Raw genomic sequence first — 57671 nt, forward strand, 5'->3', positions numbered from 1 at the left:
CGAAGGACTGCAAAATGCCGAACAGGTAGGCCCCCAGGGCTACCCGCAAGGGGTTCCAGCCACCGAAGATGACGATGGCCAAGGCAATCCAGCCATACCCTGCTGTATGTCGGTGGCTCCAGCCGGCCTTGAAATCCAGAGAAAAGGCAGCCCCCGCCAAGCCCAATAGGGATCCCCCCACAAGGGTGTAAACATAGCGCCAGAAAATGACATCGGTGCCGCGGGCAAAAGCCGCCGCCGGCTGTTCTCCCATAGCCCGCAACATCAGGCCAGGCTGAGTGCGATACAAAAAGAACCAAGTTCCCCCGATGAGCGCGTAGCTGGCGTACAGCAACAGATCCCCTTGGAACAGGAGTGGCCCCAGCAGCGGCACCTCTCTCAGGAAGGGGATGGGCAGGCTGGGCACCGTTGGCCCTGGGATCCGCACGAACGGATTGCCCAAAAAGGAAGACAAATCCGCCCCCAATAGGGTCAAGACGAAACCAATGGCAATTTGGGATCCCTTCAGGGTCAGCGAGCCAAAGGCCACGATCCCAGCAAACAGCGCTCCCACCGCGGCGGCAGCCAAAAAGCCCAATACCAAGCTTCCCGTCAGCTTGGCCACGGCGAACCCAACCATGGCCGCCAGCATGATCGTCCCCTCTGCGGAGAGGTTGATCACCCCTGCCCGCTCGGTAATGGTTTCCCCCACACAGGCGAAGACCACCGGTGTGGCGGTGGCAATGGCAGTGGAGAGAATAGCAATCAGTTGGGCAGCGGTCATTATGAGCCTGTCGAGAACTCGGGTTGGGTTAACGCATTTGCAGTTGCTGCGGGAATGCGCCTGTCGATCTGGTCATCGCCTCACCCCAACACCCAGAGCATGAAAGCCACCCCTAGGGTGACGGCACCAAACAGAGCATAGCTGATCCGGCGCAGCGGCCTCAGTTGCAGGGCATGCAGATCCTTAAGCCAGCCCAGCCCCAAGGATTCGACAAAGCGATCCAGCACCGCCTGCATAGGGTAGGCGTAAACCGATCCTTGCTCCTTAAAGTTCACCAGCACAACCAGCAGTGTAGCGTAGCCCCAGAGGAGGCCCCAGAGCACAGCGCTCAACCCGATTAAAATTGGCTCAAACATCGACTTTCCCTTGCCTTCTATAGGCATGTCCACTGCTTGCGTGAGCGGGAGACGGAGTTCTTTGAGCCTGGGGGACTTGGATCTCATTATTCCGGTTGTTTTCCCGTTGAGGCTGCCCTCCCTCAGACAAGAGCGTAGAAGGGATCCCAGCTTGCTTGCAGAGATCACGCCGGTTCTCTTCTGCCCGTCCAGACCAGAAGATGACAAACTGGAAGTACCCGCTCGGAGTTATCTCGTCAAATCCCCATGAGTTCTCGCTACCTGCTGCCCCCCGCTGAACCCAAGTCTGTCGGTACTGCCTATATCCTCTGGGCGTTGGGCATCTTCGGGATCTGTGGCGTCCATCGCTTCTACCTGGGCAAGACTGGAACAGGCATCCTCTGGCTGTTCACCTTTGGCCTGCTGGGCTTTGGCCAGTTAATTGACCTGTTTTTGATCCCAGGCATGGTGGAGAACTACAACTTCAAGCTGGCCGTCCTGCAGGGATCCCGACCCTCCCCATCCCCAGCTTCCTCAAAAACCACCTCAGCACCTCCTCAGCCCCTCAAAGGTCAAGCTCTGATGCGGGAGATCCTGCGGCTAGCCCAACAGCGGCAAGGGATCCTCACCCTTGCGGAGATAGCTATCGACTTACCTGCCGACTTTGACGAAATTGAAAAGGCGCTGCAAGAGCTGAGCCGGCGGAGCATGGCTTTCCCCGAAAACAACCCGGTCACTGGAGCGGTAGAATACCACTTCCCTCACCTGCTGCACCGCTCCCCCGACCAACGTTCGCTCTAGATGCCCTCCTGCAGACCTCTACTGGGATCCCAGGATCCCTTGACGTTTGGCTAGCCGCATTGCCCAGCGAAAGGCCAGCAGACCCAGGCCGAAGTAGAAAATGCCGCTGGCTAGAGCCATGATCAGCCGCACGGGATCCAAGCCCGCCTCCCGCACCATCACGTCTCGCAGCAGCCCAGCCCCCGCCGTCATGGGCAGACTTTGCCCTAGCCACCTCAGGGATCCCGGCCATTCTTCCGTGGGAGCAGCCAACAGGAAAAGCAGGCCGAATTGGCTGATGATCAAAAGCTGCTGAATTCGCTTCCAAATTAGAGCAGCGGATCCCAGCAAAAACGAAAAACCGTAGGCCCCCAGCACCACGCTCACCAAAGGCAACACCAGAGCAGGGGGAAACCGCAACCGGCTGCCCGTCAGCAATAAGATGACGCCCAGAATGACGACGACAATGGAAAAGCGCAACACCAAGCTGGCACAAGCCCGTGCCAAGAAGAGAGTGGCTGCCGAAAATGGCGAGAGCAACACCTGCTCCAAGGTGCCTGTCTGGGCTTCCACCTGCAGGTTGAGGGCAATGTCGTTGACCACAAAAATGACCAGCGTCCAGAGCACATAGCCAATCACCACCGCATCCAGCCGTTGTCCAAACTGCGAGGCCGGCCCCGCCACATACTGAGCGCCGGCAAAGAGGGCATAGAAGAAAAAAGTGGTGATCAGGATCCCGCCCAGGGCTTCTGCCGGATAGCGGATGTACTGGATCCAGGCCCGCTTCAGCTCGGCCCAAAATAGGTACAGCAGTGGCCTCATCCCTGCTCCCTTCTCCTTTTCAACAGCTTGAGGAAAATGTGGGTGAGATCCGCTTCCTCGCGCTTGATCCTGAGCAAGGGCAAGGGCTTGAGGATCTCCAGCACCTGATACAAAGTCTCCGAGGAGCCGCTGAAGCGCAGCTGATGGGATCCCAGGATCTCCACCCCTTGCTGGGCCAGGCGTTCCGCCCGGCTGGGATCCAGCTTCTGCTCCAACTCAATCCGGTAAGAGCCGGCGGCGCCGGCAAACTGCCGGATCATCTCCTGCGTGGGAGCTTGGGCAATAATTATCCCCCGCTCGATCACAGCCACTTGGTCTGAGAGCGCCTCGGCTATATCCAGTTGGTGGGTGGTGAGGAGAATGGCCCGACCTGAAGCGGCAATTTGGCGGATCAAGGATTTCACCGCTTGGGCGGCTTCTACATCCAACCCCAAGGTAGGCTCATCCAGCAACAGCAGAGCCGGCTGGTGCAGAAGGGCAACAGCAATGGCCACCTTCTGCTGCATACCCCGCGAAAGGGTTTGCACGGCAACATCCCGCTTCTCCCCCAGGCCAAAGGTCTCCAGCAGCTCTGCCCCCCGTTGGCGAGCCGTTCTGGGGGATAACCCCCGCAGCACGCCAAAGTACTCCAGGTTTTGCAAGGGGGTAAGCCGCCAGTAGAGGTTGCGATTGCCTTCCAGCACCGCTCCCACCTGGGCCAGCGCACCCGGATCGGCGTGGGGATCCCGCCCCAGGATGCGCACGCTGCCGGCATCGGGCTGGATCAGCCCGGCGATCATCTTGATGGTGGTGGTCTTGCCGGCCCCGTTGGGCCCCAGAAAAGCCAGGATCTCCCCTGCCGCAATCGCCAGGGAGACATCCACCACTGCCCGAACCTCCTTGCCCCCCTGCCGGTAGGTTTTCTGAAGGTGGTGGGCTTCTAGAACCTTCATGGGGCAAACACGAGGCAAAAGGGAGTGCAAAAGTTCCACCCGAGAAGGGCCGGCCATCCATCCCAGTTTCTCACGGCAGAGCCCAGCCCCCCCGCAGCCAGGACTAGGTGGCTGTTGGGATCCGGGCTTCCATCAGGGCCAAGCTCATTTTGTCCAGCCACTGCAAAAGGTTCTCCAGTTGCTGGGCCGCAGGCACCATTCCCAGGCCCCGCACCGTCACCTTGCCCGGCTGATAGACAAAGCGAGACTGCAAATGGGCCGGCAGGGCTTCCTTGAGGCGGTTCCAGGCCGGCTCCTCCATGGGGGTTTCCAAAAGCACATGCTCCTTGGCCGGCCTAATGCGGGAAAAGCCCAGCGTGCGGGCCAAAATCTTCAGCTCCATCACCCGCAGCAGCTCCTGGGTGGGCTTGGGCAAGGGGCCAAAGCGATCCTGCCATTCCTGGGCAATTTGCAACAGTTCGACCCGAGAGCCGGCAGCCGCCAATTGGCGATAGGCCTGCATCTTTTGATCTTCGTCAGGGATATAGCTCTGCGGGATCATGGCCGTTATATTGAGGTCAATTTGCGTGTCTTCCACCTGCGGGATCTCTTGGCCGCGAATTTCTCGAATCGCCTCTTGCAACATCTCCAAGTAGAGATCAAAGCCCACCGCGTTGAGTTGTCCGGATTGCTGAGTTCCCAAGAGGTTGCCAATGCCGCGAATTTCCATGTCCCGCAGCGCCAACTGATAGCCGGATCCCAGTTGGGTAAATTCCTGAATGGCCTGCAGGCGCTTGCGGGCCTCTTCGGTGAGGATGCCATCTTCTCGGTAGAACAGCCAAGCATGAGCTTGGATCCCGGCCCGGCCCACCCGTCCTCGCAATTGGTAAAGCTGAGCCAGACCAAACTCCTGGGCATTTTCGATCAAAATAGTGTTGACACGGGGAATATCTAAACCGGATTCAATAATGGTGGTGCAGACCAAGATATCGATTTCTCCGTTGTTAAAAGCCAGCATGGTCGCTTCCAGCTCCCCTTCCGGCATCTGCCCATGGGCAATGGCAATGCGGGCACCGGGCACCCATTCCCGCAATTTGGCACTGGTTTCTTCGATGCCTTCAATGCGGTTGACGACATAGAAGACTTGACCGCCGCGATCCAACTCTTGGCGGATAGCCGTGCGGATGACTTCGGGGTTGTAGGGAGAAAGGTGAGTTTTGATAGGCCGGCGGGAAGGAGGCGGAGTTTGGATCAAGCTCATTTCCCGCAAACCCGACAAGGCCATATACAGAGTGCGGGGAATAGGGGTGGCGGTGAGGGTGAGTACATCCACCTGGGTTTTGAGAAGTTTGATTTTCTCTTTTTGGTTGACGCCAAAGCGCTGCTCTTCGTCAATAACCAAAAGGCCTAAATCCCGAAATTGCACATCCTTGCCCAAAAGCTGGTGGGTGCCCACCACAACATCCAGTTCGCCACTCTTGAGACGGGATAGGATTTCTTTTTTCTCCTCCGAGGTGCGGAAGCGGTTGAGCAAGCCCACTTGAATAGGATAGGGAGCAAAGCGCTCTTTGAGGGTGTGGTAGTGCTGCTGGGTAAGAATGGTGGTTGGCGCCAGGAGAGCTACTTGCTTGCCGGCGGTTACGGCTTTGAAAATGGCACGGATTGCCACCTCTGTTTTGCCAAAGCCCACGTCCCCACACAGCAGCCGATCCATAGGGCGTGGAGATTCCATATCCCGCTTGATCTCCTGGACAGCTCGGAGTTGATCCGGCGTCAGGGGATAGGGGAAAGAATCTTCCAGCTCCTGTTGCCAAGGAGAATCGGGCGGGAAGGCATAGCCCTCCTGTTCGGCGCGTTTGGCATAGAGCTGCAGCAGGTCAAAGGCCACTTTTCGCAGGCTCTTTTTCACCTTCTGTTTGGTCTTTTCCCAGGTGCTGCCGGACATCTTGTGCAGGGCAGGTGGTCCATCCCCGCTGGCGCGGTAGCGGGAAAGGGAGTTGACCTGGTCGGCAGCCACCCGCAACAGGCCATCGCTGTATTGAATGACCAGGTATTCTCGGGTTTCGCCCCCAATGGTGAGGCTTTCTAAGCGCAGAAACTGGCCAATGCCATGGGCCTTGTGAACGACAAAATCCCCTGGCTTGAGCAGGTTGGGATCCACCTGGCGAGAGCTGGCCTGGCGGCGCTTGCGCACATAAGTAGGGGTGGCCAGGCTGTGTTGGCCGAAAAACTCGCGGTCGGTGAGCACCACCCACCCCAGCGTGGGCAGGAGAAACCCCTCCAGATCTGCCAAGCCGGAGTACTTCAGGGCCACCGGCGTGTAGGACTGGAGCTGGCGCTCGATGGCCGGGAAGTCTTTGGGATTGGGCACGTACTGGGCGGGGCAGTCGTGTTCCTGCAGCAGAGCTACGGTGCGGGAGGGCTGGGCAGAGAGGATCCACACCTGCAACTGCTGCTTGCGGTACTCGCGCAGGGTTTTGGCCAGGGATCCAAACTGGTGGGGGATGGTAGGAACGGGCCGGCTTTTCAGGTCGATGGCGGCGGATTCGGCGGGGTCGGAGCTGGCAAAGGCGCGGGCCAACAGGCGGGGGAAGGGATCCCAGTCGGGAGCCTTGAGATCAAAGGGGCGGTGGAAAGGCACCAGAGCTGGCTCGCTGGCCCGGGCCAGCTGCCACTGCTCCTGGGCGTGGCTTAGCCACTGCCGGCTGTGGGCTTGGCACTGCTCCGGCTCGTCGATCAGGATCAAAGCCTCGGGATCCAGATAGCTCAGCAGGTTGGCTGGCGGATCGTAGAGCAGGCCGAGAAAACGGCGCAAGCCCTCCGGAGGAGACGGCGACTGCTCCAACTGCTGCCGTAGGCCCTGGGAGAGCTGATCGGCTTTTTCCTGCAGAGCGGGCCAGAGGATAGGCCCATAGCCGGTGGGAGTAAGCCAAACGTGGGGGATCCCATCTTGGGAGCGCTGGCTCACCGGGTCGAACTCCCGCAGTCGCTCCAGCTCGTTGCCAAACCACTCTAGGCGCACCGGCCATTCGCAGGCCACCGGGAAAACGTCGAGAATATCGCCTCTCTGGCTCCACTCCCCTTCGCTTTCCACCAGACTCACCCGCTGGTAGCCCAGACGGGTCAACTGCTGCCCCAACTGCTGCGGCGACATCTCCAGGCCGGGTTCCAGCTGGAGACAAAAGGCCCGCAACACCTCTGGGGGAGGGAGGTGGGGTTGGAGGGCCCGCTCTGTCGCCACAATGGCCATGCCCTTCTTCCCCTGGAGGCAATCGGCCAGCACCTGAAACTGGCCCCACACCAGCTCCGGTTCCAGGTCAAAAGGTTCGTAGGGGGAAGCCTCTGAAGTAGGGTAGAGCTGCACACTCTCCCAGCCCATGCCCTCCAATTGCGCTGTCCACCGGCCCGCCTCCTCCAAGGTGGCGGTGACCACCAGCAGAGATCTTCCCTCCTGCTGGGCCAAAGCCGAGGCGATCAACCCCTTGGCAATCCGCCCTGCCCCCTGCAGATTTGCCCGTCGCTGCAATCTCAAGCAGGCGGCCAGCTCTTGAATCAAGCCGGACTGGCCTAGAAAGCGCACCAGCGGAATAAACGACATCTTCCACCCCACTCTGCAAACTGGGATCCCAATTCTGGCAAGCTCCAGGGACGATCAGCAGCCGTCTGCCGCCACTGTAGACCGGCAGTCGTCTCTTGCCGGGAAGCGCTCCTGGATCTATACAACAAGACAACAGTTTTGTTGTTTAAAGACGAAAAAGACCAAAATCCTATACTAGCGGCCTGCCAGGCTTTGGCCGCTAGGTTCGCAGTGCGCTCTTTGTCTTGTAGTCTAAATTACAAAAAAGGGGTTCACACTTCCAGAATCCTAAAATTAACCTTTAGAGTCGGACGGCCTGTCAATTGTCTTAGCCAAGATTCGATGTTAGAAGGAACAAAAATCAGGGCTTTCCCGGCCTCATCCAATGTCTGCTAGGGAGCAAGATGTTTTTCATGCAAGAGGTGTAGCTGCGTCAACTGCAGAGGATGTTGTCGGAAAAAGCTGTATTGGCCAATTCATCTAAGCTTGGTACAAATCATGTTTCTAGATACCGTTGCCCTTTCTCGTCTACAGTTTGCCCTCACGGCCATTTTTCACATGTTGTGGCCGGTTTTAACAACGGGGATGGCCATTTATCTCGTTGTGATTGAGGGGCTTTGGCTAAAAACCCGCAACTTAGATTACTATCGTCACGCTCGTTTCTGGTCAAAACTCTATGTGTTGAACTTTGGCATTGGCGTGGCCTCAGGCTTGCCGATGGCCTTTCAGTTTGGCATGAACTGGGCGCCCTTCTCCGAAGCAGTGGGAGATTTTTTCGGCACCATCCTGGGGTTTGAAGGCACGATGGCTTTTATGCTGGAGGCCAGCTTTCTGGGGATCATGCTGTTTGGCTGGGAGCGCGTCCCGCCGGTGATTCACTGGATCTCGACGATCCTGGTGGCCTTTGGCGCCAACTTATCCACCTTTTGGATCCTGACGGCCAACTCTTGGCTGCAGACGCCGGCAGGTGGGGTATTTGTCGATGGAAAATTTGTGGTGCGCGACTACCTGCAGGCCATTTTTAATCCCTTTATGCTCAACAGCTTTCTGCACATGTTTTTTGCCACCTTGGAAACCTCTTTGTTTGTTATCGGTGGCATCAGTGCCTGGTACATTCTCAAGCGGCGGCACAGCGAGTTCTTCTCCCGCTCCCTCAAAGTGGTCTTGGCAATGACCCTGGTGGTCGCCCCTTTGCAGGTGTTCGTCGGCCATCTGAGCGCGGAGCAAGTCTATCGCTATCAGCCGGCCAAGCTGGCGGCCATGGAGGCCCAGTGGGAGACGATCCCTGCCGGCGAGCGGGCAGACTGGAGCCTGTTGGCTGTGCCCAACGACCGCGAAGAGCGCAACGAGTGGGAGGTGAAGATCCCTGGCGCGCTGGGCTATCTGCTGGAGTTCAAACCCAGGCTGGATCGACCCATTCAAGGGCTCAAAAGCTGGGATCCCCAAAATCGTCCCCACATGGTTGGCCTCATCTACTACTCCTTTAGGACAATGGTGGCCATTGGCCTCCTCCTAGCCGGGCTTGTCGGAGTTACCCTTGTGCAATGGCTGAGGGGCAAGCTCTCAGTGGAGGCCCTTTCTCAGCAAAAGTGGCTGATGAGAGCTTGGATCTTCGCAGCACCCCTGGGATACATCGCCGTTGAAACCGGTTGGATCGTCCGCTGTGTGGGTCGGCAGCCCTGGATTGTGTATGGACAACTGCGCACGGTGGAATCGGTTTCGCCCCTGCCGGCAGGAGAAGTGCTGTTTTCTCTGGTTGGCCTGACCGCGTTGTACACTGTGTTCTTCGTTGCCGCTCTCTACTTTGGCAGCCGCATCATCCGCAAAGGGCCCAACCTGGAGTTGCCCGCTCCTGCCCCGGCAACGCAGCCGGTGATCGTGGTCGAGCCTGCCCGCCACGAGCCAGATCGCCGTCCTGCAGAAGCTCGGTAGCAGCAGTTTGGTAGCCATCTAACTGGTGACTCCAAGTAGCAACAGGGCAACGTAGCAGGCCCATTCCCCACAGCAGTGAAACCCTTCGCTACGTCAACTCCCAACTTCCCTTCCCTAGAGGGAGAGGGACTGGGGATCGCCATCGGGAACTGTCTCGCACTGGTCAGAAATACTCAAAGCAGAGGGAACAGCGATGGAATCTTTTGAGCCTTTACAGCGGTTTCTGCCCCAGGTTTGGTTTTTTATCCTGGGCCTATTCCTATTTCTCTACGTTCTGCTGGACGGGTTTGATCTGGGAGTTGGTATCCTCTCCCTGACGGCCTCCAGCGAGACGCGGCGCAGCATTCTCATGACCAGCTTGGGCAATGTTTGGGATGCCAACGAGACGTGGCTGGTGTTGATGGGGGGATCCCTATTTGGATCTTTTCCTCTCGCCTACGCCACCATTCTCAATGCCCTCTACATACCCTTGGTGATCATGGTGGTGGGCCTGATCTTGCGGGCCGTTTCCTTCGAGTTTCGGGAAAACGCCGACAACAAGTTGGTGTGGAACCTGGCCTTTGGAGTGGGCAGCTTTTTGGCAGCCTTGGGCCAGGGATTTGCCTTGGGCAGCGTCTTCGAAGGGATCCGCGTGGACGAAGCCGGCCACTTTGCCGGCAGCCCCTGGGATTGGCTGACCTGGCGCACGCTGTTGGTGGCTCTTACTTTGATCCAGGGCTATGTGTTAATCGGCTCAGCCTACCTAATCGTTAAGACCACCGGCGAGCTTCAGGAAACCTACTACAAGACGGCAACCATCGCCACCTGGACAACTTTACTGGGGGCAGTGTTTATCACCATCAGCACTCCTATCATGTCCGAGCAGGCGCGTGCTCAGCTTTTCTCGCCCCCTCTTTTCTACATCTTTGCTGCCATCCCAGTTCTGGGACTTTTGTTGGTGGCGTTGTTGCTGCGCAGCCTGCGCCGGCGGGAAGAAAATAGCGTTTTGGTTTACACTTTTTTGATCTTTGCGCTTTCTTTTATCGGCTTGGGGTTCATGGTCTTCCCCAACATCATCCCCCCCAGCGTCACCATCTACGAAGCGGCAGCCTCCCCCAGCTCGCTGGTGTTTATGCTCACCTTTATTGGCTTCCTGATCCCGGTTATCTTGTCCTACAACATCTACAACTACGTGGTGTTCCGGGGCAAGATCGTGGTGCAGGAAGTGGCGGCGGAAGAGGCCAAAGTTCCAGAGGCAGTTTAAGCTGGCCTGAGGATGCAGCAATAACCCCGCCCAGTGATGGGCGGGGCAATTTTTTAGGTGCAATCGAACGTCTACAGAGAAAGGCTCTCACTCTCTCTTGAGCCATTGCCGGATCTGCTCGGCAGCTACATCGCGACCTCCCAACCCAAAAGCCAACGCCACCGCCACGGCAATCGCCCCCAGAACCAGACCAAAAGCCAACACCACAATGTCGGTGGCCACGCCCATCTGCTGCAGGGCCATGGCGCCAACAAAAACCAAGATAGCCACCCGCGCCGCCTGGGCCAGTACCCCTGAGGAAGGGCTACCCAAGCTCTTGATCATAGAGTGGGCCAAATTGGCCAAATAAAGACCGATCCCAAACACCAGGGCGCCAATGAGCACCCGACCGGAAATCAGCAACAGCCCCTGCACAATGTCGGTTAGGGCGGCAAACTGCAGCAACTCCACTGCCGGCACCGCCCCAAACAAGACCACGCCTACCCAGACCACCAAGCCGGCGATCTCGGAGGGAGTGCGACGTTTGGCAGCGGGATCCCCTTCAGGCTCAGGAGCAGCGGCCAGGGGCAAGCCCAGCCCCGCGACCAGACGGTCAAAACCCACCGCCTGCAGCAACTGGGTTACCAAGCTGGCCAAAAATTGCCCCAGCAAGTAAAAGACGGCCAGGATGAGAGCGGATCCCGCGATCAAGGGAATGGCACGCAACACCTGCTCCAGCATCGCCACCGCCGGATCGGAGATGGCCCGAATTTCCAAGGCATTCAGCGCCGCAATCACCGCCGGGATCAACACCAAGACATACACCACCGTCCCGACGATCTGGGCCAACTGGGGAACGCCAAAGCGTGCCCCCAACCGATTTGCCCCTGCTGCCACCAACAAATTGGAGACGATCCCACGCACGATGCGGGCCAAAAACCAGCCCACTGCACCGATGATCAGCGCTCCCAAAATCCGCGGCACCATCGACAGCAACTGATCCAGCAGGTTTTGCACCGGCTGCAGCGGCCCCTGCAGGTTCAGGGTATCCAGGATGATCGGCAAAAAGAACAGCAGAATCAGCCAGTAAAGGGCATTGCCCAAAGTTTCATTCAGCAGGAAAGGGGTGACCTCTGTACCTCCCTCTTGGCCGGTTGGGGTTCCTTCTGCACCTGCCTCACCGGCAGCGCTTTCCTGCTGTAGAGGCCGGGCCAACTGCTCATCGAGGTTGAAACGCCGCAGCCCCTGGATGACTGCCAGCCGGGCAACTGTAGCCACCGCCCAGCCCACAGCCAGCAGCACCAGCGCCCCACCCACCCGTGGCAGATAAACGAAGATTTCCCCCAAAAACCTGTTGAGCGGATCGGAGACAGCTTGAAGCTGCAGGGCATTCAGTACCGCCACCAACACAAAAGCAAGAATCACCCAGTAGACGGCAGCGGCCACCCAGCGCTCCGTTTGGGGCAGCTTCTCGCCGGGCTTTTGGCCCAAAACCCAAGCAGCCAAGCGATTGTCCAGTTGCGTCCTTTTGAGCAGTCCTCTAACGCCGAAGGCTACTGCCTTGGCCACTATCCAACCCAGAATTAAGATGGCAATCGCCGCAAGGAGATTGGGCATAAAATCGATAAGCCTAGACCAAAGACTGACGACAAAAGAGATGGCCTCATCTCCAATGGTGTTTCCAGAGGTGTCCATAATGATCCTCACAGCTTGAAAATGCTCAGGATGGACAGATAACAAGTGTAGGTTAACCTGAAGTGTTTTTTCAGGCAAGTTGGCCAAAGGGGGAATATGATATGAAAAATATATATTGAGGCAGAAATGTCGGATCTCGAAATAAAACTTTACATCTTATTAGCCCAAGGGCTCCAGCCATCAGTCAAAGCTCCGATGGGCCATCGAACGGCAAGGATCGAATTCAAGTTGTTGATACCGCAGATTATAGCTTTTCCCCACCGAGCAGGAGCTTTGTAGATTAAGTCAGGATCTCTGTTGTGCGATGGATGCGGCTGCATTGGCTAGAGTCAGTGTTGCTGGGAGGAACTGTAGCGGGCAGTTTGCATCCACAGAATGAGAGCATTTTGATGACCTATATAAAGAATCAAACGGGCAATCGACACTCGGTCAATGGGTTGGATCCCCTGTAGCCTTGATATGCTTAGCCTATTGGCTTGCTCACTGTCTGGCCTAAGGTGTATCCCGAAATACGTTTGCAGTTCTTCAATTTACAATTGATAGCCTTCTAAATCGGTTTCTTCCAATACACCAGCGCATCTTCTCCGTTGTAATACCCCTTGCGACGTCCCAGCCGTTGAAACCCTGCCGATTCGTACAGGCGGATTGCCGCTTGATTGGAAGCCTTCACTTCCAGAGTAGCCCAGCGGCAGCCTGCTGCTCTCGCTTGGTTCAGCAGTTCTTCCAGAATCCGCCGGCCCAAGCCCTGTCGTCGGTACTCGGGATCCACCGCCAAGGAGATGATATGCGCTTCTTCTTCAATGCGCCAGAGAATGCCGAAGCCCACCAGCTCTTTTGTCGTCTGCGTCGGCGAAGTGGGGTTTGGAGAGGGAAGGGGAAACTCGGCTCGGCCCGAGCCACACGAAGCGCCAACGGCAGCGGGTTCCGCCACTACCCCAATCACCGTGCTTGTGGGTCGTTCCAGCTCCGCTCGATATCCCTGTTCTCCCCAGTATCCCCCATAGCACCGCCGATCCAGCTCCAGCAGTTGGGGCAGGGCAGTGATGTCCAACAGCTGCAGCCGATAACTCGTACTGCTCATAGTGGCCTAGTCCCGCAATTCGCAGAATTCCGCCAACAACAACTGCCCCAAGGGATCGTCATCGGGAGCCGCATAGGGCAAGGCTCTGCGGCTGATGCTCAAGATTTTGCCCCCCGATTGGGGATGGCACTCCGCACCGCTTTCGCGAACAGGCTTGAATTCGTAGTCGATCCCTTCGGTGAAGCCGGCTTCCTGTAGGTAGTCTTGGGCGGCTTTGAGGATCCCTTCTCGCAGTTGCGCTTTGACCGCAGGGGCCATGAGGTGGCGAACAAACCACTGGGCGCTGGCGGGATCCACCCCGGCGAGGTATCGAAGGGCAGGGGTCAACACGGCGGGGCGCTCTTGGGGGGAGAGGCGGTTGACCTGCTGGGCTACCGCGGGCACATCCCGCCGTTGCATGGCCTGGATCAGGGCTTGAATGTCTGGGGAGAAGGAGGGATCCTGCGCTTGGCTCATGGCTGGGGGTACCAGAGGGATTCGAGGGTGCGAACAATGGTCTCTGCTTGCTGTAGGGAAGAAGCGGTCGGCAGACAGACGGTCACATGGCCCAGTTTCCGCCCTGGGCGGGCAGGGGTTTTGTGGTACCAATGCACCGTGACATTGGGGAGCTGGGCCAGGCGCTGCCGCTTTTCTGCGTAATCGCCGGTGGAATGCTCATAGCCCAAGAGATTGACCATCACTGCCCCCGCACACTTGAGGGAGGGATCCCCCAAAGGCAGGCCGAGGATGGCCCGCAGGTGTTGCTCGAATTGTGAGGTGTGGCAGGCTTCCAGGGTGTAGTGGCCGGAATTGTGGACCCGCGGCGAGATTTCGTTGATCCAGATCCCGGCCTTGGGGTGGGGCGGCGGCACCCAGAACAGCTCGATGCCAAACACGCCAACTGCACCCAATTTTTCCATCAGATCGGCTGCCAAGCGCCGGATCTCGGCCTCGGTGGTTGGGGAGATGCGGGCAGGCACCAGGACATGGCGGCAGATTTGCTCAATCTGCACAGTTTCCACCACCGGATAAACCCGGATCTCTCCCTTCAGCCCCCGCGCCACCATCACCGCCAACTCCCGCTCAAACGGGATCCATTCCTCCAGCAATAGCGGGATCCCCTCAGATTGGCTAAGGGCCTGCTGCAAAGCCACTCGGTCGCGCAAGATGCAGGTGCCCTGCCCATCGTAGCCCTGTCGCCGTCGCTTGAGCACCACCGGAAAGCCCAGTCCAGCCAGGTCTGCCGAATCCAACACCGCCTCCAGCGGGAAGAAAGTCGGCACCGGCAACCCCAACCGCGCCAGGAACTGCCGTTGGTGCAACTTGTCCAGCAGCGGCTCTAGCGTGCTGAGGCTGGGACGAAAGCGGGATCCCTCCGGATCCAGTTTTTTCAGCTCCGGCAGAGGGATAAACTCGTTTTCAAAAGTAACCACCGGGCAGCGCTCCAACAACTGGGCCGTGGCCTGGGTGTCGGCTACGGATCCCCAAACCACCCCATCGGCCACTGCCACCGCCGGATCGGTGGGAGCAGCAGCCTGCACCACCAGCGGGATCCCCATCTGGCGAGCTGCCAAGGCCAACATCTGCGCCAACTGCCCGCCGCCAATCACCCCCACAGGTTGGGATCTCTGGTCTTTTGAGGATACCTGGGTTTCCACAGCCGTACCGTTATACTGGGTGGTGGGCCGCTGTCCATTGCTTCTTGGATCTAGAACCCCATTATGGGACCCCTTGCCCTCCAGCGCTAGGAGAAAAACGGTGGAACCCTCTCAACCCTCTGAGCTGAGAGCTCTAATCAACCGGGCTTTGGCGGACAAAGTCTTGACTCGCGCCGAGCAACAGCAGATTCTCAGTGCCGTCATGGCCGATCAAGAAATTTCCCCAGAAGAGCACGAACTGCTGGAATCGATTGTGGAGCGCCTAAACAGTGGCGAGATCCGCGCTGTCGATTGAGCCCTGCCTTAAGACTGAGAGTGTCCCTAGGATCTTGGAGAATTGGATCCCAGTCTGTCCTTCGGCGCTGGGTATTCAGTCTGCAATGCTTGGGTCAATCCCGGTGGGTGGATCGCCTAGAATAATCCACAACCCACCTCTTTCTGCTGCCATGAGTTCTCACTCTTCAGATTGGTTCACGCGGGCTCGCCACATTTTTTACGGCACGGCCACCGCTCTGGTGGAGATCCTGCAAGACCCGGAAAAGCGCACCGAAAACCTCAACCGCCTTTCGATGGACTTGGGACAACTGGCGGCGGAGCTGGAGCAAAAGGGAGAGTTGATCGAGCAGGAGGCAGTTCGTTACGTTGAGAGTCTCAGGGATCCAGCCGCCAACGCCCCCTCGGCAAGTCCTGACTCTGAAGCGCCTGTCGAGAATGCTCCCCCGACACCAGCTTCCTCCCCCAACAAGCCGGCTATCTCCAGAGAAGAGATGGCTGAGTTGATGGAGCTGATCCATCAGATTGAGTCCTTGCGCCTGGATTTGGAGCGGTTGCGCACCTCGTCCTGAGTCCTGTGCGGTTCGATATCCTTACCCTTTTCCCCGAATTTTTTGAAACGCCGCTGCGCATTGGGCTGGTGGGCAAAGCCCTACAGCAGGGGATCGCCGAAGTCCACTGCACCAATCCACGCGACTTCGCCACCGATAAGCACCGCCGTGTCGATGATGAGCCCTACGGGGGTGGGGTGGGCATGGTGCTCAAGCCAGAGCCTTTCTTCGCTGCTGTCGCCTCCCTGCCCCGGTTGGATCCCTGCGAGATCATCCTGCTGACGCCCCAGGGGCAACCGCTGAACCAGGCGCTGCTGCAGGAGCTGGCCCAGAAGGCGCAGCTGATCCTGCTGTGTGGCCAGTACGAAGGCTTTGACGAACGCATCCGCCAATACCTGGCCACCCGCGAGGTGTCGCTGGGGGATTTTGTCCTGACCGGGGGGGAAATTCCGGCGCTGGCCCTGATCAACGGCGTGGTGCGGCTCTTGCCGGGCACTGTGGGCAAGGTAGACTCGTTAAAGAGGGAAAGCTTCGAGGCGGGGCTGCTGGACTATCCTCAGTACACCCGCCCGCCAGAGTTTCAGGGGTACAAGGTGCCGCCGGTGCTCCTCTCAGGCGACCATCAAGCCATTGCCCGTTGGCGTCTGCAGCAGCAGCTGGTTCGAACCTGGCAAAGGCGGCCAGACCTGTTGGCCAAGCGCCCCTTGACCGCCGAAGAGCAGCAGTTGTTGGTAGAGGGGCTGGCGGAGCAGCACCCTCGTGTAAACGAAGCGGAGAAATAAATCATGCTCGGCAAGCTTCTCAACCGTCTCCTGAATCCATCGCCCGTCTGCTGGCGTGGGATCCCCTCGCCCCCAGTGCTGCTTCTGGTGGGAATGGCCTTGAGCTCGGTTCTGAGCGGTTCTGGGGTGGCCCTGGCCCAAAGCGGAAGTGTCAACGATGCCATTCGCCGCGACAGCAATCCCCCTCTGTTGGATGGCACCAGCATCAACGTCAACGATCTCTTCCGGGCTGCCGACTTCCTCTCCCGCCAGAATGCTGCTTCCCGCTGGGACGGCAAGGCCAGCGTTGATGCTGCTGTGGAGCAATTTAACCAATCCCGCCGCCGCTCCCTCCCGCTTTCTCCCGGTTCCTTGGCACCTGAGCCCACCCCCACTCCCTAAGGTTGGATCCCATTCCCGGTAAATCTGTTAGGATCGCAAAGCCGATCCCGTGCCTGCTGAAATGCGGTACACCGTTTTCGGGATCCATTAGGAGAACACCGCCGTGGTTAAGAGCACCCCCTCCAGCAAAACCGATACGGAGCAGCGTTTGGATCCCGCCAGCCGGGGTCACTCCAAAGACAGTTCCACCGCACCCAAAGGGATCCTGGGTTTTATTCAAGAGACCCGCACAGAATTAAGCAAGATTGTTTGGCCGAGCCGCCGGCAATTGATCGGCGAGTCCGTAGGAGTCTTACTGATTGTGTTGGCTTTTGCTTCCTTCATCTACCTGGTCGATCAAGTGTTTGCTTGGGTAGCCACTCAGCTGTTCTTGTGATGTTCTGTCCTGAGGGGCAAGAGAGTCATGTTCAAGGATGGCTACAGGGAGGATGTGAGGTGATGAGGCCAGAGCAGCAGCGAAAACGTCGTGGGGGCCGTGTGGAGCACTTTGAGCCTGCAGACGCGATCCCGGAACCAGACGAGGGGGAAGGTCAAGAGCGTCGTAACCTGCGCTGGTACGCCGTGCAGGTGGCTTCCGGCTGCGAAAACAAAGTGAAGAGCACCCTGATGCAACGGGCGGCTGCTTTGGATGTGGCGGATCAAATTGTCGAGGTGGTGATCCCGAAGCGAACGGGCTTCAAGCTGGATCGAACCGGCAAGCGCCAGGAGCAAGAGGAGAAGATTTTTCCCGGCTATGTCCTGGTACGCATGGACATGAACGACGACACTTGGATGGTGGTGAAAACAACCCCCAATGTGATCAACTTTGTCGGCACCGAAGAAAAACGGGCCTACGGTCGCGGTCGGGGGCATGTTACGCCGCGTCCCCTCAGCCAAAGTGAGGTGCAGCGCATCTTCAGCAGCGTCGAGGTGGAGGAAGTGCCCCTCAAGATCGACATGGCACCTGGGGATCGCATCGAGGTGCTGTCCGGCCCCTTCCAAGGTTTCTACGGCGAGGTGGTGGAAGTCAGCCCAGAACGGGGCAAGCTCAAAGCTCTGATCTCAATTTTCGGGCGCGACACCCCGGTAGAATTAGAGTTTGGTCAAGTGCGAAAAGAGGTGTAACCGCGTTTCATGGCTAAGAAGTTGGTGGCCGTGGTCAAGTTGGCCATTCAAGCGGGCAAGGCCACCCCCGCTCCCCCCATTGGCCCAGCCTTGGGTCAACACGGGGTCAACATCATGGCCTTTTGTAAGGAGTACAACGCCAAGACGGCGGATCAGGCCGGGATGGTGGTACCGGTTGAGATCTCCATCTTCGAGGATCGCAGCTTTACCTTCGTCCTCAAGACGCCGCCAGCTTCGGTGTTGATCAAGAAGGCTCTGGGCATTGAGTCTGGCTCCAGCGAGCCCCACAAAACCAAGGTGGGATCCCTGACCCGAGCTCAACTGCGCCAGATCGCCGAGCAGAAGCTGCCGGATTTGAATGCCCACGATGTGGAGGCGGCCATGAAAATTATTGCCGGAACTGCTCGCAGCATGGGGGTGACGGTGGTGGATTGATGGAGGGATCCCTTGCCCTATCTGAGGTGTTCACGGTCTTGAAGTTGTTTCAGCAAACCACTGTGGGGGAGAGAAGTTCTCGTCAGTACCCCGAGGAGAAACGATGGCTCGAAAACTTTCCAAACGTATGCAGGCTTTGCGGGAGAAGGTGAAGCCCATTGCCTATGCTCCCGAAGCCGCTTTGGCCCTGATGAAGGAGACGGCCACCGCCAAATTTGAAGAGGCGGCAGAGGTTCACATCCGCCTGGGGATCGACCCCAAGTACGCCGACCAACAACTGCGCACCACTGTAGTCTTGCCCAGGGGCACCGGCCAAGAGATCCGGGTGGCGGTGATTGCCCGTGGCGAGAAAGTGACGGAGGCCCAAAATGCAGGGGCGGATCGGGTTGGCTATGAAGACCTGATCGAGGAAATCAGCAAGGGCATGATGGATTTTGACCTTCTGATCGCCACCCCCGATGTGATGCCCCAGGTGGCTAAGCTGGGGCGGCTGTTGGGGCCGCGCGGCCTCATGCCTTCTCCCAAGGGGGGAACGGTGACCATGGATCTGGCCCAGGCGATCAAAGAGTTTAAAGCCGGCAAGCTGGAGTATCGGGCAGATCGCACCGGCATTGTGCATTTGATCTTCGGCAAGTGCAAGTTCCCCGTCGAAGCTCTGCTGGAGAACCTAAAAGCGGTGCAGGAGTCCATCGATCGCAACCGTCCTTCTGGAGCCAAGGGCAAGTATTGGCGAACCCTACACGTTTCTGCTACAATGGGGCCCTCGATTGAGGTTGATATCAATGCCCTGCGGGAGCTGAAGTTGGCGACCTAAGCCTGGCTTCGGCGCTGCGATGGGTTGAAAAGGGTTTGAGTGAGTGTAATTTGGAGGAGGATCCCGGCAGAACATCTTTCCCCAGTCGAATAGCAAGCCGAAGACAGCAGGTGCCCGCGGGCTTAATCTCCTGCCGAGGTTTGAGCGAAGTTCAAAGGGATCCCTTCTTGGATCGCTTTTGATGGTGCGCTTATCTCCATGCGTCTCGGCCACGGCTGGGACGCATTCTGTTTGGCAGAACCCAGATTCACCACCCGTTAACCCTGGGTGACCATTGACAACAAAGGAGGTGAGCGCATGGGCAAGCAACCCATAGCCAAGAAAGCAGAGATCGTCAATGAAGTCCGATCCCTGCTGCAGGCCAGCCAAATGGTGCTGGTGATCGACTACAAGGGGCTGACCGTTGCGGAGATGGACCAACTGCGGGCAGAGCTGCGCAAGTCGGATTCGGTTTGCATGGTTGTTAAGAATACCCTGATGCGGCGAGCCATCGCCGACCAAAAAGCTTGGGCAGGGATCATTCCCTTTTTGGCGGGGCCGACGGCCTTTATCTTGATTCGGGGCGATATTTCAGCCGCCCTGAAGGCGTATCAAGATTTTGCCAAGCAAACCAAGAAAACCGAGTTCCGCGGTGCCGGCATTGAAGGGCTATCCCTGACCTTGGAGCAGGCCAAGGCCATCGCCGAGCTACCGCCCAAGGAAGTGCTCATGGCCCAAGTGGCGGGCAGCCTCAAGTCGGTGGCCACCGGCCTGGCGGTCGGGCTCAATGCTGTGCCCACGCAAGTGGCGCGCGGTATCCACGAGATCCCAGCCTCTCTGGGGCGGGCCATCCGGGCCATTGCCGACAAGGAGGCCGCATAAAGGGCTTCAGTTCATCAGCCCAAACCTGTGTATCGATTCTGTTACCCCCAAGGAGAAACCATCATGTCTTCAGAGCGCGTTGCAAAGATTTTGGAAGAGTTGAAAGCCTTGAGCTTGCTGGAAGCTTCCGAGCTGGTGAAAGCCATCGAGGAAACCTTTGGCGTCAGTGCAGCAGCCCCAGCCGGCGGCATGGTCATGGCAGCTCCTGTGGCAGCGGCGGCGGCAGCTCCGGCGGCAGCCCCTGAGCCGGTGGAAGAGCAAACTGCCTTTGATGTCATCCTCGAGGCTGTGCCAGCCGACAAGAAGATCGCCATCCTCAAGGTGGTGCGCGAGTTGACCGGCTTGGGCCTGAAGGATGCCAAAGATCTCGTCGAGGCGGCTCCCAAGCCTGTCAAAGAAGGAGTTCCCAAGGAGGAAGCCAACGACATCAAGAAAAAGCTGGAAGAAGCCGGCGCCACCGTCAAGATCAAGTAGTTCCAGTTACGGGGAAAGCGCTTCTTTCTGGTCTAACGAGAAATCCAATCGAGACACTCAAACCCAAGAAGGGGGGCTGCTTCGGCCCCTCTTTTGGGATCACCCGGCCTGCTTCCATTGGCGTGAGTTCAGGATCCCTGCTCCGCCGCGCTTCCACCTCTCCGTGAGCTTTCAAGAGGGCAGCCAGCTTGCGACGCATGACGATGCTGGGTTTATCGGTAAACATGTGCTGCTCCGCCTTGATATCGAGGGGAACGTCATAGTCGGTGCTTTCCAGAACCCGTTGATCCTCAAGGGTCACCTGCCGATCGAAGGCGATGATACTCTCAGCACTCACCTCTGCTTCCGAATCGTTGCGTAAACAGAATTGCACCACCTGCGAGGTTTGGTCGTCGATGGGGGTAGCCGCTGTGAAAATGATGTGGATGAGGCCGTTGGGGTAGGTGATTTTGAGCTTGCGACCAAAAGGCATAAACCAGGTGCCCTCCAGGATACGCACTGTGCGATCCTCTGACATCCGCAAGTTTTGCTTCTGCAAGTCACTGTTGAACACCGGCAAAACAGAGGTGGCCCGAAGGCCATATTCCAGTTCTTCAAGGCTGTCCAGATCTGGGGGTACAGGCTCGGAGATCACCCCAAAGCTCTGGTGATGGACGAAGTGGGGATGGGCATTGTCAAAGGAGTTTTCCATCAGGCGCAGGCCGGCGCATTTCCAGACCTCATAGAACTGATGAATTTGGCGAAACCGGGGATCCGCCACCTCTGAGATCTCGGGAATATCGGTCAAGGGATCCGCCAATGCCACCCAAACATAGCCATAGCGCTCTTGGCAGCGAAACCCCTCCACCTTGTAGGTGCGAGGGATGAAGTTGTCTGTAAGTTGGGGTACCTTCACACAGGTGCCAGAGCCGTCAAATTCCCAGCCGTGATAGGGGCAGCGGATGTGGCCATTGCAGACGACCCCCTTGGAGAGTTGAGCGGAGCGATGGCAGCAACGATCCAAGACGGCGCAAGGCTGCCCCAACTCATTGAGCCAAAGCACCAGAGGAGTCTTCAGCAGCGTGAAAGCTTGTGGGCCGGTTTCCAGGGCCGACATCGGGATCACAGGGTACCAAAACCGCCTCAGGACAGGTTGCTGGGTAACAAGCATAAACCCGCTCCACAAGTCTTGTTCGAAGGATCATGAGCCAGCTTTTCGTGAGCCCAGGTGACTCAAAGCATTGCCCTCAGCAAAAAGAGTAGGCGTCGAAATACCCGAAGTCCGTATAAGCCAACACAGCTTTGCCCTGCCACAGCGGTCGCGTTTGGACATCGACAACTCCCCCTCTATCCAGAGATGGGCTATTGATTGAGGGAAGTAGAGAAGTGTCAGTGGGCTTCTGTTGGCATGTGGCTGTGGGGAGAGGTGGAAAGGTGCAAAACGAATTGAACCCCAACCGAGATCTCCGTAACACAGGGATCCCGGCCCAACCTACTGCAGAGTCCACCTCCCCCAAACCAGAACCGGCTGCTGAGAGCCAGGCAAATTGCTTGACAGACGGAGAGGTGGATCCAGAGCCCCGCCTCAGCCGTTCTCAACAAGAACGACAGCAGGAACGCCGCTCCTTACCTTGGCGCCTGGGGCTGGCCAACGTGCTCTCGGCAGGGTTGCATTTCATCGCGATGAGCTGGGTGGGTTGGCAGCCTAGGATCCGGGAAGAGGAGGAGATCCTCCCCTTTCAGTGGGTGGAGATGGCGGATGAGCCGCCCCCAGAGCCGCAGTGGATTGCGCCCGTCTCCGCCCGTGAGTCCGGTGTCTCTGAACCTCGGGATCACGTATCGGTGCGGCAGTCGCAAGTGGCCAATCCAGGTGAATGGGTAGAGGTCACTTCTGCAACGGCACAGCCTCTGCTCGCCTCAGCCGCAGGGAGTCCTGTCCCTGAGATCCTTTCTCCGCCGACAAGGGAGCTTGAGATGCCCCAACCCAACCGCGACTCTGCCTCTCCTCAGCAGCAGCCAAAGGCCAGGTTAGAAAATCTGTCAGCGGGTTTAGCAGCTCTGGAGCAGGCAGTTGCCGATCACAATTGGGCGGAGGCGCTACATCTGACGGAAGAATGGCTGGATCACTGGCCTCTGTCCTCTCCACAGCGCCAGCAACTGCAGGACTATCGTCAGCATCTGCAAAGCCTACTGGCTACCTCCTCGGCAGCAGCAGTGGAGACCAAATCGGCTCAGATCTCTCCTGCTCAATCCCTCAAGCCTCAACCCGAAAGAGCAGCAAGTTCTCCTGAGGTTTTGCCACAACCCTACCTGTCGGCTCCAGCGGATCCGCATCCAACTTTGCCCTCTGCAGAGCTGATCGCAGCCCTGTCGGAAGAGCCTTCTCCCACCTTGCCTCCAACTTTTCCGACCGGATCCCACAGCTCCAGCCTTGGTCGCACCAGTGGGATCGAGTCCTCTCAGGCAGGCCCACCCAGCCTAAATGCCACCGCCGATCCGGATTGGGGAGACTACTTGGCTCAATTTCAAGAAAGGGTTCGCCAACACTGGATGGTACGGCGGGCATCCGGATCCTACGTAACAGTGGTGCAGGTGCGTCTGGATCGACAGGGATCCCTGCGGGAATTGCGCCTGCAAACCCCCTCAGAAGATCCCCTGTTGGATGCAGCCGTGCTCAGTGCCATCCAGCGCTCAGCCCCCTTTGCTCCTTTGCCCGAGAGCTATGTTGGCGAAGAACTGATGCTGGAAATTAACGTGTTGAGCGGATCCTTGCAGGCTGGCTCAACCCAGAATCCGAGAAACTAGCTCGGATCCTCAGGCAGGGCTACAAGCCCTTCTCGGAGAAGTTCGGATTTCAATCCCAGGTGGGTTCCGAGTGTCGGCAATGGCCTAGGCCATAGATTTGCGGCGGTTCCGCCGGACGGCTACCGCTTTGCGCTTGCGCTTTTCTAGGTTGGTTTCAAAGTGCCGATGGTTGCGCAAGTCCCGTAAAATGCCCGCCTTAGAAACCTGACGCTTGAAGCGACGCAGCGCAGATTCGATCCCTTCGTTTTCGCCAATCGTCACTTGGGTCATAAGCAAGACATCTCCTCCGTCAATCAAATGGGTTTGGTTACAACAGGGATCCCTATCCTAAACCATCTCCGCCCCGCTGCTTGCTGCTACAGTTCCTATTCACTGTAGCCGGCTGCCAAAGTTGAGCCCCGCAACCACCTCACCTTCCCTCAAATTGACAACGAGTGAAGCAGTTGTCCCGGTGGGGGGTGGAGGGGAGGGTGGTGCTGGAGTTGGGCTGGGGGCACTGCCGATTACCGATTGCACAAAACCGGCGAAGCTAGACACCCGCGTATACACCCCATAGAAATTGGGCTGGGCGCAGCCGATGCCAAAACTGGTGATTCCGGCCAGGGCAAAACCCGTGCCACTGGACACAATCAAAGGCCCACCGCTATCAGCCTGACACGTATCGACTCCTCCCTGGGGAAAGCCGGCGCAGAGCATAGTATCCAAAATGGTGCCATTGTAGGATTGGGGCGCGTTGCACACCGCATTGGAGACGATGGGAACGGTGGCCTGCTGCAAATCTCGGGGAAAGCCGCTGGGTTCTTGATCCAGGGCGCGGGGGAAGGTGGCTCCCCAGCCGAGGATGGTGGCGGCAGTGCCGGGGGCTGTCAGGTTGGTTTGGTTGGGCTGCACCAGTGGCAGGGTGGCCAGAGCCACTGGCCGAGAAAGGCGCACCAGGGCAATGTCGTTCCCCCCAAGTTTCCCCACCTGGGGGTTGTAGCCGGGGTTGAGGACAATTTGCGCGGCGCGAATGCGTTGGCCGGCACCGATTTGCAAGCGGTTGGTACCCAACAGCAGATCCAGATTTTGGGCACTCACTACCTGCTTGCCTTGATCGTCGAAAAAGCAGTGGGCAGCGGTGAGCACCCACTCCGGTGCGATCAGGGATCCGCCGCAAAACTGCGCTCGAAAGGGATCCGGCTCAGCCGCGTTCAGCAAGGCCACCATCCAGGGAAAGGCCCCTTCGGGAGCAGGTCTGCCGCCCACAATCCGCTCCAGCCCCAAGCCTGAGCGCGGCGTGGTGAAGATTCGCCCTGGGGGCAAAAGGGCGGTGACGCGGTAGGTGCCAGGGGGCAAGTTGGAGAAGCGGAAGTTGCCGCCGCCGTCGCTGACGGTGCTGGGCTCCCCCGGGTCGAGGCGGCCATTGCCGTTTAAGTCCAAAAAGGTGGCGATGCCCGGCAGCCCCGGCTCCCCCGGATCCCGCAGCCCATTGCCGTTGAGATCGTCGAAATGGGATCCCTCAATTCGTCCTGTGGGAGGGGCCGAGACTGGGGGAAGCAGGCGACTGGAACCGCCACCGCCACAGGCGCTTATGCTCAGGGCCAGACACAACCCCAGCGGAATAGACCAAGAGCGAGCCAAGCCCAAGGAGGAATGGGATCGCGAGAGATGAGGCATGGTCAGATTCTCCAAAGCCAGCCGGTTATGCCAGCCAAGGATATCCTACCGGCGAAGCCTAAGGATTGCGCAACCGGGAGAACTTCTCCCCGCGGCCGGCTCTCCCGAGTTGCCCCAAGACCCCAATGCCCACTTTTGCCTCTTGCCGCCCGTGCACCTGGGCAGTAAAACCAGGGTGGGAGGGTGTGTGGCAGATGAATATCGCGGTCTTGGGGTTCAAAGGGGGCGTGGGCAAAACCACCACGGCGGTACACCTGGCCCTCTACCTTCAGCAAAAACAAGGGGCAGCCCCTTTGGGTGGGTCGGGGATGGCCCTGTTGATCGACGCCGATCCCAATCGCTCGGCCTCTCGCTGGGCAGAACGGGGATCATCCTTTCCTATCAAGGTATTGGCCGGGGATCCCACCACTCCCACGCCCACAGGCTTTCAGCACACGGTGATCGACACTCCTGCCCGTCCCACCCCGGAACAGTTACACGCTCTGGCGCAGCGGTGTGATCTGCTGCTTTTGCCCTGTTCCCCGGATGCCTTGGCTCTAGATGCCTTGATGCTGACCGCCAAGGCCCTAGACCGGTTGGGGGCAAAGCACTACAAGGTCTTGCTGACGCTGGTTCCCCCCTGGCCCAACCGAGATGGAGCGGAGGCCCGCAACTTTCTCAAGCAAGTCGGGATTCCTCTCTGCCACCATTCCATTCGCCGCACGGTGGCTTTTCAACGGGCTGCTCTGGAGGGGGTCTGTGTTCACGAGATCCCAGAGCCGAGAGCCAAACAAGCTTGGTCAGACTACGTTGCTGTGGGGGAGGAAATCTCGTCATGAGCAAGTTTGAGCGCCTTCTCGACCGGCAGCCAGAGGGGATCCCGGCCCGACCCGCCCCGAAAAAGCTGAGCGCCCAAGCCTACAAGATTCCAGAACCCAAGCCGACCCTCGAGCAACCGGAAGCAGGCGCCAAGCCCAACAGCTCTGAGTACGTCAAATTGACGGCCTACATCCCCAAAGAGACTCACCGAGCCGTGAAGCGCCTTCTGTTGGAGTCGGATCAAGATCTCTCAGAGTTAGTCGAGGCGCTGCTCAGCCAGTGGCTGCGTTCTCAGTCGGGAAAGGTTTGAAACCAAAATCTGGGGAAGGGGGGCATCGCGGACCCCACAGCCGCATAGGATCCCGCTGTCGGGGATCGGAGGGAGCACACAGATTCCAGATCAGAACCAGATAAGAATAAGATGAAGGGGCGTGAGGCAGGGATCCCCGAACGCGAGGTGGGGCCGTTCGCAATAGCGGGACGGAGTCCTTGGGCAAGTTGCGCGAGGGGAAGTCTGCGTTGGGAGGACGTCACGCTCTTTCAGGGGTAAAGGGATCCTTTATGCAAGCCATCACCTTGCTCGGCTCCACCGGCTCGATTGGCACCCAAACTCTGGACTTGGTGGCCCAGTATCCAGAGCGTTTTCAGGTTGTTGGCCTGACCAGCTACAGCAACGTTGCCCTCTTGGCCGAGCAGGTGCGGCGGTTTCGGCCCCAGATGGTTGCCATTGGCCGGGAGGAGCTGCTGCCGGAGCTGCGGTCGCTGCTGACGGGGATCCGACCGCTGCCGGAGTTGGTGGCCGGAACGGAGGGGCTGTGTCAGGTGGCGGCTCACCCGGCGGCCCAGCGGGTGGTGACGGGGATCGTCGGCTGCGCCGGTTTGTTGCCAACCCTGGCGGCCATCCGTGCCGGCAAAGACATTGCCCTGGCCAACAAAGAAACCCTGGTGGCAGGGGGGCCGGTGGTGCTGCCCTTGGTGCGGCAGTACGGGGTGAACCTGATCCCCGTCGACTCTGAGCATTCGGCCATTTTCCAGTGTTTACAGGGGGTGCCCGCGGGATCCCTGCGAAGAATCCTGTTGACTGCCTCGGGGGGGGCCTTTCGGGATTGGCCTGCCGAAAAACTGGATCAGGTCACTCTGGCCGATGCCCTCAAGCATCCCAATTGGGTGATGGGGCGCAAAATCACCATCGACTCGGCTACCCTAATGAACAAGGGCCTGGAGGTGATCGAGGCCCACTGGCTCTTCGGCCTGGACTACGACCACATCGACATCCTCATCCACCCGCAGAGCATTGTCCACTCCCTGATCGAGCTGGCCGATACCTCGGTTCTGGCCCAGTTGGGCTGGCCGGACATGCACCTGCCCATCCTCTACGGCCTCAGTTGGCCGGAACGCCTGGCCACCCCCTGGGATCCCCTCGATTTGGTCAAGCTGGGATCCCTCACCTTTAAGGCTCCGGATCACCGCAAGTACCCCTGCATGGAGTTGGCCTATGCCGCTGGACGGAGGGGGGGAACGCTGCCGGCAGTGTTGAATGCGGCCAACGAAGCGGCGGTGGCCCTGTTCTTGCAGGAGCGCATCCGTTTTTTGGATATTCCCCGTCTCTTGGAGCGGGTTTGTGAGCGGCATCAAGTCATTGCCGATCCCAGCCTGGAGGACATTTTGCAGGCAGATGCCTGGGCACGGCGGGAAACGGCGCAACTGGCCCAGCAAGCCCCAGCTCAGGTTCTGGTCTGATCCCTACCGGGGGGATCCGGCTGAACGCTAGAGTGGAAGAGGATGCAGGGAGCAAGTGAGTGACCGGATCCCATCTCCGACAATTGGCCCATTATCTGCGCCCCTATCGACGACAGGTGGGGTTGGGCATTGGATCCCTGCTCCTGGTCAATGGCCTGGGGGTGTTCCTGCCCTGGTACGTCAAGCTGGTCATCGATGACCTCAGCCAGAACCTGGCCACTTTGTCGGACCGGCGCATTGCCCTTTACGCCTTGACGGTGCTGGTCGTCTCCAGCCTGATGATGGGCATTCGCATTGCCTCGCGGGTGTGGATGTTTGGGGTGGGACGGCAGGTGGAGTTTCACCTCAAGCAAGCCATCTTCGAGCATTTGCTCACCCTGCAGCCTTCCTACTTTGCCCAGCAGACCATCGGGGACATTCTCACCTGCATCACCAGCGATGTGGAAAACATCCGCCGCCTGTTGGGGTTCGCCCTGCTCAGTTTGGCCAACACGATCTTCGCCTATGCCACCACTCTGCCTGCCATGTTTGGCATCGAGCCCCGTCTGAGCACCTTGGCGCTGTCGGTGTTTCCGGTGATGTTGGTGCTGGTGAAGTTGAGCAGCAACCGCCTGCAGCAGGAGCAGCTCCAGGTGCAGCAGGAGTTGGCGGATCTGAGCGATCTCATTCAAGAGGACCTGAACGGCATTGCCCTGATCAAGGTGTACAGCCAGGAACAGCACGAGCAGCGGGAGTTTCGCCGCCAGAACCAGCGGCTGCTGCAGGCCAATTTACGCTTAGCCCTCACCCGCAACTTGCTCTTCCCCTCTTTGGTGGCGCTGGTCAGCCTCAGTTTGTTGCTACTGCTGGCGGTGGGGGGGCCGCAGATTGCGGCAGGGACGCTGACCATCGGGGATTTTTCGGCCCTCACCCTCTATGTGGAACGGTTGGTATTTCCCACCGCCCTGCTGGGCTTCACCATCACGGCCTACCAGCGGGGGCAGGTCAGCTTGGAGCGGATCGATGCTCTGTTGGGGGTAGAACCCACCATCCGAGACGCCCCAGGCGCTTTGCCGTTGCCTCTGGAAAAGGTGCAAGGCCGCATCGAGGCCAGAGGTCTCGCGTTTGCCTTCGCCGGCCCTGCGGCAGCTCCGGCTCTAGAGGATTTGTACTTTTGCATAGAACCGGGCCAGATGGTGGCGGTGGTGGGGCCGATTGGGGCGGGCAAGTCCACTCTGGCCAATGCCCTTCCTCGGCTGCTGGAGATCCAGCCGGGGCAACTGTTTTTGGATGGGCAGGATATCACCCAGATTCAACTGGGATCCCTGCGCCGGGCCATCGCCTATGTGCCCCAGGAGAGCTTCCTGTTCAGCGCCACGGTTCGGGACAACATCCGCTACGGCAAGCCGGATGCCGAAGATTGGGAGGTGGAATGGGTGGCCAAAGCCGCCCACATCCACGCCGAGATCCTCAACTTTCCCAAGGGCTACGACACTCTGGTGGGAGAGCGGGGCATTACCCTCTCCGGTGGCCAGCGACAGCGGGTGGCCTTGGCCCGGGCTTTGCTGGTGGATGCTCCCATCTTGATCCTGGATGACTCTCTCTCCAGCGTGGACAATCAGACGGCTCAGGCCATTCTTCGCCATCTGCGTCGGGTCACGGCCCAGAAAACGGTGATTCTCATCACCCATCGCCTTACGGCTGCGGTGGAAGCCGATCAGATTTGGGTGATGGACAGGGGCCGCCTTGTGCAGAAGGGATCCCATGCCGAATTGCTGGCGGACGAGAAGGGCCTCTACGCTTCTCTGTGGGCCAAGCAAAAGCTGGAGGAAGCCCTGGCCTAATTTGACGGCGGCAATCCCTGGCCGCTACCCTAACCGGCAAAGCTGTGGGGAGTGGCAACGATGGAAACTGCTGGGATCACTTTGTCCAAATTGCTCCACCAAGCTGGGATCCAGCCTCAATTGGCCCAGGGATCCTTGGAGGGGGTGCAAGTTTGGAGCCTGTGTGCCGACTCCCGCCAGGTGCAGGCCGGGGATCTCTTTCTGGGGATGCCGGGATCCCGCGTGGATGGAGGTAGCTTCGTGGCCCAAGCCCTGGCGGCAGGGGCAGTGGCGGCCCTCATTTCCCAAGAGGCGTGGGAGAGCGTCAGCGGAGAGGCTGGATGGGGAAGTCAGCCCGTCCTGGTTTTGCCTCGCGCCAGCCTGAACAGGGCCGTGGCCCAGGTGGCGGCAGCTTTCTATGGGTTTCCCGCCCGCCAACTGACCTTGGTGGGGGTGACGGGCACCAACGGCAAAACCACCACCACCCATCTCATTGAACATTTGGTGCAGGCTGCCGGTCGCTCCACCGCTTTGCTGGGCACTCTGTACAACCGCTGGCCGGGCCACAGCGAAGTTGCTCCCCACACCACCCTTTTTCCGCCTGAACTGCAGCGCAGCCTCAGGGAAGCCCAGAGAGCCGGGGCGGAGGTGGCGGTGATGGAGGTGAGCTCCCATGCTCTCGCTCAAGATCGGGTGTGGGGATGTTCCTTTGCCGCTGCCGTCTGGACCAACCTCACCCAGGATCACCTGGACTTTCACCAGACGCTGGAGAACTACTGGCAGGCCAAGGCCACCCTCTTCCGACAGGAATATCTCCAAGGGCGGGCGGTGATCAACGCCGACGATGCTGGGGGACGGCGGCTCTTGCAAGCCATTCGGCCCGATCTGCAGCCCTGGGCCTACTCGCTGCAGCCTCTGGAAGGGATCCCCGGCCTCTGGCCCAGCAACGTTCAATTGCACCCCAACGGCTTACAGGCGACGCTCCACACCCCCTCTGGCGCCTTTGCCGTGGCAGCCCCCCTGGTGGGATCCTTCAACCTGGCCAACCTGCTGGCGGCGGTGGGGGTAGCCCTGCACTTGGGGATCCCTGTCGAGATCATCCAGTCGGCCCTGCCCCACTTTCCGGGCGTACCGGGGCGGATGGAGCGGGTGACCCTGCCGGGGCAGGATATCGCGGTAGTTGTGGACTACGCCCACACCCCCGACGGCCTGGAAAACCTGCTCAAGGCCCTGCGATCCCAGGTGCAAGGGCAACTTATCTGCGTCTTTGGCTGTGGCGGGGATCGGGATCGGGGCAAACGACCGCAGATGGGCCGCATTGCCGCCACCTGGGCCGATCAGGTGATCGTTACCTCCGACAACCCCCGCACCGAAGATCCCCAGCAGATCCTACGGGATATTTTGGCCGGGATCCCTGGATCCCCCAGGGCGGTGGAGGTGGATCGGCGGCAGGCCATTCGCCTGGCCATCCTCGAAGCGCGGCCAGGGGATACAGTGGTGATCGCCGGCAAAGGCCATGAGGACTACCAGATCCTGGGCACCGAGAAGATTCACTTCGACGACCGAGAAGAAGCCCGCGCCGCCCTGGCCCTGAGGGAAAAAAGCCGGGGGTGAGGCTAACGGGAGCGGTGCTGCAGCATCAGCTCCACGAACTCGCGGAAGAGGTGATCGGCGTCGTGGGGGCCGGGGCTGGCTTCCGGGTGATACTGCACGGAAAACAGGGGCAGGTGACGGTGGCGGATCCCGGCTACGGTGTGGTCATTCAAGTTGAGGTAGCTGATCGTGACCTCATCGGCGGGGATCGAGTCGGCATCCACCGCAAATCCGTGGTTCTGGCTGGTGATCTCCACTTGCTTCTCCAACCCGCAAGGGTGGTTGAGGCCGCGGTGGCCAAACTTGAGCTTGTAGGTGGATCCCCCTAGGGCCAAACTGAGAATCTGATGGCCCAGGCAGATCCCAAATAGGGGCTTCCCGGTTTGCAGCAGCGCTTGCGTGGTGCGGATGGCAGTCGTCTCAGCGGCGGGATCCCCTGGCCCATTGGAGAGGAAGATCCCATCGGGGTTGTAACTCAAAATCTGCTCCGGGCTGGCATTGGCCGGCAACACCATCACCCGACAGCCATAGCGGGTAAGGCGGCGCAGAATGTTGCGCTTAACGCCGAAATCCAAGGCCACCACCCGCAGGGGCGGCTCCGGCACTGGGATCCCTTGGCTGCGGCCATAGTCCCAATCGGCAGGCGTAGGCTCCAGCCACTCGTAGGGTTGGGGAGTAGTAACTTCCGCCACCAAGCTCAACCCCTGCATGGAAGGAGCCTGGCGCACCCGCTCCAACAAAACCTGGGGATCCAAAGTCTCCGTGGAAAGGGCCCCGTTCATCACCCCCTGGGAGCGCAGCCGCCGCGCCAAAGCCCGCGTGTCCACCCCGGCAATGGCCGGGATCCCATATCGTTGCAGGTATTCGGGGAGGGTGGATATAGCCCGCCAGGAGCTGGCCAAGCGCGATACATTGCGGGCAATCACCCCCGCGACTTGGGGCCGAGCCGATTCTTCGTCCAGCTCATTGACTCCGGTGTTTCCCAGCTCCGGACAGGTGAAGGTAACCATCTGCCCCCGGTAGCTAGGGTCGGTGATCACCTCCTGGTAGCCGGTCATGCCCGTGTTAAACACCACCTCGCCCACCGCCGTGCCCGGCGCCCCAAAAGACCAACCGGCAAAGGAAGCACCATCCGCCAGCATCAGCAGGGCAGGCTGACGAGATTGCCAAGGAAAGGTTTTTTCCTGAAGGATTGGGGAAGAAGGGGCCATGCGCTACCCAAAAACATCGGCCTGACCATCCTACCCTCTTTCAAGAAGGTTGCAAGCCTGGCTAGTCTTCTGCATCTGTTCTACTTGCACAAGCCGGGTCGTTGTCCTTGCGGATAGTGCCTATCAAGGTGCTCACCACCACGCAGCGGTTTTCTCCCTGAGAGTAGGTGCTGCTGACTACAAAGCGACCCAGTTGACGGGCCTTGCCATCGGATTCAAAAACCGCCCTTCCGTCATTGAAGGTGTTGGCTACAGTTACAAAATTGTTCAGGCGTAGCCGCTGACAGGGGGTAGGTTCATCGCAGAGGCCCTCCTCATCCTGGATAACCAGAGTCGGCACGTTTGGCTCTGAATTGTCCACCCCCACCACCCAAGCGCGGCCCAGGAGAGAGGCTCTGGCGTTAGTGCGGGCAGTGCGCAAGGCTCGCTCCACCCTGTTCTGCGCATCCTCAAGCTGGATCCGCGCCCAGATGTTGATCCCAGAGGGAACGGACAGCACAGCCAAGATGCCGATGATGACAATAACCGCCAAGACTTCTATCAGCGTAAAGCCCCTTGTCTGGGCAGGTGCAATCCGTCTAAATCGGCTCACTGAGGCCAGCATAGGCAGGGATCCCCCCTCCGAATAAGTCACATAGGCTTGACTAGGCTTGACGATTAAACACACCACGGGCCAACACCCGAGTTTGCATTGTCGTCAGATACCGCGACACCTGCTCCGCATCAACGCTGGTGGCATCTTGGATGTAGCGCCGGAACAGGCCGGGATTGGCTCGCTCCATGGCAGTTGCCGTGATGGTAACAATCACATCTTGGGGAAGGCTGGCGTCGGTACTGCGCCGAACGCAAACATGGAAGCCCACGTCGTTTTGATTGACCTCTAGGCCTGAGAAAGTGACTCCGTCGGGCCTGCCCCCTCCAAAGGCATAGCCCTGTGGGCAATTCGGGGCAACCTGCGGGCTGTCCTGCCGGCTGCTGAAGATGTTGGAGACCAGAGTTACCAGTCGATTACCTTGATTGCCTGCCCCAGCAATGGGAGTTTGGCGAGCCCTAGCTTGCTCAGAGGGCCAAACCAGAAAGCCTTCCCGGAAGGGATCCGGATCCTCGACAAAAAATCGGCTGCGCTCAGTGCATGTGTCATTAAGAGGTTGCAACTCAAACCTAGCAATGCGCGCGTTGCCCTCCCAAGGGGTGTTGCCGTCTGGGTTACCGGCGTTGTTGTAGTTACGTTGCAAGTAGTACACAACCAAGGTGTAAATGTTACGGCGGCTGCGGATGTTATCCCAGTCAGCTTCGGAAATACCCGTAGGTCTCTCCCTCAAAGTTACTCGGCCTTCTCGAATTTGTTGCAACGTCGGAGGGCCTTGATAGCAATCGCGTGGGATCGGATTCAGCTTCCAAAAGGCGACCACTGGAATGGCCCCATCGGGGCGGCGAATCCAGCCGGGGGTGTAAAGCCTTTGAATGAGATCTGGCGTTCCGTCTCCGTTGGGCTGTTCCGCATCGTTGTAGATGTAAAGCGCTTCTGCCAGATCCTGCTGGATATGCTGCATGGCCTGGGTCAGCTCTGCCTGCACCTGGGTGCGCCCTGTCTCTTCCCGATCCAGCCGCATCGTCTCGATGACAATCATCGCGGTGGCCAGGAGAAAGATGGAGGCAACCAGCAGTGAGACCAACAGCTCAATGAGGGTAAACCCCGCACTCTTGTAAACCCTGTGGCGAAAAACCTTGAACATAGGAAAACACCACCTTTTTTTGCAAACCCCCAGTGGGAGCTTACCCGTCACTTTACGAAGAGGTAGGACTTGGGCTGGGCAGCGGGAAGGCATTGCAGTTGTTGGTCGGTGTTCCACCCCTGGCTTGAACGTCGGCCAAAACGGCGCGGCAAACATCTCCCAAGTTGGCAGCAGGGTTAACTTCTACAAAGGAGGTGGCTAGTGGAAAGAGCCAGACATTGGCATTGGCCAAGTTCTGGTTAGCCGAAACCACCTCCGCCCTCAAGCCAGGCAGCGCTCGGCGAGTGTTTGGATCAAAAGAAAAGCGGTGGTAAACCCTCACACCCATGCGAAAGCTGCAGGGCACCCCCTGAATGACCCTGCTTTCACGGCGGTCGATGCAAGGTGCCCCTGCGTCGCGGAAGGTTTGGATGACGTATTCTTCGGGGTTACGCCCCGGCACTTGAACCCGAGCCACGCGAATGGAATAGTTGTTCCCCTCTGTGTCCATGTTGGTGGGAGGTGGGGTATTTGCCAGCGGGTTGGCTCCCACCCTGGGCAGACGGGCCAGTTGATCCTGAAAAGCGCGAGGGTTGGCAGCCAGCTCGATATCCACCAGAGTGCGGATGCGGTCTACCTCTTCCTGGGCTAGGCGGTTGGCCAGCTCCACCCGCTCGCTCATGGCGCGCCGGTAAGCAATTACCGCGAGGGTAGGGGCCAGGGCGGCCATGGCCAGGGCCACGAGGACGACCGAAGCCAAGACTTCAATGAGGGTGAAACCCTCCGCTTGGTGTTGCTGCCAAAGCCGCCACTTGTTCATGGATCCCTCCCTCTTCTGCCCCTACCCTAAATCTGCCCCTGACCGGCCAGGTCAATATCAGTTAAAATCAGTTAAACTCCTCGCAGCCACCAATCCGGGCAGACGGATCCAACTGCACACCCGGCTGATTCTGGAGTGCGCAGCGCAGCCGCCGCACATACGGATCCTGAGGATCCAACTCCCGCAAGAACTCAGTGCGGGCATTGGAGGGGAATTGGAAGCGAGCCGACACCGCGCTGGGACGACGGGCAATTTGCAGACCCACGTCGTAGCCAAAGCGGCGGTTGGGTGGGTAGTAGTAGTCGTAACCGCGCACGAAGGTTGGATCGGCTACCAGATCGGGTGGCTCAAAGCTGTGCTGCAGGAAGGGGCCGGTAGCATAGGTGCTGTAGTTGAGCTGGATCATCGAGCCGCTGAAGAAGAGGTCGGTATTTCTCCACAGCTCGTTGAGGCGCAGGAAGTTGTGCATGCCCCCGCCCGTCTGATTCAGCCGAGACGGGATCACACCGCTGATGGCAATGGCATTTACCCGCGTTTCCCTGGCCGGCTGGAGCTGCCGGTTTTGGGTGCCGTTGTCGTTGCGGCGGCGCTGGTTCACATCGGTTGAAGCCAGCTCCTGGAAGCTCGGGATGGGAATGGGCCGACGGGTCACCTCGTCCAGGATCACCCCCAGCACGGGGTTGCTGCCGGCAAAGCCAGTGGGAGTCTTGTTCAGGTCCAGGGTGAACGGCTCCACATCCACCCAGACCAGGCCATCGCCATCGCCGCCGTTACGGTCGATCTGAACCTGGATGGTGTTGCCGTTGGGCTTGACGTAGAAGCAGAGGCCATTGCGAATATCTTCACTGCCCTTGTGGTTAATGTAGTATCCGTCCGCATACTTGGACGCGGGAGTGTAGGCTTGGGTCGCGGCGCTTTTGTTGACGCGGGCGTAAGGGTTGAGCGCCATCTGGGGTTGGATCTCTAGCTCTGGCCGATCCGGCAAGTCTAACCCAAACAGTGGATCCCGCTCCAAAACATTTGAAGGCTCCTCCGGATCCCAAATGCCATTCTTGTTGAGATCCTCGAAGGTAGGATCGGCACCTTTAGGAGAGGTACGCAGAGTGCTGGGGCGGCTGTCACCGGTGTAGGCGGTGTACTTGAAGCGGTCGTTGAAGTTGGGGCGAAACACCCCCGGTACCCAGAAGCCACCGTCGGTGGGAGTGACCTTTTCTTCTGAGTCACAGCGAACAGTTCCATTGGGATTGAGCAATCGCCGCCGCAGTTGCCGCGCCCAGTCGTCGGTGCCTAGGCTAAGAGTTCCGGAAATCGGAGAAGCACCACTCTCGGCAGGGCGAATGCCGGGTTCTTTGCTGGGGTTGGCGATCTGGCTGGAGAGCAAATTGCCTCTCAGTCCGGCGCGGGCAGCATAGGCGGGCTCACCAAACATCCAATTGAAGGCCGCCTGCAGAGCCTCGGCAGGGTTGGGCCACTTGGGCGGCTTGGGCACTCCCGCCTTCACCTCCAGCACCGGCGAGAGCTGCGGCTCCAGAGCAATGGTCACGCCTTCAGTAGAAGCCTTGGCCACCGTGTTCACGCCGATCGTCTCCGGCTCTGGATCGGCTTGGATTTCGTGGACAGGGCGCAGATCCACCGTGTTGGGCTTGGCCGCCATCCACTCGCCGAAGGGGCTCTTGCCGGGAGCCTCAGGGGCAAAGGTACCTGGCCCACAGGGCTTGCCGGTACAGGTAATCGTCTGGCTCTCGGTTTTGTTGGCCGGACAGGTGGGGCTGTTATTGGGGCCTTTGGTGCCAGTACGGGTTTGGTTGAGCGGCTGGCTAGTGCCGCAGGCAATGGTAAGACTGCTACAGTCAGGAGTCCAAGGCCCAAAGGTGTAGTCATTGCAAATGGCCGGGCAGGTGACCGTTTGGGTTTCTATAGTAGTGGTGGTTCCGCAGCTCGACGTGCAGGTCTTGGTGCGGGTTTGGGTCACTCGCAGGCCGCCGTTGGCCACCGTACACTGAGGAGTCCAGCCTGTGTAGGTGCAGGTAGCCCCCGGAGGCTGGCAGGTGATGGTTTGGCGTTCAGTTTCGACAAAGGGGCTTTGGCTGCGACAGAGCGGGGTTACTGTGCGGGTGCGGGTTTGGGTGATGCTGGTGCCGCTACACTGCTGCTGCTGGGTACACTGAGGCGTCCAATCTGACCAAGGCCCGTAGTTGTACTGAGGGTAGCAGGTGATCGTCCGAGTTTGCGGTGTTGGCGGAGTGCCAGGGCAACCGGCAGGCAAGGTGGCAGTTCTGGTTTGTTTAATAGTGGTTTGCTGACAGATGTTGGGGTCACATGCAGGAGTCCAGTCTCCCCATTTGGGATCGCAGTTGAGGGGGGTTGCGCAGGAGCGCTGATAGGGATCTTTATTCCTATCGAGCTCGCTACCCTTGATTGGATCCGGCTGGCAAGGCTTGTTGACCGGCGGCAGCGGCTTCAGGTACCGCAGGTCGTAGTCTTCCCACTCGCTGCCATCGCGGGTAGCAAAGCGTAGCCGGGCGTTGCCGGTATTTTCGTAAGTTTGGATCTCTATTAAGTAGGGCGAGGGCTGGCTTGGATCCGCGCACTCCAGCTCCAATCGCAGGGCAACCTCGTTGGCGCCGCCATCTTGCCAGGCTTCGGCCCCTGCTGCGTTTGGCCCTAGGTTGAGGGGAGTTCCGTTCCAAACTCCGCGGTTCTCGAAAGTGGCATCGGAGCCGTCCCGCCGCCGAATGATCAGCCGCACGCCGTCGTCGCCCTCGAAAATGCGGTAGGTCTGCAGGCCCGGCCAACGCGGATACAGCTCCCCTACCCAGCGCACCGCGAAAAAGTCGTTGCCGTTGCTGTTGCCATTCGGCCCTGAGCCGCTTCTACGCCGCCAGCAGGAACGCTGGAAGTTGAACTGGTTGGGGTTGTTGAATACGAGCTCGCTAGTTCCTTCTCCGTTGGGGAGGAGCCTGTATCCAATGCGAGGGTTGCCGACAGGCTTATAGGAATAGCCGATATCATCCGCATCGATGGGCGCGTTCGGCAGGCCGTTGTTGCCGTCCGGCTCTCCGCAACTGGGCATCCAGAACCAGTCGCCGCGATCCCGCCGATCAGGACTGGGATCAGGCGGGTTGAAAGGTGGCCGAGGCTCCCAAAGATTCGGCGGCGAGAGAATCGGCACCGACAGGCGGCAAAGGGGCTGCAGGATGGTGAGGGGTGGCTGAAAAATAGTATCAATCAGCGTGGCGTTGCAAGCAGGGGTGCTATTATACAGCCGCCGCTTAAAGGGAGAGTTGGAATTCAGATCGTTGCTCCTGCCGAACCGGTACTGGAAGCCGCCCCACCAGGGGAAACCAGGGCCGCTGCGGGCAAAGCTGCTCGGATTGACGGTGCCATCCGCATTACTGATAGCATCGCGCACGCAGGCCCAGCGCTGCCCACCGCTCCCATTTGGATTACACGTGGGCGCACTGCTGGTGTAGCGGTTGTTGTACTGGCCGATGGCGTCCGGCATCGGTTCCTGGTCGACGGGGGGGAATATCGGATCCGGCCAGCGCACCGCCCGCAGGTAGGGCAGGTTGTCCCTTTTAGCCTCTTCGGCCAGGGGGCCTACGGCTCCGCTGGTGGCAAACCCTGTGTCGGGTTTGTACCGGTTCTGCGGGCTGCTCAGCCAGCCGTTGTAGTACTCGGCCAGCAACCCAGAGCCGCCGGGATCCGGGCAGGGTCCCAGCGGAGCCACCAGCAGCCAGCGGGAGGTATCCAGCACCGGGTTGCCCAAAGCCGAAATGCGGGTGCCGAAGTTGGCATAGCCCACATCGGGTGCCCGCAAGGGCCGCACTGCCGGCACGCCACCGCCCGCCGTTCTGTCATCGTTATTGGGATCCGAATCGGCGTTGTTGAAGGGAGCCAGAATGGTGTCGCGGGCAAACACATCCGGCCAACCCGGCTGGTTGGTATTGTCACCCAGGTTCTGGGCCCCGTTGGTGTTGTCAAAGCGCAGAACGCCAGCACCAGCGCTATTCGGATCCGGAGCCGGCCAGTTGTTGCCTCGGATCACCAGCGCTTGGTTGAGGAAGGAGGTGTTGAATCCCAGGTTATCCCTGTCCTTCTCACCCCTGAGACAGCCGTAGTAATCCCACCGCCGAGGGGCTGATGCCCGCCCACCGTTGTAGTCCTGCCCGGGGTTGTAGTTAACGCCGCCGCCATTGAGGGTGCCATCCTGGACAAAGGCATCATCAATGCTGCCATCGCAGAAATCGGCAGAGAGGATGTTCACCGAGTCGCCCAACACGTCGCTCGGCCGCCAGAGATCCTCCGCCGCCCGGGCAAAGCGCCGGTCTTCCCGGTCTTCATTGGATCCGGATCGCCGCCGCCCGTAGAAGTTGCTGTAAAGACCGTCTGCTCCGAAGGCAAGGCGAGTGGTAAACTCCTCCAGGGGCTCGCCGCTCTTCGTCTGATGCAGGTTAAAGTCCCCTTGGATATAAACGGGGTTGTCGGAAATGAAGGAGAGGCCAAAAATCGCGTCATCAGGGTTGAACCCACCCCGGGCCAGCACCGCCCCGTTGCGCAGCCGGAAGCCGTAGGGCCGCCGATCCGGATCGGCATAGTAGTCCACCGGTTTGGGGCTGAGTCCACCTGGATTGGAAACAGGGGGATCCCAGACCGTTTGACCATTCGCCGTGCCGCGACCTGGCTGACCAGCGTTCATGATGCCGGCGCTGCCCAGCGTGCCACGGGCGTTTGCCGCTCGCCAAGCTTCTTGATAGGCAGCAAAAGTGCCCAAGGGCGGGCGGGCAATGGCATCCTCCCGTACCGCATCTTCCCGGAAGGCGTAGAAAATGCCACCCTCGCGGCCTTCTTGCACACCGGCAGGCAGCCAAGTATCTCGCCAAGTATCTCCGTTGATCAACCCGTTGGCCTGTCCGTTGACGTTGTTGGTCAGCAGGGCCAGGTCGATGTTGAGGGTCCGCACCGCCATTGCCTCGCGGCCATCGTAAAAGACAGAATCTTTAAAGGGCACGCGGTAGCACTGGTTGCCAATCCGAATGAGATCAAATTGGTTGCTGTTGGGGCCAGCAGCAGTGCAATTGGCTGGGGCATGGGGCAAAGCCCAGTTGCCAATTCCAGAACGGGGCTCCAGAGCAACCTCGTTTAAGTTGGTTACAGCCTGATAGCTGACTGTGCTCGGAAGGAAGGAGTAAGCGCTGCGCCGCTCCGTTTCCAGGGTATCCGTCTGGTTGAAACTGGTGGTCGGGAAGATGTAGCGCAGCGGCAGATAAAACCGATTGGCCGCCTCTCGATTCCCGGCACGGCTGGCTTGAATGTCGTTCCAGAGGGTTTGAGCCGCTGGATCCCCGGCATTGGCGGCCGCCTCAATGCGGAGCATGTTGTCGGCCAGCATGCCCAACATGCAGCCTGCCGTTTGCAGTGTCGATTGATCCGCCAAGCTGAGGTTTGTCGGGTTTTCAATGATTCGCCGCAGCTCCGAGAAGTTGCCAAAAGCCGTAATAAACGGATCCGGGTGAATGCGGCCCGCCTGTTGACGCGGCGGATAGGCCCCATCGGGATCGCCGGCAAAATTGGCCAGGTTGGTGAGGGCCGTCCACAAGGGGGTGCCCGAAGCTAGCCGAGCCTGCATCGGGGTTGGGTCATATTCCCAGACATTGGTGCCCTGCCCGGTGAAGAAGTTGATGCCCAATTGATTGGCTTGGTTGCCTGTGGGGAACGTGGAAGCCCGCTGCAAACTCCAGGGAGAGCCTGGGTGGGCTACCGTGGCCAGGCAAGCAATGGGGAAGCGCCCATCTCGGTGGCTGTAGTGGTAAACGGCAGTGGCCTGCACCGCCGCCGGGTTATCTCGCAGGGTTAGCCGTTGCCGCGCCTCGTTGCTGATGAAAATGGCCTGTAACTTGGTGGGATCGTTGGGATCCCCAGGCGGCACCAAAGGCAAAGGCAAAGAATCGGTGCGGGTTAGCTCCAGCCGCTGGCCCACGATCACCCGCAAGCCCTCCACACGGGCCCGCCGCTCCCAATAGCCATCCAAGCCCACCTCGGAAAGGGCGCCTGGGGGTGGGTTGTCCTCGGTCAAAGACTCATTCTGGTTGTTCCTGGCATTAGCAGGAATGGGATCACCGGCCCTAGCAGGACGATACCTTTCCGCAAAAGTGGGCACGTTGCAACCGTTCTGCGGGTCGGGCGTTACGGGTGGACGTTCGTAGCTGGCTTTGGGGCCAAAGCGGTTGTCGGCCCGATACACATCGTCCACGTAGGGCGGGCAGACTTGGTCTTCCGTTGACTGAAAGCCGCCTGCTTGAACTCGTCCTGGTGGGCCACTCTCTGAATTCCGCCTGACATTAATTGGAGAGACTGACCATCCCGCTGGATCCTGGGCGTAGGTTCCGCGGGTACGAATGCGGCCAAAAAGCTGTAGCTCCAGCGGATCCAGAGCTACCATTTCGGGGGCTGCCGAGTTCTGAACTGAATCGAAATTGAGGTTATTCAGGCGGGGAAGCGGCGTACTTGGCGGCACTTTCGCCACCTTAGGGTGGGCATCAAAGATCAATGTATCGCTCGCCTCCTGTCCGGCGTAGCCAATGGCCCCTGCCACCAACTCTCCGAAGGCGGTAATCTCGGAGTTTTCCGGCGGCATGTAGAAGCAAGACTGCTCCGAGCTGATGGTGAAAGCTCGGAACAAATTGTTGCTGGCGTAACGGAAAAAGAGGCTGCCCCCCGCGTAGATGGCACCGTTCCAGTTGTAGCCAGGAGTGAAGAAATACTCTAGGTCGCCGCGGCTGAAGGCTCCCCATTTGTTAAGCAGATCCCTCCGCCGATCCTGCTGAAATTGCAAAGCCGAAATGGCACGGGTGGTGGAGTCGGCACCCGCAATAGGCAAGGTGACGGCATAGACTTGAAAGGGCTTGTACAACGCAGAGCCAACCTGGAACCAATCCCCCACGTTGGGGTTGACCGTCTGTTCAGCCGGAGAATCGGTACACCCCGCCAAGGCCGAACCCTGCAGTGGCCCACTGCGGATCAGCAGCCGCCGCGCCCGCTCGGTATCCGTCAGGTTAGCCTCAAAGTCGTCGCCGGCAGCCCGACGGGTGTTCAGAATAGTATAAACCGTTACGGAGTCATTGATGCCATTGTTGTCGGTATCCGCCAAGAACCACCAAGCGGGCGCCTGAACCCGGACGTTCAAGTTTTGTCCCGGATTTTGCGGATCCTCCACCTGAATGTTGGTGGCGATCACGAACTGAGTTTCGTCGGGGAGGATGTAGGGCTCATCGGGATCCCGAGGAAGCAGACCCCCTGCCCCATCGTTGATGAGGGCTGCGGCAAATTGCGCATCCGTCGGGGCGCTGTTGGGCAGGCGGGGATCCCGAACTAGGTACTCGATCTTAGCTCTAGCCCGGTCAATGGCCGTATTCAGTTGCCGGCTGATGGTCAGCTCCGCTCGTTCCACCTGGGTTTGGATGCTGCGCTGAGTGGAGCGGGTCAGCAGCCCCACCGTCACCAAGCTCAAGACCAGCACGATCAAAATGGCAACCGGCAGGACGAAGCCCCGCTCTCGAATCTTGCGCCGATCCACCCGTGCTTTCAAAGAGGCGAGCAAGCGCAGGGTGAGCTTGAGCAGCAGCGTGGAAGGAGCAGACATACCGTATCTCGGACAACGTGAAGGGGAAGGCGGCACCCAGGGGATCCCTTGTCAAGATGCCAAACTAGCAACAGTATGCCGGTGATCATGGCCACCGCAAATCCCCACCTCGGGGGGGAGCCGGCCAGGCTGCCCTCACCCCCAGCCCCTCTCCCTCTGGGAAGGGGGGGTTGGACTCCATCCTTACAGGATCCCCAGTTGCTGTGCTTTGAGCAGGGCGGTGACGCGGTCGTTGGCATCCAGCTTGCGGTAGGCGGTGCTGGCATATTCTTTGACGGTTTCGATGCTGAGGCCCAAGCGGCGGGCGATTTGTTTGTTGGCCAGGCCCTCGCTCATCAGTTGCAGCACACACAGCTCGCGGGGGGTGAGCTTGGGCAGCTCCTGTCGGGCAGGCAGCCAGTCTCGTTCGGGGTTGGACAAAATCTGACGGATGACGCGGGCCAATTCCGCCGGGTCGGTCTCTTTGGAAAGGTAGCCTTTGGCCCCTGCGCGGCGGGCTGCCTCAATCAGACCCGGCTCCTGAAAGGTGGTCATCATCACCACCACCACCGGCAGGCCCAGCTCGGTGATTTGCTGGCAGGCGGCGATCCCATCCCCATCCGGCATGCGCACATCCAAAATGGCTACGTCGATGGGGCAACTGCGACAATGGTGGACGGCCTGGGATCCCGTCTCGGCTTCGGCCACCACCTCAAATCCTTGCGCTTGCAGGGCAAACTTCAGCCCCAGCCGGAAGAGGGGATGATCGTCGGCAATGAGAACGCGGACAGGGGAAGTCATGGCAGGGGATCCCAGCCGAGGGGGTGCTGGTTTTAATCTGCCCAAGGGGGGATCCCAAATCAAATGGCGGAGCAAGTGGTAACTCTTGGTCAAGATCCTTCTTTCACGAAAACCATGCCCCAAGCACTAGGGTTGAAGGCGGGATCCAGTCGGGTTTGGGCGTTGTACAGAGCGCCCGTCAGGTCTGCCCCCTCCAGAAAAGCGCCTCGCAGGTCGGCCCCCCGCAGATCGGCATTGTGTAACTTGGCCCCTGTGAGGTCGGCGCCGGTGAGGATGGCTCGACGCAAGTCGGCCCCGCTTAAGTTGGCCACCTGCAGATTGGCACCCGTCAGATCTGTCTGCTGCAGGTTGGCCTGCGCCAGATCGGCTTCCCACAAGAAAGCCCCTGCCTGAGCTGAGCCACTCAGATTGGCCCCTCTCAAATCGGCCAGATTGAGGATTGCTTGGGAGAGGTCGGCAGCTTGGAGATTGGCCTGTCTGAGGATCGCTTCTTTCAGGTTGGCCCCACTGAGGTCAGCTCCCGGCAGTTCTGCCCCCGTTAGGTTGCAGGCGGGGCAATCTTTGCTGGGAAAAACAATTTGGGAGCGGCCCAGTTGGGCATCCAACTCCAGTTGGGCAAAGGCCGCAGCCGTCGGGATCCCCAGCGCCAACAGCGCTCCCGACCAGAGGCGACTTCCCCTCATCAAGGGCTTTACAGGTTGGAGCCGTGCCCATCCCATGGTTTTCACCGGGATCCCCTCCTACTGCTGATGGTAGCCGCTCTGGCCCATTTCCCCAGGGATCCCCCATATCTTGAGGAGCGCCACTAGCTCTGTTGCGGCTGGCAGTGGGGGCAAAAGTGGGCCGAACGCCCTGCCAGCTTCATCCGCTGAATTGGGGTGCCACAGAGGCGACAGGGATCCCCTTCCCGACCGTACACCCACGCTTGCCCTTGATAGTTGCCGTTGAGCCCACGCAGATCCCGGTAATCCCGCAAGGTGGTGCCCCGCTGCTCCAGCCCGGCCCGTAACACCTCGATCAAAGCTTCTCGCAGGCGTGCCTTGGCCACATCCGAAAGCTGAACTGCTGGCGTCAAAGGGTGAATGCCGCTCAGAAACAGGGCTTCGTCGGCGTAAATGTTGCCCACCCCGGCTACCAGCGATTGATCCAGCAGCGCGGTTTTAATAAGACGGCGGCTCTTCTGCAGGGCAGCCTGGAAATAGGCCTCAGAAAAAGCTGGCGAAAAGGGCTCCGGCCCCAAAGTCTGCAGGGTGGGGATCACCGCCTCCAGCTCAACACCGGCAGGCACCAGCCACATCTGGCCAAAGGTGCGCTGATCCACAAAGCGCAAGTCCCACCCTTCCTCGAAGGCCAAACGAACACGAGTGTGAGCTGATAAAGGGGTGGATCCCTGCACCCAGAGCAACTGCCCGGTCATGCGCAGATGCACGCCCAGAACAGCTCTCGAATCCAGGGATCCCAGGAGATACTTTCCTCGCCGCTGCCACTGGGTAAAACGGGTGCCAATCAAGCTCCGCCCAAACATCTCCCCTGCAGGGTAGGCAATGGTGCGGGCCAGGAGCACCTCCACCGCAAGTATCCGCGGCCCCAAGGTGAGGCGTTGCAAATCTTGCCGAACTGTTTCAACTTCCGGCAGTTCAGGCACAGAACGACTTGCTCAAGAACACAGTCCCCGGCATCAGAACTTTGGCTTAGCTGGCCGGAGCGGCTTTGGCTTTGGCCTTGGGAGCTTCCAACACTTCCAGCTCATCTTCGCGGAAGTTGTTGGTGTTGATGTTGTAGTAGTTGATCTTGTCGAAACGAACGATCACCGGATAGAGAATGCCGCTGGTATCCACCGCCGCAACCGTTCCCACATCCCGGTACCAGTAGGATTCTTTCCGCAGCACACGGACTTTGGCACCACGCTGAATTGCCATGAGGGTTATCTCCATTGACCTGAACTCAGATTACCCTAGTCCGTGAGAAGGCTGCGATTTCCGAATTTTTGTAACAGGGATCCGCTTTTGTCTGGCTGGGTTTTCGGGGCCAACAGCAGATGAACCGTCGCACCTGTGGAGCCTGGCTGTTGGGTTCTGCTTTGACCTGGGGCTTGCAGGGGAAATCTGCAGGGCTGCCCCATCCGCGCGATTTTGCCGCCGTCCTCAACCTGAACACCGGTCGTTTAACAAGGGTTTGGCAGCCGGAGCAGGCTTCCAGAATCAGGGCCAGCCCTGGCTCAACCGTCAAGTGTGCCGTTGCCGCTGCTGCTCTGCAGACTGGGATCAGCTCTGGGGAGCGCTTGATCCACTGTCCGGGTTGGTGGGATCCGCCGCCGCAACTGGGGTTGGGCCGCCTACCCTGCTGGGATCCCCGTGGACATGGAACCTTGAACTTGCGCCAAGCCCTGGCCCACTCTTGCAACGTGCATTTTTACCAGTTGGGCTGGGAGCTGGGGGCCGATACCCTGGTGGAGTGGCTGCGGCGCTTCGGCCTAGGGAGTGTGCAGAATACAGCTCCGGCTCCGCTCTTGGCGACCGGTCTGGCTGGGCCGGTAGATCCCTGGGAGCTGTTGGTTTATGGGGGCGTGATTGCCCGCCGAGGTGTACCCCTTTCTGGCGAGGTCTCTCTGCCTGCCCTCTCTTTACCGGAGTGGATTTGGGAGGCTCTCCATGCTGGCATGAGCCTGGCGGCAACAGCGGGCACCTGTCGCGGCATTGCCCCAGAAGGGATCCCGGTGGCAGCCAAGTCTGGCACCATCCTCAATCCTCAACGACGAGGACGACCAATTCTCTGGGCAGAAGATTTTCAAGCCTGGTTGCTGGCCTTTTGGCCCCTGCCGGATCCCAACTGGACGCTGGTGCTGCACCTGCATCAGGGCAAAGCCTATGAGGCGGCCATTCCCCTGGCGCGGCAGATCATCGCCGCCATCGGCAGCGGGTGACCGCCTTGCTTGCGATCATGAAGAAATGCAAACTATACTGAAGGTCAAGTGCCGTTCTCGTTTTCGTTCTTTACGGATCCCACTCCCTGTCGTTCCCATTTACCCTGGAGGTTCTCATGTCTAATCCCAATTTGTCTGAGCCCAAGTTTGGCTTTAACGAGTATGCCGAGCGCCTCAACGGTCGGGCTGCCATGATTGGCTTTGTGTTGGCCATTGTCATCGAAGCGGTGACGGGCCAAGGCGTTGCTTCCTGGCTGGGCCTGATCTAAGAGACCTCAACTTACCGCCTTTTGGCTTTTCCTTGGGTCTGCTGGCTTGCAGGCCCTTTATTGTATTGAGCAGGGTATTGAGCAGGAAGCGTGACTGCACCAGTTGTAGCCGTTCTGAATGGCAACAAGGCTTGAGCGGGCACCAACTACTCCAAGCAATTCCGACAGCGCCGAATCTTTCCCTTTCTCCCTCTGACGGAGGAGCTGGTGTGAGGGTATCCCACTAGTTCCATTAGATGATCCCTTCTTGACGCTTGGCGATTGGCATCCGCCAGCCGGTGCCGAAGGCGCGATCGGTAATGCGTAGCCCAGGGGGAGCTTGGTGTCGCTTGAACTCGGCATTCTGAACCAGCCGCAGCACGTGCTGCACCGTGTCGGGATCGAACCCTTGAGCCACCAACTCGGGGCTGGATTGATGCTGCTCGATGTGCCGCTGCAGGATCTTGTCCAGCAAATCGTAGGGGGGCAAGCTGTCGCTATCTTGTTGGCCGGGTCGCAATTCCGCTGAGGGGGGCTTGGTCAGAGTAGCAAGCGGGATCCGCTCCTGCTGTCGGTTGATCCAGCGAGCCAAGCGGTACACCCAGGTCTTGGGCACATCGGAAATCACCGCCAGGCCGCCGGACATATCCCCGTAGATGGTGCAGTAGCCCACTGCCAGCTCTGATTTGTTGCCTGTGGTCAGCAGCAGCCGCCCGAACTTGTTGGAAAGGGCCATGAGGAGGGTGCCGCGAATGCGCGATTGCAGGTTTTCTTCCGTGATGTCGGGGGGGAGGCCGGCAAAGGGCTCTGCCAAAAGCTGGTGGTAGCTCTCCATGATGGGCTGAATGGGCAGCTTTAGGGTCGGGATTCCCAGGTTTTGCGCCAGTTGGTAGGCGTCGGTCAGGCTGCCAGGGCTGGAATAGGGAGAGGGCATGAGCACCCCCAGCACCCGCTCCGGCCCCAAGGCATCGGCGGCGATCACAGCAGTTACGGCAGAGTCGATCCCCCCCGACAGGCCCAATAGCACCTCGCGAAAGCCACATTTGCTGACGTAATCGCGGGTGCCCAAAACCAACGCCTCGTACAGCTCAGCTTCCGGCTCGGTCGGCCAGCGGGATCCCGCGGTCGGTGGGCTCTGGTCTGGGTTGGGAGACTGGGTCAACTCGTCCACATCCAGGATGAGCTGATCCGGCTGAAAGGCAGCGGCTTGGGCCACAACCCGACCCCAGCGATCCAGGGCGCAACTGGCCCCATCGAAGATCAAATCATCATTGCCCCCCACCTGATTGACGTAGAGAATGGGCAGGGCGTGCTTGCGGGCCAGGGATCCCAGCATCTCCACCCGCAACTTCTGTTTGCCCAGGCTGAAGGGGGAAGCCGAGAGGTTAATCAGCAGGTCGGCACCGCAGCGGGCCATCTCTTCCACCGGATCCCAGTGGTAGCGGCGGTGCTGCCAAAAGTCGCGGTCGTTCCAAATGTCTTCACAAATGGTAAAGCCCAGGCGGCGGCCACGGTACTCGATGGGTTGGGGCTGGGATCCCGGCTCAAAATAGCGATCTTCGTCGAAGACATCGTAGGTGGGCAAGAGCGACTTCTGAAACCAGTGGCGGATCTGGCCTCCCTCCAGCCAGGCAGCAGCATTGTAAAGGGGCCGACCCTCAGGCAGAGGATTGGGCTGCACGGATCCCACGACCACCGGAATGCTGGCCTGTAGCCGACTGGCCAAGTGCTGCAAAACTTGGTTCGCTCTCTCGATCAGGGCCGGGTAGAGCAACAAATCGCGGGGTGGATATCCCAGCAACGCCAGCTCCGAGGTGATGGCCAACTCTGCTCCCGCCGCCGCCACTGCCTCGACTGCCGAACGGATGCGCTCGGCATTTCCGCTTAGATCGCCGACAGTGTAGTTCAACTGCAACAGCGCTACCTTCACCCTGCCCCCCATATGGTAAATCTCACCATAAGTGGCCCAAACCGAATCGTCAACAAGATTCTGCTGCGGGCAAGCGAAGAATAAACGTGGTTTGGTGGGCAGTGCTTTCCACCTGCAAAGAGCCGCCCAAGTGGTTGGCAATGGCTTGGGCCAGAGCCAATCCCAAGCCTGTTCCCCCCTGCTGCCAGGGATCCGAGTGGGGGATGCGATAAAACCGCTCGAAAATGCGTTCTTGTTCTTCGAGGGGAATGGTGGTGCCCGTGTTGGTCAAGCGCAGCTCCCAGCGGTCGGAACCTAAAGCAACAGCCTCTAGGACAATGTGTTCGCCGGCGGGCGTGAATTTGTGGGCATTGGTCAAAAGCTCACAGACCAAGCGTTCCAACAGGCGGGGATGGGTGTGCAGATAGGGCAGGTGGGGATCCCAGTGAACTTCTAGAGTTTGCTGCCGCTTGCGCATCCAGTCTTGGAACCGATTGATGAGAGGTGCCAAAAGGAAAGGCAAGTTAACCTTCTCAGAGGGCAGCGTAAGCCTATCGCCCAACAAAGTTTGTAGATCCAGAAGATCGTTAATTAGGGAGATCTTTCGCTTGCACTCCTGCTCCAGAACCTCAAGATATTGAATTTGCTTAGGGGTAAGGGGGGAGGTTTGATGGCTTAACCTTAACAGGTGAACCGAGAGGCTAATGCTGGTAAGGGGAGTGCGCAGCTCATGGGAGACGGCGGCCAGGAAGTTATCCCTAATTTGGCTGAGTTTTTTCAATTCCGTCACCTGAGCCTGGCTGCTGAGGTAGAGCCTGGCCTGTCGCAAGGCAATCGCGCACTGGGCCGCCATTTGCTGGGCCAAATCGATTTCCCAATCGCTAAAACTCTCCTCAGGGGGCCGGGCCAGCCACAGATCCCCAAGAATGCCCTGATCGTCGGCAATGGGGCAGGCCAGCTTGGTCAAATAAGGGGGCAAAGTGTCGGGATCCCGTTGGCGATCCCGAGCGCACAGTTGAAAGCACCAGCCTCGCCATAGCTGTTCGTAGAAGAGGGGAAGATCTCTCATCCAAACCCGAGCCCCGACCCCAGAGGTCGAAAGCGTCGTGTATTCATAGCTGATCAGGGAGTAGGTTCGGCGGCTATCGTAAAGGCCGACATTGCAAAAAAGAACGCCCAAAAATTTCCCCAGCTCGTTCACAACTGTCTGCAAGATCTGCCTTTCATCCAGAGTTGCCCGTATCTGATGGATGAGGCGGCGCAGAATCGATTCAAACTGTAGACTGCGTTCCAGTTGCTGGGTTCGCTGTTGCACCAGGGCTGTTAATTCAGCTTCTCGTGTTTGCTGGGCCAGCTCCAGGCGCTTGCGCAGGGTGATATCGCGCACCAAAACAATGGCCTCATCCGGCCCAAAGGGCAACAGACGGGCCTCGCGATATTCCGGCAATGCTTCCGCGGTGTCTTGAGAAGTTTTGGGAAGCGGATATTCAATAACCTGAATTTCTCCCGTTTGAAAGGCTTTCTCTAGCAAAGGGGCAAAGTAGATTTTCCAATGCTCTGGAAACAGATCCTGAATGTACTGGTTAGGATAGCGGTCATCGGGATAGGCGGATGCAAATCCTCTGGGGGGCTTATAGGACAAGACTAGCCCTTGCCGATCCACTTGCAAAAGCATATCTGGGATCGCTTCGTAAAGAGCGCGGTAACGTGCTTCGCTGCGGGCCAGATCGGCCAAACTTTCTCGCAGGTGAGTTTCGGCCCTTTTTCGCTCGGAAATATCTTCTAGAAATTGGATGGCAAACAGAGGCTCGTTTTGAGCGTTTCGCACCGCGAAGAGTTGTAAGCGAACCCAGATCTCTCTGCCATCTTTACGGCAAATCACCTTTTCATATTCATAGTTGTTGGTGTACCCGGAAAGCAGTTCATTCCAGAGTATCTCGCCCCGTTCTCGGTCTTCGGGATAGGGAGTGTAATCTTCCGCTTTCAGAGCCGACCAATCTTCCTCGCTGTACCCTGTAATCTCTGCCATTGCCGGGTTGAGGCTGAGATACCGGGGATCAGGATCCAAGCTCATCAGAGCAATCCCTTGGCTACAGAAGTTGAAGATCCCCTGCAATTGGTTTTGAATTTCCTCAAGAGCAGATTTGATGGATCGGTGCTCGCTGATATCATCCAGGAAGTGAACGGCAAATAGAGGCTTTTGTTCTTCATCTCTCACAACATAAACCTGAGACTTTACCCAGATGATTTGGCCATTCTTTCGGGTGTAGCGATGTTCCCATTCATAATGACTGCGCCAACCCTCGATCATCTCCTGCCAGAGGTTTTTTAGGGTTTCAACATCAGCCAAATCTGGGATATAGGCCTCCAGAGGCAAAGCTTTCAGTTCCTCTGCAGAATATCCTGTTATATCCTTGAGGGCTGAGTTCATGCCATGTGGCTTGGATTCTGGCTCAAGAGGCAGCAGAGAAATGCCCAAATTGCAGGACTCTACAATACCCCAGAATCGCTGTTGAATCTCCAACAAAGCCAGCTCTAGACGCTTACGCTCGGTAATATCTTGAATGCAGCCAAGCACGCAATTTGCTCCGTAGGGAACTATGCAAATTTCTTGGTAACGGAGCTCTCCCGCTGAGTTGGTTAGGGGATATTCCAAGGTTTGCTGGGATCCGCTGCTCAAGCAACGGTCAATCAGCCTCCGGAGTTGGTCGCTAACCTCAGAGCCGAACAGCTCTTGCACTGCTTTTCCCTGAAGGTGCTCTGCTGGGAGTGAGGCAACACAAGCATTCTCCGGGGAAGAAATCAGCTCCAGGCATTTGCCTTCTTGGCTAAAGATCATTAAGGCTTGTGGGATAGCACAAACCAACCTTTTGTAGCGGAGTTGGCTCTCTGCAAGCGCTTGTTCAGCCTGCTTCCGCGCCGTGATATCTTCCACATACCCCTCAAAACAGAGGGGATCCCCTGCCGGATTGCGGACAACTTGAATTTGTTCTCGCACCCACAAGTCCAAGCCCTTGCGACTGTGGATCAAAAACTCTTGCGCCACTCTCCCATCGCCGACTTTGCCTGCAAGCAGATCCTGGAAAATCTGACGACGACCGGCAGCATCGACATAAAGACGATGGCCAAAATCCGACAGATGGCGCATCAGATGAGCGGAGGAGGCATAGCCATATATCTCGGCAAGCTTGGCATTTGCAAACCGGTATCGTCCCTGCAGATCCACACGAAAGATCCCAATGGGGGCATTTTCCAGGAGCACATCAAGTTCGGCCAGCATCAGGATCCCCTATTGGCAAGCAGTACCAGGGCACTGAGAACACCTGTCCTTGGGATTATGTATCATTTTTGCTTTGAGCGATGTTTTCCGCACTACAAGTTCCCCCGTGATCTCGTAAAATCACGGGCGAGGAAGGGTGCTCAGGCTTCTGTGGATATCACCCCACCGAGTGCTGGGGGAGCAGGGATCCCTGCGCGGATTCTCAACTACTCCACCCCTGCAGTCTCCGGGGATCCCGCCTGAGTTTCCGGGTGAAAGTAGCGGTAAATCTGCCGGGCAATCTTCGGGCCAATGCCGGGCACTTGAGCCAACTGGTCTTCTGAGGCCACCTGAATGCGGGCAATCGACCGAAATTCTTCCATCAGCAGCTTTTGCCGATACTTGCCCAAGCCGGGGATCTCGTCCAGCGTAGAGGCATGTTGACGCGCTTTCCGTTGCTGGCGATGAAAGGCGAGAGCAAATCGGTGGGCTTCATCTCGCAGGCGTTGCAACAACAAGCGAGCCGGATCTTGGGCCGGCAACCGCAAGGGCACGGGATCCCCCGGCAGAAAGATCTCTTCTTCTCGTTTGGCCAAGGCAATTACCGGCAGGTGATCCAGCCCCAAATCCGCCAAGACGGCCATGACTGCCGACAACTGCCCCTTGCCCCCGTCGATGAGCACCAAATCCGGCTGATCCTCAGGGGTCATTTTGCTGAAGCGACGCCGGGCCACTTCTGCATGGCTGGCAAAATCATCGGAGTGACCGGGGCGCACCTCAGGGTTGCGAATCTTGTAGCGGCGGTAGTGCTGTTTGGCAGGCAGGCCATCGATAAACACCACCTGACTGGCCACAGCATCGGATCCCTGAATGTGGGAAATATCGTAGGCTTCTAGGCGACGGGGCACATCCGGCAAATCCAAGACCTCTGCCAAGCGCTCCAAGGCCGCGGCATCCCGATCCGCCAGGCGCTGGGCGCGGGTTAGCTCCAGTTCGGCATTCCGCTCGACCAACTCGATCAACTCAGCTTTGCTCTGCCGTTGGGGGGCAACAAGGCTGACCTTGCGGCCTTTTTTCTGGCTCAGCCAAGACTCCAGAAAATCGTGATCGGGCAATTCATACTGGGTCAAAATCTCAGAGGGAATTTCCACCGGATCGCAGTATTGATAATGCTCTTGTAAAGCCCGCTGCAAGATAAGGCCTGGGTCGTCACCGCGGTTTTCGGCCACAAACCCCAGCCGCCCCACCAACTTGCCTGCCCGCACCTGAAACAATTGAATGCAGGCTCGTGAATCATTCATGGCCAAGGCCAGAGCATCACGGCTGACGGTAGAGTTAGGCAAAGAGACCTTCTGGGATTCTCCCAATTGTTCCAAACCGCGAATTTGATCCCGATATCGTGCGGCTGCCTCATAATTTTCCTGTTCGGCGGCCTGGATCATCTTCTCTTGCAGCTCTTGGATCAGCTCATCTGTCTGGCCTTGGAAGATCATGGCCACTTGAGCCAGCGTCTTGCGATACTCTTCTGGGCTGATCAAGCCTTGGCATACCCCGGGGCAGCGCCCAATGTCGTAGTTCAAACAGGCGCGATCTTTGTACAGAGGTTTGGGCCGTTGGCGCAAGGGAAAAATCCGTTTGACCAGTCCAAGGGTGTGGCGCAATAGACCAACATCGGTGTAGGGGCCATAGTATTTGTCTTGATTCCGATCAAGGCGACGATGGCGGGTGATGTAAAGCTGGGGATAAGGCTCTGACCAGGTAATGCACAAATAGGGATACTTTTTGTCATCCTTGAGAAGAACATTGTAGGGGGGCTGATGGGTTTTAATCAGATTATCTTCTAGGGCTAAAGCTTCACTTTCATTGTCGGTTACGATAAACTCGATCTCGCAAACCTGAGCTACCATGCGCTGAATGCGAGGGGACAGGTCGCCGGTGAGGCGGAAATAAGATCGCACTCGAGAGCGCAATTTCTTGGACTTGCCTACATAGAGAATCTGATCCGTGGCATCTCGCATCAAATATACGCCGGGTTCAGCAGGAATCTCCTTGAGACGGCTCTCTAGAACGTCACGGCTGTGAATCAGAGGGACGGTCATAAAGTTCAGTTCTACCGGGTAGAGTCAGGGATCCCATGACTTCAATCTAGCAAGGATATGGCTTTTCTCGGCAACACTGACTCCAACCCATGTGGAGACACAGTCATTCTGAACAATCATTCTGAACAAGTTTGGGAAGCTCGTCCTGCTTTCAAGCTCCAACCTGCTAGCACAAATGGCAATAGCTCGTCGCATCGCAGGATCAAAGTACCTCTTTTGACGGGTAGACCTCCATGATTTGGGAAGGATAAGTTGATTTGTGATTAACATAATTTTGTCCAGAGTTCTGGTAGTTCATTTACATAAGATATAGCAGCAATGGAAAGTCGCTTAAGTTTATTAACTAGGGATATATTGACTTCTGAGACAATCTTTTGAGTAGATTCAGGTATAAATTGCCTGTGACAATTCTGGCATCGATAATGCTGCTTTCCATTATGGATCTTGTCGTATCTAAGTTAAAAGAATGACGGCTTGGGCAAGTCAGCATGAGCTTACTCAGAAACACGAAAAATCTAGGGTAATAGTATCATTGCTCCCAGAGCACCACCAGTATAGTCAATAGGGCAAGAGCTCCGTCCCGCTGGCGCGACCCGAATCTCTGAGCTCTATCCTTACAATTGAGCTCCTGGATCCTGGCCTATGTCTTGCTGCAGGGCGGCCAAGTCTATCTTTGGCTTCTGGGTCTTGACTTTTGTCGGCCTAAGGTCTTCTAGGTTCAGCCAGCGATAGACCGTTGCACGCCTGACTTTGTACATCTGTTGTACACCTGTGGGGTTGCCCTCTTCCTGGACATACCCTACGGCTGTCTCCCTACCGCAGTTCTCCACAGGGCCAGTTGCCAGCGAGCGGAGCCGGTGTGAGCTGGCGCATTCGCCCTAGCTTTCTCAGATCGTCCGCAGTCCGTCGGGGAAAGCCGCAGAAGAAACTCGAAAAATCTGTTCATGGCGAGCTTTTTTGTCTTTACTTCGCTGAGCCGATTGCCCCAACGGTTGCCCTGTTGGCAAGAGCCAGCCGTGACTTGAGACTGCCCCCCTTTTCCTGTCGGATTGGAGTGCGATATGCTGGTTTTCCACCTCTGAAAGCGTGATTTATTCCAAACTGTTTTTACTCCTATGAATCCCCATCCCTCTCAGGTCTCGGCCCCTATCCTGCAGGAAAACTGGCACTTTCAAGAGCGGGATGCTTGCGGGGTCGGCTTTTTGGTGAATCAGCAGGGGAGAGCCAGCCACGACCTCTTGCAGAAAACCCTTCAGGCCCTCACCTGTATGGAACATCGGGGTGGCTGTGGCGGCGACGGCCAGAGCGGTGATGGGGCGGGCATTGCAACGGCAATCCCCTGGTCGCTGTTGCAGGCAGAGAGGGAAGAAATTCGAGCTTGGGATCCCACTCACAGCGCGGTGGGGATGGTCTTTTTGCCTCAGGATCCTGCTGAGTGTCAGGCGGTGCAGCAGGTGATCGATGAGTACTTGACCACCACCGACTGGCAGCGGGTGGTTTGGCGGCAGGTACCGGTCAATCCCAATTGCCTGGGGCCGATGGCGCGGCAGACCATGCCCTCCATTTGGCAGATGCTCCTCACCCATCCCACGCTGGAAGGAGACGAGCTAGAGCAGCAGCTCTATCTGTTGCGGCGGCGCATTCGGCGGCGGGTAGAGGCTCGGTTTGGCTTTTATGCTCTGTATTTTGCCTCTTTGTCCTGCCGGGTTGTCGTTTACAAAGGCATGGTGCAATCGTCGGTTCTGGGCCAGTTTTATCGAGATCTGCAAAACCCCCTCTACACCACCACCTACGCCACCTACCACCGCCGCTTCAGCACCAATACCCTGCCGCGTTGGTCGCTGGCTCAGCCTTTCCGCTACCTCTGCCACAACGGCGAGATCAACACCTACCTGGGCAATGTCAACTGGATGGCCGCCCGCGAACAAACCCTTTCCCATCCCCGCTGGGGTACAGCGGTCGAGGATCTGAAGCCGATTATTGACCCGGGCACCAGCGACTCAGCAGGCCTGGACGCTGTGTTTGAGCTGTTGATTCAGTCGGGCTACTCCACTCAGCAGGCGATGATGGTGCTGATCCCGGAAGCCTATCGCAACCAGCCAGAACTGCAGAATCACCCGGAAGTGGTGGATTTCTACGAGTTCTTCGGCGGCCTGCAGGAGCCTTGGGATGGCCCGGCGATGGTGGTTTTCTGCGACGGCAAAACCATCGGGGCCACGTTGGATCGCAATGGCCTGCGCCCAGCCCGCTACGCTCGCAGCCGCGATGGTCTGCTGGTGGTGGCCTCGGAAGCTGGCGTGGTTCCTCTGCCGGAGACCGACATTTTGGAAAAAGGGCGGCTAGGCCCGGGGCAGATGCTGACGGTGGATCTGCAGAGCGGGCAAATCTGCAAAAACTGGGAGATCAAAACCCAGGTGGCAGCCCAGCACCCCTACGGCGAATGGCTCAAAGCCCATCGCGTTCAGCTCAGCACCCAAGGCTTTGAAAATACCCCTCACCTCTCGGAAGAACAACTGTTACAAGCCCAAACCGCCTTCGGGTACTCCTCAGAAGATGTGGAGATGATCATCGAGGAGATGGCGGCTACGGGCAAGGAGCCCACCTTCAGCATGGGGGATGATGCGCCGCTGGCTGTGCTGTCCACCCAGCCTCATCCCCTCTACGACTATTTCAAGCAGCGCTTTGCCCAGGTCACCAACCCTGCCATCGATCCCCTGCGGGAGAGCCTGGTGATGTCTTTGGATGTGTATCTGGGATCCAAGGGCAACCTGCTGGAGATCCGCCCTGAGCATGCCCGCCTGTTGCAGTTGCGCAGCCCGGTGCTCAACGAAGCGGAGCTGGCCGCTCTGCAGCATACCCCTTTTCCCTGCCACACGCTCCCGATTCTCTACCCGGTGGCTGCTGGCCCAGAAGGACTGGCAGCCCAAGTACGGGCCCTTTGCCAGCAGGCGGCCCAGGCAGTGCGGGGGGGAGCTGAGATCTTGATTCTCTCGGATCGCGGCCTCAATGCCGAGCAGGCTCTGATCCCACCTCTGTTGGCAGTGGGCGCTATCCATCATCACCTCATCCAGGAAGGGCTGCGCCTGCAGACCTCTCTGGTGGTGGAGACTGCCCAATGCTGGAGCACCCATCACTTTGCCTGCTTGATCGGCTATGGGGCCAGCGCCGTTTGTCCTTATCTGGCCTATGAAGCTGTGCGGCAGTGGTGGCACAAGCCCAAGACACAAACCCAGATGGCCACCGGCAAGTTGCCCCAGCTTTCCCTGGCCGAGGTGCAACTGAAGTACCGCGCCGCCATTGAGGCAGGGCTGCTCAAGATTCTCTCCAAAATGGGCATTTCTCTGCTCTCCAGCTACCACGGGGCGCAGATTTTCGAGGCCATTGGCCTGAGCCAAGAGGTGATCGACCTGGCCTTCCGCGGCACGGTGTCGCGGGTGGGGGGCATGACGCTGGCAGATCTGGCCCGCGAGGGCATGGTGAATCACCAGCGGGCCTTCCCCGAACTCACCTCGAAAAAGCTGGAGAACTTTGGCTTTATCCAGGCGCGGCCCAAAGGCGAATACCACATCAACAGCCCGGAAATGGCCAAGCTGCTGCACAAGGCCATCGAATCGGGCCAGCCTGCCCACTATGAGATCTACAGGGCGCACCTGCGCAGCCGCACCCCCACCGCGTTGCGAGACCTGCTGGATTTCCGCAGCGACCGGGATCCCATTCCCTTGGAGGAAGTGGAACCGGTGTCGGAGATTTTCAAACGCTTTGCCACAGGCGGGATGTCCTTGGGGGCCCTCAGCCGCGAAGCCCACGAGACCCTGGCCATTGCCATGAACCGCATCGGCGGCAAGTCCAACTCGGGAGAAGGGGGCGAAGATCCGGAGCGATATGCCCCCATCACCGATGTAGGCCCAGATGGCACCTCGGCCCGCTTTCCCCACCTGAAGGGGCTGCGCATGGGGGACAACGCCAGCTCGGCGGTGAAGCAGGTGGCCTCGGGGCGTTTTGGCGTGACACCAGAGTATTTGCTCAACGCCCAGCAAATCGAGATCAAGATAGCCCAGGGGGCCAAGCCGGGCGAGGGGGGGCAACTGCCGGGCAAAAAGGTGAGTCCCTACATTGCCAAGCTGCGCCGCTCCAAGCCGGGGGTGACCTTGATCTCGCCGCCGCCCCACCACGACATCTACTCCATCGAGGATCTGGCGCAGTTGATCTTCGACTTGCACCAGGTGAACCCCCAGGCCCAGGTGTCGGTGAAGCTGGTCTCG

The 57671-nt window shown here is 58.7% G+C and carries 47 protein-coding genes, 1 pseudogene and 1 other annotated feature (2 of these 49 cut by a window edge); of the genes and pseudogenes, 22 read left to right on the plus strand and 26 right to left on the minus strand.

The window, feature by feature from the left end:
• Positions 1–763: the 5' portion of an ABC transporter permease gene (locus ACVWZG_RS01945; RefSeq protein WP_457392184.1), read on the minus strand. Its footprint begins 212 nt before the window's first position; only the first 763 of its 975 coding nucleotides appear in the window; it begins with the start codon at positions 761–763; its stop codon lies beyond the left edge, outside the window.
• An 80-nt stretch (positions 764–843) separates the two neighbouring features.
• Positions 844–1146 (minus strand): hypothetical protein, encoded by a 303-nt coding sequence (locus ACVWZG_RS01950; protein WP_187147267.1) that lies wholly within the window; start codon positions 1144–1146, stop codon positions 844–846.
• Positions 1147–1365: 219 nt separating this feature from the next.
• Here ACVWZG_RS01950 and ACVWZG_RS01955 point away from each other — a divergent pair, with 219 nt between their 5' ends.
• Positions 1366–1899, plus strand: a complete 534-nt coding sequence (locus ACVWZG_RS01955; protein WP_414342801.1) for a TM2 domain-containing protein — start codon at positions 1366–1368, stop codon at positions 1897–1899.
• Between the two features lie 18 nt (positions 1900–1917).
• Here ACVWZG_RS01955 and ACVWZG_RS01960 read toward each other — a convergent pair whose 3' ends face one another.
• From ACVWZG_RS01960 to mfd, 3 genes are all read right to left on the minus strand, one after another.
• Entirely contained in the window at positions 1918–2700 is a 783-nt protein-coding gene (locus tag ACVWZG_RS01960) for an ABC transporter permease (RefSeq protein ID WP_457405425.1), read from the minus strand.
• On the minus strand, positions 2697–3632 hold the full coding sequence (locus ACVWZG_RS01965) for an ABC transporter ATP-binding protein (protein ID WP_011430592.1): 936 nt from the start codon (positions 3630–3632) through the stop codon (positions 2697–2699). Before ACVWZG_RS01965 ends, ACVWZG_RS01960 begins: the two co-directional genes overlap by 4 nt.
• Before the next feature lie 103 nt (positions 3633–3735).
• Positions 3736–7209, minus strand: coding sequence for a transcription-repair coupling factor (gene mfd / locus ACVWZG_RS01970; RefSeq protein ID WP_457405427.1), 3474 nt, complete (start codon positions 7207–7209; stop codon positions 3736–3738).
• A 477-nt stretch (positions 7210–7686) separates the two neighbouring features.
• Between mfd and ACVWZG_RS01975 the strand changes: the two genes are divergently transcribed.
• Positions 7687–9120 carry a cytochrome ubiquinol oxidase subunit I gene (locus tag ACVWZG_RS01975; protein ID WP_457405429.1) on the plus strand — a complete coding sequence of 478 codons (1434 nt, stop codon included), beginning with the start codon at positions 7687–7689 and terminating at the stop codon, positions 9118–9120.
• A gap of 193 nt (positions 9121–9313) precedes the next feature.
• A complete protein-coding gene (cydB, locus tag ACVWZG_RS01980; RefSeq protein ID WP_011432837.1) occupies positions 9314–10363 on the plus strand; it encodes a cytochrome d ubiquinol oxidase subunit II in 1050 nt (349 codons plus the stop codon).
• 87 nt (positions 10364–10450) lie between these two features.
• Here cydB and ACVWZG_RS01985 read toward each other — a convergent pair whose 3' ends face one another.
• The 4 genes from ACVWZG_RS01985 to ACVWZG_RS02000 form a co-directional block, all read right to left on the minus strand.
• The gene (locus ACVWZG_RS01985) at positions 10451–12037 is read right to left on the minus strand and encodes a mechanosensitive ion channel (RefSeq protein WP_457405432.1); all 1587 of its coding nucleotides are present in this window, start codon (positions 12035–12037) and stop codon (positions 10451–10453) included.
• Positions 12038–12584: 547 nt separating this feature from the next.
• Positions 12585–13118, minus strand: coding sequence for a ribosomal protein S18-alanine N-acetyltransferase (gene rimI / locus ACVWZG_RS01990; RefSeq protein WP_457405433.1), 534 nt, complete (start codon positions 13116–13118; stop codon positions 12585–12587).
• Positions 13119–13124: 6 nt separating this feature from the next.
• Positions 13125–13574, minus strand: a complete 450-nt coding sequence (locus ACVWZG_RS01995) for a hypothetical protein (RefSeq protein ID WP_457405436.1) — start codon at positions 13572–13574, stop codon at positions 13125–13127.
• Positions 13571–14755 (minus strand): 5-(carboxyamino)imidazole ribonucleotide synthase, encoded by a 1185-nt coding sequence (locus ACVWZG_RS02000; protein ID WP_457415168.1) that lies wholly within the window; start codon positions 14753–14755, stop codon positions 13571–13573. Before ACVWZG_RS02000 ends, ACVWZG_RS01995 begins: the two co-directional genes overlap by 4 nt.
• A 100-nt stretch (positions 14756–14855) precedes the next feature.
• Here ACVWZG_RS02000 and ACVWZG_RS02005 point away from each other — a divergent pair, with 100 nt between their 5' ends.
• From ACVWZG_RS02005 to rplL, 10 genes are all read left to right on the plus strand, one after another.
• Entirely contained in the window at positions 14856–15050 is a 195-nt protein-coding gene (locus ACVWZG_RS02005) for a hypothetical protein (protein WP_414329471.1), read from the plus strand.
• Positions 15051–15201: 151 nt separating this feature from the next.
• A complete protein-coding gene (locus ACVWZG_RS02010) occupies positions 15202–15600 on the plus strand; it encodes a hypothetical protein (RefSeq protein ID WP_414329472.1) in 399 nt (132 codons plus the stop codon).
• Between the two features lie 5 nt (positions 15601–15605).
• Positions 15606–16361, plus strand: a complete 756-nt coding sequence (gene trmD, locus ACVWZG_RS02015; protein WP_414342776.1) for a tRNA (guanosine(37)-N1)-methyltransferase TrmD — start codon at positions 15606–15608, stop codon at positions 16359–16361.
• A gap of 3 nt (positions 16362–16364) precedes the next feature.
• Positions 16365–16742 carry a hypothetical protein gene (locus ACVWZG_RS02020; protein ID WP_414351005.1) on the plus strand — a complete coding sequence of 126 codons (378 nt, stop codon included), beginning with the start codon at positions 16365–16367 and terminating at the stop codon, positions 16740–16742.
• A gap of 103 nt (positions 16743–16845) precedes the next feature.
• On the plus strand, positions 16846–17118 hold the full coding sequence (gene secE / locus ACVWZG_RS02025; protein WP_414329112.1) for a preprotein translocase subunit SecE: 273 nt from the start codon (positions 16846–16848) through the stop codon (positions 17116–17118).
• A gap of 62 nt (positions 17119–17180) precedes the next feature.
• Positions 17181–17846: a transcription termination/antitermination protein NusG gene (nusG, locus tag ACVWZG_RS02030; protein ID WP_414342805.1), complete on the plus strand. Its 666-nt coding sequence runs from the start codon at positions 17181–17183 to the stop codon at positions 17844–17846.
• 9 nt (positions 17847–17855) lie between these two features.
• Complete coding sequence (gene rplK, locus ACVWZG_RS02035; RefSeq protein ID WP_011432849.1) at positions 17856–18281, plus strand: 50S ribosomal protein L11; 426 nt, start codon at positions 17856–17858, stop codon at positions 18279–18281.
• A gap of 103 nt (positions 18282–18384) precedes the next feature.
• Positions 18385–19095 (plus strand): 50S ribosomal protein L1, encoded by a 711-nt coding sequence (rplA, locus tag ACVWZG_RS02040; RefSeq protein ID WP_457405439.1) that lies wholly within the window; start codon positions 18385–18387, stop codon positions 19093–19095.
• Between the two features lie 79 nt (positions 19096–19174).
• Positions 19175–19334, plus strand: a sequence feature (ribosomal protein L10 leader region).
• Positions 19335–19392: 58 nt separating this feature from the next.
• Complete coding sequence (gene rplJ / locus ACVWZG_RS02045; RefSeq protein WP_457405440.1) at positions 19393–19956, plus strand: 50S ribosomal protein L10; 564 nt, start codon at positions 19393–19395, stop codon at positions 19954–19956.
• A 63-nt stretch (positions 19957–20019) separates the two neighbouring features.
• A complete protein-coding gene (gene rplL / locus ACVWZG_RS02050; RefSeq protein ID WP_414350999.1) occupies positions 20020–20430 on the plus strand; it encodes a 50S ribosomal protein L7/L12 in 411 nt (136 codons plus the stop codon).
• Here rplL and ACVWZG_RS02055 read toward each other — a convergent pair.
• A complete protein-coding gene (locus tag ACVWZG_RS02055; protein WP_457405443.1) occupies positions 20423–21580 on the minus strand; it encodes an aromatic ring-hydroxylating dioxygenase subunit alpha in 1158 nt (385 codons plus the stop codon). The genes rplL and ACVWZG_RS02055 overlap by 8 nt on opposite strands.
• Before the next feature lie 263 nt (positions 21581–21843).
• On the opposite strand from ACVWZG_RS02055, the gene ACVWZG_RS02060 reads away from it, so the two are divergent.
• Positions 21844–23214 carry a TonB family protein gene (locus tag ACVWZG_RS02060; RefSeq protein ID WP_457405445.1) on the plus strand — a complete coding sequence of 457 codons (1371 nt, stop codon included), beginning with the start codon at positions 21844–21846 and terminating at the stop codon, positions 23212–23214.
• An 84-nt stretch (positions 23215–23298) separates the two neighbouring features.
• On the opposite strand, the gene rpsU is transcribed toward ACVWZG_RS02060, so the two are convergent.
• Together rpsU and ACVWZG_RS02070 are read right to left on the minus strand one after the other, a co-directional pair.
• The gene (gene rpsU, locus ACVWZG_RS02065; RefSeq protein WP_011432857.1) at positions 23299–23484 is read right to left on the minus strand and encodes a 30S ribosomal protein S21; all 186 of its coding nucleotides are present in this window, start codon (positions 23482–23484) and stop codon (positions 23299–23301) included.
• Positions 23485–23583: 99 nt separating this feature from the next.
• The gene (locus ACVWZG_RS02070; protein WP_457405447.1) at positions 23584–24870 is read right to left on the minus strand and encodes a trypsin-like serine protease; all 1287 of its coding nucleotides are present in this window, start codon (positions 24868–24870) and stop codon (positions 23584–23586) included.
• 194 nt (positions 24871–25064) lie between these two features.
• Here ACVWZG_RS02070 and ACVWZG_RS02075 point away from each other — a divergent pair, with 194 nt between their 5' ends.
• From ACVWZG_RS02075 to ACVWZG_RS02095, 5 genes are all read left to right on the plus strand, one after another.
• Positions 25065–25688, plus strand: coding sequence for a ParA family protein (locus tag ACVWZG_RS02075; RefSeq protein ID WP_414355822.1), 624 nt, complete (start codon positions 25065–25067; stop codon positions 25686–25688).
• Positions 25685–25978, plus strand: coding sequence for a hypothetical protein (locus tag ACVWZG_RS02080; RefSeq protein WP_457405450.1), 294 nt, complete (start codon positions 25685–25687; stop codon positions 25976–25978). The genes ACVWZG_RS02075 and ACVWZG_RS02080 overlap by 4 nt, the downstream gene beginning before the upstream one ends.
• A gap of 251 nt (positions 25979–26229) precedes the next feature.
• Positions 26230–27408 carry a 1-deoxy-D-xylulose-5-phosphate reductoisomerase gene (locus ACVWZG_RS02085; protein WP_414329119.1) on the plus strand — a complete coding sequence of 393 codons (1179 nt, stop codon included), beginning with the start codon at positions 26230–26232 and terminating at the stop codon, positions 27406–27408.
• Positions 27409–27467: 59 nt separating this feature from the next.
• Positions 27468–29231, plus strand: coding sequence for an ABC transporter ATP-binding protein (locus ACVWZG_RS02090; RefSeq protein ID WP_457405452.1), 1764 nt, complete (start codon positions 27468–27470; stop codon positions 29229–29231).
• 60 nt (positions 29232–29291) lie between these two features.
• Positions 29292–30824 carry a UDP-N-acetylmuramoyl-L-alanyl-D-glutamate--2,6-diaminopimelate ligase gene (locus ACVWZG_RS02095; RefSeq protein ID WP_457405454.1) on the plus strand — a complete coding sequence of 511 codons (1533 nt, stop codon included), beginning with the start codon at positions 29292–29294 and terminating at the stop codon, positions 30822–30824.
• A 2-nt stretch (positions 30825–30826) separates the two neighbouring features.
• Here ACVWZG_RS02095 and carA read toward each other — a convergent pair whose 3' ends face one another.
• The 9 genes from carA to ACVWZG_RS02140 form a co-directional block, all read right to left on the minus strand.
• The gene (gene carA, locus ACVWZG_RS02100) at positions 30827–32014 is read right to left on the minus strand and encodes a glutamine-hydrolyzing carbamoyl-phosphate synthase small subunit (protein ID WP_457405457.1); all 1188 of its coding nucleotides are present in this window, start codon (positions 32012–32014) and stop codon (positions 30827–30829) included.
• A gap of 61 nt (positions 32015–32075) precedes the next feature.
• The gene (locus ACVWZG_RS02105) at positions 32076–32618 is read right to left on the minus strand and encodes a pilus assembly FimT family protein (RefSeq protein WP_457405458.1); all 543 of its coding nucleotides are present in this window, start codon (positions 32616–32618) and stop codon (positions 32076–32078) included.
• A 40-nt stretch (positions 32619–32658) separates the two neighbouring features.
• Positions 32659–33750, minus strand: a complete 1092-nt coding sequence (locus tag ACVWZG_RS02110) for a PulJ/GspJ family protein (RefSeq protein ID WP_457405460.1) — start codon at positions 33748–33750, stop codon at positions 32659–32661.
• Between the two features lie 52 nt (positions 33751–33802).
• Complete coding sequence (locus tag ACVWZG_RS02115) at positions 33803–34549, minus strand: prepilin-type N-terminal cleavage/methylation domain-containing protein (protein ID WP_457405462.1); 747 nt, start codon at positions 34547–34549, stop codon at positions 33803–33805.
• Between the two features lie 67 nt (positions 34550–34616).
• Positions 34617–42191 (minus strand): hormogonium polysaccharide biosynthesis protein HpsA, encoded by a 7575-nt coding sequence (hpsA, locus tag ACVWZG_RS02120; protein ID WP_457405463.1) that lies wholly within the window; start codon positions 42189–42191, stop codon positions 34617–34619.
• Positions 42192–42374: 183 nt separating this feature from the next.
• Positions 42375–42971 (minus strand): response regulator, encoded by a 597-nt coding sequence (locus ACVWZG_RS02125; RefSeq protein ID WP_457405466.1) that lies wholly within the window; start codon positions 42969–42971, stop codon positions 42375–42377.
• 89 nt (positions 42972–43060) lie between these two features.
• Positions 43061–43690 (minus strand): pentapeptide repeat-containing protein, encoded by a 630-nt coding sequence (locus ACVWZG_RS02130; protein ID WP_457405468.1) that lies wholly within the window; start codon positions 43688–43690, stop codon positions 43061–43063.
• Positions 43691–43776: 86 nt separating this feature from the next.
• Complete coding sequence (locus ACVWZG_RS02135; RefSeq protein ID WP_414389126.1) at positions 43777–44616, minus strand: DNA-formamidopyrimidine glycosylase; 840 nt, start codon at positions 44614–44616, stop codon at positions 43777–43779.
• A gap of 46 nt (positions 44617–44662) precedes the next feature.
• A complete protein-coding gene (locus ACVWZG_RS02140) occupies positions 44663–44890 on the minus strand; it encodes a photosystem I reaction center subunit IV (RefSeq protein WP_414329200.1) in 228 nt (75 codons plus the stop codon).
• Between the two features lie 119 nt (positions 44891–45009).
• Between ACVWZG_RS02140 and ACVWZG_RS02145 the strand changes: the two genes are divergently transcribed.
• Positions 45010–45894: a penicillin-binding transpeptidase domain-containing protein gene (locus ACVWZG_RS02145; protein WP_457405470.1), complete on the plus strand. Its 885-nt coding sequence runs from the start codon at positions 45010–45012 to the stop codon at positions 45892–45894.
• Between the two features lie 116 nt (positions 45895–46010).
• Positions 46011–46163: a chlorophyll a/b-binding protein gene (locus ACVWZG_RS02150; RefSeq protein ID WP_011429120.1), complete on the plus strand. Its 153-nt coding sequence runs from the start codon at positions 46011–46013 to the stop codon at positions 46161–46163.
• A 232-nt stretch (positions 46164–46395) separates the two neighbouring features.
• Here ACVWZG_RS02150 and ACVWZG_RS02155 read toward each other — a convergent pair whose 3' ends face one another.
• The 5 genes and pseudogenes from ACVWZG_RS02155 to ACVWZG_RS02175 all read right to left on the minus strand — a co-directional run bounded on the left by ACVWZG_RS02155 (position 46396) and on the right by ACVWZG_RS02175 (position 54239).
• Positions 46396–48072: an NAD+ synthase gene (locus tag ACVWZG_RS02155; protein ID WP_457405579.1), complete on the minus strand. Its 1677-nt coding sequence runs from the start codon at positions 48070–48072 to the stop codon at positions 46396–46398.
• Between the two features lie 49 nt (positions 48073–48121).
• Positions 48122–51331 carry a PAS domain S-box protein gene (locus ACVWZG_RS02160; protein WP_457405472.1) on the minus strand — a complete coding sequence of 1070 codons (3210 nt, stop codon included), beginning with the start codon at positions 51329–51331 and terminating at the stop codon, positions 48122–48124.
• A gap of 206 nt (positions 51332–51537) precedes the next feature.
• Complete coding sequence (gene uvrC / locus ACVWZG_RS02165) at positions 51538–53409, minus strand: excinuclease ABC subunit UvrC (RefSeq protein WP_457405474.1); 1872 nt, start codon at positions 53407–53409, stop codon at positions 51538–51540.
• A gap of 263 nt (positions 53410–53672) precedes the next feature.
• Positions 53673–53855 (minus strand): annotated as a pseudogene (locus tag ACVWZG_RS02170) (IS1/IS1595 family N-terminal zinc-binding domain-containing protein); the annotation flags it as partial.
• A gap of 168 nt (positions 53856–54023) precedes the next feature.
• Positions 54024–54239, minus strand: a complete 216-nt coding sequence (locus ACVWZG_RS02175) for an IS630 transposase-related protein (protein WP_457405476.1) — start codon at positions 54237–54239, stop codon at positions 54024–54026.
• A gap of 285 nt (positions 54240–54524) precedes the next feature.
• Here ACVWZG_RS02175 and ACVWZG_RS02180 point away from each other — a divergent pair, with 285 nt between their 5' ends.
• A protein-coding gene (locus tag ACVWZG_RS02180) for a glutamate synthase-related protein (RefSeq protein ID WP_457405477.1) crosses the window boundary here: on the plus strand, positions 54525–57671 show its 5' portion. It continues 1461 nt past the right edge of the window; only the first 3147 of its 4608 coding nucleotides appear in the window; it begins with the start codon at positions 54525–54527; its stop codon lies off the right edge, out of view.

The sequence above is a fragment of the Thermostichus sp. OS-CIW-33 genome (genome assembly GCF_054059615.1).

Coding starts and splice junctions, on each gene's coding strand:
- ACVWZG_RS02150 (WP_011429120.1), top strand. CDS start 46,011: ATGTCTAATCCCAATTTGTCTGAGCCCAAGTTTGGCTTTAACGAGTAT.
- rplK (WP_011432849.1), top strand. CDS start 17,856: ATGGCTAAGAAGTTGGTGGCCGTGGTCAAGTTGGCCATTCAAGCGGGC.
- ACVWZG_RS02130 (WP_457405468.1), bottom strand. CDS start 43,690: ATGGGATGGGCACGGCTCCAACCTGTAAAGCCCTTGATGAGGGGAAGT.
- rplJ (WP_457405440.1), top strand. CDS start 19,393: ATGGGCAAGCAACCCATAGCCAAGAAAGCAGAGATCGTCAATGAAGTC.
- ACVWZG_RS02145 (WP_457405470.1), top strand. CDS start 45,010: ATGAACCGTCGCACCTGTGGAGCCTGGCTGTTGGGTTCTGCTTTGACC.
- ACVWZG_RS01960 (WP_457405425.1), bottom strand. CDS start 2,700: ATGAGGCCACTGCTGTACCTATTTTGGGCCGAGCTGAAGCGGGCCTGG.
- rplA (WP_457405439.1), top strand. CDS start 18,385: ATGGCTCGAAAACTTTCCAAACGTATGCAGGCTTTGCGGGAGAAGGTG.
- ACVWZG_RS01985 (WP_457405432.1), bottom strand. CDS start 12,037: ATGGACACCTCTGGAAACACCATTGGAGATGAGGCCATCTCTTTTGTC.
- rplL (WP_414350999.1), top strand. CDS start 20,020: ATGTCTTCAGAGCGCGTTGCAAAGATTTTGGAAGAGTTGAAAGCCTTG.
- ACVWZG_RS01950 (WP_187147267.1), bottom strand. CDS start 1,146: ATGCCTATAGAAGGCAAGGGAAAGTCGATGTTTGAGCCAATTTTAATC.
- ACVWZG_RS02125 (WP_457405466.1), bottom strand. CDS start 42,971: ATGACTTCCCCTGTCCGCGTTCTCATTGCCGACGATCATCCCCTCTTC.
- mfd (WP_457405427.1), bottom strand. CDS start 7,209: ATGTCGTTTATTCCGCTGGTGCGCTTTCTAGGCCAGTCCGGCTTGATT.
- ACVWZG_RS02085 (WP_414329119.1), top strand. CDS start 26,230: ATGCAAGCCATCACCTTGCTCGGCTCCACCGGCTCGATTGGCACCCAA.
- ACVWZG_RS02160 (WP_457405472.1), bottom strand. CDS start 51,331: ATGCTGGCCGAACTTGATGTGCTCCTGGAAAATGCCCCCATTGGGATC.
- ACVWZG_RS02105 (WP_457405458.1), bottom strand. CDS start 32,618: ATGCTGGCCTCAGTGAGCCGATTTAGACGGATTGCACCTGCCCAGACA.
- uvrC (WP_457405474.1), bottom strand. CDS start 53,409: ATGACCGTCCCTCTGATTCACAGCCGTGACGTTCTAGAGAGCCGTCTC.
- ACVWZG_RS02140 (WP_414329200.1), bottom strand. CDS start 44,890: ATGGCAATTCAGCGTGGTGCCAAAGTCCGTGTGCTGCGGAAAGAATCC.
- ACVWZG_RS02020 (WP_414351005.1), top strand. CDS start 16,365: ATGCTCGGCAAGCTTCTCAACCGTCTCCTGAATCCATCGCCCGTCTGC.
- ACVWZG_RS02010 (WP_414329472.1), top strand. CDS start 15,202: ATGAGTTCTCACTCTTCAGATTGGTTCACGCGGGCTCGCCACATTTTT.
- ACVWZG_RS02115 (WP_457405462.1), bottom strand. CDS start 34,549: ATGAACAAGTGGCGGCTTTGGCAGCAACACCAAGCGGAGGGTTTCACC.
- ACVWZG_RS01965 (WP_011430592.1), bottom strand. CDS start 3,632: ATGAAGGTTCTAGAAGCCCACCACCTTCAGAAAACCTACCGGCAGGGG.
- rpsU (WP_011432857.1), bottom strand. CDS start 23,484: ATGACCCAAGTGACGATTGGCGAAAACGAAGGGATCGAATCTGCGCTG.
- hpsA (WP_457405463.1), bottom strand. CDS start 42,191: ATGTCTGCTCCTTCCACGCTGCTGCTCAAGCTCACCCTGCGCTTGCTC.
- ACVWZG_RS02075 (WP_414355822.1), top strand. CDS start 25,065: ATGAATATCGCGGTCTTGGGGTTCAAAGGGGGCGTGGGCAAAACCACC.
- ACVWZG_RS02080 (WP_457405450.1), top strand. CDS start 25,685: ATGAGCAAGTTTGAGCGCCTTCTCGACCGGCAGCCAGAGGGGATCCCG.
- ACVWZG_RS02070 (WP_457405447.1), bottom strand. CDS start 24,870: ATGCCTCATCTCTCGCGATCCCATTCCTCCTTGGGCTTGGCTCGCTCT.
- nusG (WP_414342805.1), top strand. CDS start 17,181: ATGAGGCCAGAGCAGCAGCGAAAACGTCGTGGGGGCCGTGTGGAGCAC.
- ACVWZG_RS02110 (WP_457405460.1), bottom strand. CDS start 33,750: ATGTTCAAGGTTTTTCGCCACAGGGTTTACAAGAGTGCGGGGTTTACC.
- carA (WP_457405457.1), bottom strand. CDS start 32,014: ATGGCCCCTTCTTCCCCAATCCTTCAGGAAAAAACCTTTCCTTGGCAA.
- cydB (WP_011432837.1), top strand. CDS start 9,314: ATGGAATCTTTTGAGCCTTTACAGCGGTTTCTGCCCCAGGTTTGGTTT.
- ACVWZG_RS02095 (WP_457405454.1), top strand. CDS start 29,292: ATGGAAACTGCTGGGATCACTTTGTCCAAATTGCTCCACCAAGCTGGG.
- rimI (WP_457405433.1), bottom strand. CDS start 13,118: ATGAGCAGTACGAGTTATCGGCTGCAGCTGTTGGACATCACTGCCCTG.
- ACVWZG_RS02055 (WP_457405443.1), bottom strand. CDS start 21,580: ATGCTTGTTACCCAGCAACCTGTCCTGAGGCGGTTTTGGTACCCTGTG.
- ACVWZG_RS01955 (WP_414342801.1), top strand. CDS start 1,366: ATGAGTTCTCGCTACCTGCTGCCCCCCGCTGAACCCAAGTCTGTCGGT.
- ACVWZG_RS01975 (WP_457405429.1), top strand. CDS start 7,687: ATGTTTCTAGATACCGTTGCCCTTTCTCGTCTACAGTTTGCCCTCACG.
- ACVWZG_RS01995 (WP_457405436.1), bottom strand. CDS start 13,574: ATGAGCCAAGCGCAGGATCCCTCCTTCTCCCCAGACATTCAAGCCCTG.